We start from the raw sequence: 57,671 nt of genomic DNA on the forward strand, positions 1-57,671 counted from the left end.
GCACAGCAAGATAACAAGAAGCACGGATGAGTCGGAAAGGCACTAAACTTACGGACAAAGATCCTGTCGGGCAGCATATCTGACCTCCACCTCATGGACAGGTTGAATGAAGGAATGAGGGAGCGTAGACTCTGCGAGATGTGGGAGGGTTGACCACCATGAGTACATGTGGAGATCCAAAAGTGCAACCATACATTACCATACCATCCGTTTTTTACAACAGATGGTTTAGGTAGAGAGTCTTTTGCCCTTCAGCATATCCATAAATTTCTTCCTCTACAACTTCATACCATTGAATGTTGTCTGCTAAAAAGTATTTAAAGGTCAAAAGCTGAGAAAACGAGAGTATTTGAGAGCAAAGCGTTTCTCTATAGAGGGAGTTTAGTTCCAATATATGGTACAATAATTTTCAATCAACGAGCAACACGAATAGAAAGCTTTTGCAATCGTCCTATTCTTACTAATGTCTTGAATTTTGGAGGGAAAACTTGAAAAAAGAAAATATCTTATTGCTAATTTCAATTATTATTCTCGGAGGATGCTTAATTTTATCAGGTTGGGTAGTATCTAATGGATTGAAAAGCCAAGAACATTTAGAAAAACCACTAAAAACCACTACTCAAACAAAAGCACTAATGACTTCTGATGATGCAGCACAATACATGGGAATTTCTTTAGAAGATTTTGATTACCTTATTAAGAGTCAAACCGAGTTAAAATCAGGAATTAGCACTTACGACACATATAGGTTCATTCCTTTTATCGACATAGGTAATCAAAAATACTTTAATAAAGTCGAGATAGATAAATGGATTGAATACAATATGCTTAATAAATAAAGTCTTAAGAGACCTGCCAATAAAATAACCGCATTTTGGACAATGCGGTTATTTTATTGTCCAGAATCAACACTGTACTATAAACATAGATAGTTTTGTAAAAAAGATATTTTTTAAAAGGGGCGTATCCATTGAATGAACAATTATACAAAAGTGTGATTGAGCTATCGGGAGACGATAGTGCAAATACAAGGGACAGATCGCCGCGACAGGCTTCTTGCGGCCTGATGCTTGGCGATCCGACGAGCCCGGATTGGGTACTACGGGTCGATCACGTTTATCGACCACCAGCTTGGCCGGCTGTTCGGCACTTTGAAGAAGCAACGATTATTTGACTCCACGCTGTTCGTCTTTCTATCTGAGGTGATATGCTGGGAGATCATCACCTGTGGCGCAAAACCTATGCTTACGAAGGTTCGGCACGGATTCCGCTAATCATCAAGCCGCCTGCGCAGGACGGACGCCCTGTGAAGACCGTCTCGAGGGCAGTGGCCATCCAGGATATCATGCCGACGATCCTCGATATGCTGGGGCTGGCTATTCCCGCCACCGTAGACGGCATCAGTATGAAAGGTTTATTGCAAGGAAAGCCCGCGAACACGCGCGAATTCGTTCACGGTGAACATTCGACGTGTTACTCGGAGGAGCAGGAGATGCAGTACATTACGGACGGAAGGTTCAAATACATCTGGTTCCCGCTCCTCGGGACGGAACAGTTCTTTGATCTGCGCACCGATCTCAGCGAAAGCGCTGATCTGGCAGACCACCCTGAATGGCAGGAGGAAGTAGCTGTGTGGCGTCGACTTCTCGTCGAGGTGTTGGAGCAGCGAAATCTAGGGCTGACCGACGGCGGCAAGCTAGTGTCTCAGGCAGGCAAGCCATTCATCATTTCACCGCACTATCAGACGCGGCTGGAGTCATCCTCTTTTGACTGGCATCGTTGGGAAAGTCGATAGTTCTCTACAATTGTCGCAAAGCTAAGGCATGATCGAACAACAGTCTATAAAACATATTAATCCCACTTGTATAATTGGTATAATTCATGTAAGATGTGAGAATACATGATGTCGGCCAATTGGATATCCAAAGGCTCCCAAACACAAGTTTACCGTACTCGTTTCGCGTGCGATATCTCTTGTTTCGGGAGCCTTTTCTAATTTCAACAAACGGGGAGGTATCGCTATGAGCAATGCACATCGTCAACTTCATTTAAATTTGTTCGTTTCCCCGATGGGGCATCACGAAGCAGCATGGAGACACCCGGAGACGAATCTAGATCAGTTGCTTGATTTCACTTTTTACCAACGCTTAGCTGCTAAAGCGGAGGCAGCGAAGCTTGATTCACTGTTCTTTGCGGATCGCGTAGCGACCAGTCCGAATGCCGTCCGATACGGGGCAATCGGCGGATACGAACCGCTGACGCTCCTCTCCGCACTTGCTGTGGTCACCAAGCGAATCGGTTTGATAGCGACTGTGTCCACGAGCTTCAATGAGCCGTTCAATCTGGCTCGAAGATTTGCTTCACTCGACCATCTCAGCCGTGGCCGTGCCGGCTGGAACATCATTACGTCAGGAACAGATGCGGAAGCGCAAAATTTCAACTATGAGCAAATCCCGGAACACGCTGCGCGCTATGATCGGGCACGGGAGTTTCTGGACGTAGCAACCCTATTATGGGATAGTTGGGAAGACGATGCCCTTATCGGAGACAAGGAAACCGGTATATATGCGGATAGCTCCAAGGTTCATGAGCTTAATCATAAAGGTGAACATTTCTCCGTGAAGGGGCCGCTCAACATATCCCGTGGACCTCAGGGGCGACCGCTGCTTGTTCAAGCTGGTTCTTCGCAGAATGGCAGACAGTTCGCTGCGGAATATGCGGAAGCGATATTCACGGCTCAGCAAACCTTCGAAGAAGCGGAGTCCTTCTATAGAGATATGAAACAACGGGCGGTTCAATTGAAGCGGTTACCGGAGCACATTGTCATCTTGCCGGGAATTTGCCCAATTATCGGACGCACGGAAGATGAAGCCAGAGAGAAGGAAGCGAAGCTCGTGGAGCTTTCCAATCCTGCCTACAGCTTAATGATGCTATCCAATCGGGTCGGCTTTGATCTGACCGGTTATCCACTAGACGGCCCGGTGCCGCAATTGCCGGTTCAAGAAGTGAGAGGCCATCAGAGTCGCGCGAATTTGATTGTCGAGATGGCACATCGTGAGAATCTGACACTTCGTCAGTTACTGCAGCGTCTGGCCGGAGGTCGCGGTCACCAGACGATAGCCGGTACACCACAGCAAATTGCCGATATCATAGAGCATTGGTTTCAGAACGGGGCTGCTGACGGCTTCAATATTATGCCGCAGCTGATGGCCGGAGGACTAGAGGAATTCCTGGATCTAGTTGTTCCTGAACTCCAGCGCAGAGGACTGTTCCGAACGGAGTACAGGGGAACCACCCTTCGCGAACACTACGAGCTTCCTTATCCTAATAATCGGTTTGCCAAGGAACCGCATTCAACGATAGAAACGGAATGGTATAGCGCATGAACGAAAGCACCCTAGTTGGGTGCTTTTTGATTTATACCCACATGGATTGGATAAGTTTTAACGATGGCAGCTGTTATTTTTGATAACGGAAAAATAACCTTGATAAATTTTATAATTCCAATTGATTAACTATGAATTGTCCTTTATGATAACATATAACAAATTCAAGACAAGGAACATAATTCCAGTAAATGTCCGATATCGGACATTATCGGTCAAAATGTCAAGTATTCTGTGTGAAAGGGGAGATGTACATGAATGTTATACGATCAGATCGACGCATTCATAAGACAAGACAACATATTACCCGTGCCTTCTTGTCGCTTTGTGAGAAGAAGGAGTTCGAGGCCATTGTCGTGAGGGATATTACAGATGCTGCGGATGTTAGCCGATCCACCTTTTATACTCATTTTCAAGACAAGTACGATCTGCTTGAACAAATCATGAAAGATAAGCTTGCTGAAATTTCAGATTTGTACGAAAGCAATAAATCGCAAATACTGGGCTATAAGCCGCATCACGAAGTTCCCGATCCCTACTTCCTGCTGCTGTTCGAGCACATGTCCGTGCATGCACACATGTATCGCGTGCTGTTATTTCATTTGCCGGATTCGCGCTTTGGCGATCGCATGATGGAAGCGGTCCAGCATACGATAGGTCAGCGGATCGACAGCAATCGAATGGATCAGAAGCAGCCTATTCCATTGGATATTTTATTGGGAAGCATGGCTATCTGGATCGTTGGGATTGTCCTGAGTTGGTTCAAACAAGGGATGATGTATTCTCCCAATTATATGGCCATTCAGTTAAGCAGAATAGCTTCAATAGGCTTTTATCAAGCGATGAGCTTAAAAGTACACAATTGAATGAATTTTGTTTGTTATGCTGAAATAACTGGTCAATCACATCCAATTTGTCCGAAAAGCTTCATTCTACTTCTTTTTGTATGTTGACCCCGCTTTGCCCAATGGATAAGATTAAACCAATACCTGAGTTAATTCATCGGAATTATTGAAATTCAGCGAAGGTAGGAGTGAGCACGTGAGAGGCGAAAGATTTATTAAAAGTTTACAAGATGGTCGAACGGTATGGCTAAATGGCAGTAAAGTCACCCAGCTCGACACGCACCCGGCTTTTCGCGGAACATTACTGACGATACGCAGTCTATTTGATTCACTTGACGATCCCCAACTTCGAGATCAGGCAGGTTATCGGATCAAGGGGAGGGATGCTTACGTTCATAGTTCCTTTCTTGTTCCTTATACATCGGAACAACTCGCGCAGAGAAGTCAATCCTTCGCCTTTTGGTCCAAAGCATGCAATGGTATGATGAGCAGGCTCTCTGATTATGCCCGTTCCTTCATAACCGGCTGGTATGCTGCGCGCAACCAGCTGGATCGATTGGAGCCTGGATTTACGCAAAAAATTACAGCCTACTATGAAACGGCCAGAGACAACGATCTATTTTTGACGACAGCCATTATTGATCCTCAGATCGACAGATCGAGCGGATTAGACGATAGCCGAATCGCATCGCGTTTCCTGCATGTGATTAAGGAGACTAGCGAGGGCATTGTCGTCAGAGGAGCCAAGATGATTGCGACGGGTGCTCCGTATACGCATGACTTCGTTATTTTCTCTTTCCTCAAATTGGAACAAGCTCATCGCGAGCATGCCCATGTCCTCATTGTGCCCGCGAATTCTGCAGGTCTTCATATCGTTTGCCGGCAGTCTTATGCGAGCGATAAAGCGCATGATTATCCGCTCAGCGCCAGATATGACGAGATGGATGCCGTTCTGTTCTTCGACGATGTCTTGATCCCGTGGGAACGAGTGCTCATGTTTGGTGACGCCGAAAAGGTGATGGCATTAAGGGCGAACACGACGGCAAACGCACTGGCTTTTCATCAAAATGTCGTGCGTTATATCGCGAAGCTTGAATTTATTACGGGTGTAACGTTTGCAGTTGCAGAAGCGATTGGTGTAGGCGGATTTCTCCACATACAAGAAAAGCTAGGAGAATTGTTAACGCAAATCGATACGATTAAAGCGCTTGTCATTGCCTCAGAAACGCAAGCCAAATTCGATGAGAACGGTGTGCTGGTTCCGGAGTTGTCTTACATAAACACAGCCAGAAATATTGGAACAAGGTTCTATCCACGTGCTGTTGAAATCTTACAACAGATTGGCGGAGGCGGATTTGTTCAAGTACCCTCCAGTATCGAAGATTTCTATGGCACAATTTCTGAGCTAATGAGCGAATATTTTGAGGGAGCGACTGTCAGCGCCGAGAAAAAGGTTCAATTGTTCAAACTCGCATGGGATTTGGTGGGAAGCCCGCTTGGATCCAGACATGAGCTGTATGAGCGATTTTATGCAGGCGACCCTGTGCGGGGATTTGCCAATCAGTATTTGACGCACGACAAAGAAAGTTTGACCGCTCCGATTTGGCAGCTGATTAAAGATTCCGCGAAGCGGGGAGCTGTAAACGGAAGTTAATGTATGCCTAACCGTCAGCCGGACAACCGGAGACCTTTTGCCTTATGGGGCTATAGGTCTCCTTTTTATTTATAAGAAAGGATGGATTCGAAAATGGAAGTTTTTTGGTTTATACCGACACATGGAGATGGACGCTATTTGGGAACAGGTGAGGGAGCGAGAGAGGTGGATTTGGATTATGCCACCCAGATTGCCAAGGCGGCTGATACGCTTGGATTCAGCGGTGTTTTGCTGCCAACCGGAAGATCGTGCGAGGATGCTTGGGTAACAGCTTCAGCGCTAATCCCGGCTACTAAGCGGTTAAAGTTTCTCGTAGCCCTGCGGCCAGGACTTATGTCACCGACGCTATCGGCCAGGATGGCGGCCACTTTCGACAGGCTGTCCCAAGGAAGATTGCTTATTAATATCGTCTCCGGCGGAGATACCTCAGAGTCAAGAGGAGATGGGCTTTTGCTTGACCATGATACTCGCTATGAGCTTACCGACGAATACTTGACGATCTGGAGAAAGCTTATGCAGGGACAGCAAGTTAACTTTGATGGGGATCATATCACGGTAGAGCAGGCGAAAATCTTATATCCGCCGGTTCAAGCGCCGTATCCGCCGCTTTATTTTGGAGGCTCATCGCCGATTGCTCAACAAATCGCTGCGGATCATGTTGATGTCTATCTAACATGGGGAGAGACTCCCCAACAAGTCAAAGAGAAGGTGGAGACTGTTCGAGAACTTGCTGCGAAGCAAGGAAGGAAAGTTCGCTTCGGGATAAGGCTTCATGTCATTGTTCGGGAAACGGAAGCAGAAGCTTGGGCTGCCGCAGACCGCTTAATTTCCAACTTGGATGACGCAACAATTGCCAAAGCGCAAGCGGCTTTCGCAAAAATGGATTCTGTCGGACAACGGCGGATGTCAGAGCTTCATCGAGGAGATCGCAGTAAGCTGGAAATCAGCCCTAATCTCTGGGCGGGTGTCGGTCTCGTCAGAGGGGGAGCAGGAACGGCATTGGTCGGTGATCCTGATACCGTTGCCGAGCGCATGTTGGAGTATCGCGAGCTGGGCATTGAAACGTTCATTATGTCCGGATATCCTCACTTGGAAGAAGCCTTCCGGGTCGAAGAACTGCTATTTCCGAAGCTTCCGCTTAGTAACAGAGAAGCACCGAAAGAAAAGTATGCGTTCGTAAGTCCATTCGGCGAGATGGTGGCAAATGATATTTTGCCTATTGCGGAGAACCGGTCACTTGCATCCTCTTGAATGCTTCAGGTACCGCAAAGGTCAGGAATAAGGAGGAGCAGTATGGGAATTACCGAAGGATTGTGGGGCAGCGGCCCATCGGATAACTATACGAGTCTGGCTCAGCATTTCCGGCCGGCCTTTCAACGAATTCGCGAAGGGGCTGTTCATCGGGAGCTGGACCGTAAACTTCTTTTTGAAGAAATTGGGTGGCTAAGGGAATGTGGATTCGGGACACTCCGCTTATCGCAGGAGGAAGGCGGGTTCGGTGCTAAGCTTCCGGAATTGTTTAATCTGCTGATTGAATTGTCAGAAGCGGATTCCAATGTGACGCAAGCGCTGCGGATTCATTTCGGGTTCGTGGAAAGGATATTGCACTTGCCGGATGGAGAACGAAAGCAGCGATGGTTAAGACGCATCGCGAACGGTGCGATCGTTGGGAATGCCTTAACAGAGACCGGAGATAACAAGGTGGGCAGCTACGCAACCACCTTATCCGAGACAGAGGATCGCTTGCTTTTGAACGGAACCAAATTTTATTCCACGGGAACACTTTATGCCGATTGGATCGTCGTAAGTGCGACGTTTGGTGAAGACGACATTGTGTCGGCCATGGTGCCGGCAGCAGCGGAAGGGGTCGACATCGTCGATGATTGGGCAGGCTTCGGACAAACGCTGACCGGCAGCGGCACGACGAGGTTCGTGAATACACCGGTCGAGAGAGAGGATGTATTTCCCCGGGAAACATATACGAAGTACGGCACGGCCTTCGCTCAAATGGTTCATCTTTCCACACTGGCAGGCATAGCGAGGGCGGCGGCAAGGGATGTTGCGGCAGCGGTCGCCGAACGGCGGAGAACATATTCGCACGCATCAGCGGCCAGGGCAGGCGATGATCCACAGGTGCTGCAAGTTGCGGGGCGCGTGCACAGTCAGGCGTACGCTGTTGGCGCGATCGTACTGAAGGCGGCTGAGGCCGTGCAGCGAGCATGCGATGCTCAGTCGTTGGATGATACCGGGTACGCCGATCATGCGAACGTCGAAGCGGAGGTGGAAGTGGCTCAAGCGCAGACGGTCGTCGCGAAGCTGACACTTGAGGCCACGGCAGCCATTTTCGATGCGCTTGGCGCCTCGGCCACAGCTCGATCGAAGGGGCTTGATCGTTATTGGCGGAACGCCCGGACGATCGCTTCACATAATCCCTTGATTTATAAAGAACGAATTGTCGGCGATTACGCTGTTAACGGGACGCGCCCGCCATTCGCATGGCAAACCGGAATAGGTGTACCCTTGAGCACCGACCAGACAACTGTGGACAACGACGTTCGGCTGATGCCGCAGTCCTAGTCTCTTTTTCAACATACAAATTTCAGATCAAAGGAGTGGTAAAAACAAGATGAAAAAACTAAGCCTACTCACCACAATGTTCGTTATCCTTGCCCTCACGTTCCTTCTTGCAGCTTGCTCGAAGACGGACACGGCCGGCACGAACACTGCGGCTCAGCCTGATGCAGGCTCGAAAGCTGCTGCAACAGCGAATCCAGAGGATAAAGTGATTCACCATGTCATGAGTGATGCCGGGTTCAACGGCGAGATTGTCAAAATTTTAAAAGCCGAATTAGCGAAGGACGGCTATACGCTTGACCACGTTATCGTGAATGACATTATTCAACCTAATAAAATTGTTAACGACGGCCAAGCCGATACGAATTCGTTCCAGCATGAGGCGTATTTTGATCAATTCGTGAAAGACCAAGGTCTCAAGAACGTCTCGAGAGCTTTTTACACAACCTTCACCCCTTCAGGCTTGTACTCGAAGAAATACAAGTCTTTCAAAGAGGTTCCAGACGGCGCCCTTATCGGTATTCCCGTCGATCCTGCCAACAACGGACGTGCGCTATTCATGCTTCGCGATCTGGGGCTCTTGAAATTGAAAGACGGCGTGGATGTCATTCATGCGACGCTTAAAGATATTACGGATAATCCCCATAAGTATAAATTTAAGGAAGTCGATCAATTGATGCTGCAGAGGACGCTAGACGACGTAGATGTAGGCTTCCTGTTTGCCGGTACCGCGGTTCAGATTGGTTATAAACCGAAACAGGACGCTCTGGCATTGGAGACGGGGAAAGACCTGCCTTATAAAGGCATTGTGGCAGTGAATAACAAGCTGATAGGCACTCCTAAAGTCAAAGCGCTGCAAAAAGCTTATGAGAGCCAGGCTGTCAAAGATTTTTATAAGGAAAAATACGGAGACGCCATTGAATTATTGGATGGTTTGAACAAATAACGAAGGGGAGTGCGTGTCATGATCACCCTGCAAAATATAAGCAAAACGTTCACAACGGCCGGAGGACCGCTACATGCGGTATCCTCCGCTTCACTCCAAATTGAGCAAGGCGATATTTATGGATTGATCGGGTTCAGCGGAGCGGGCAAATCGACGCTGCTGCGAACGATTAACCTGCTGGAGCGGCCGGACGAAGGCAGTGTCCTTGTCGACGGCGAGGAATTGACGAAGCTGACGCTGCGGGAGCTGCGAAAGAAAAGGCTTTCGATCGGCATGATCTTTCAGCATTTCAATTTGCTTAACAATCTGACTGTGTATGACAATGTGAGCTTCCCGCTTGAAATTGCCAAGGTGCCAAAGGCCGAACGGCAGAAACGCATCGAGAGCTGCCTCGAAACCGTCGGCTTATCCGACAAGGCCAAGGCGTACCCGGCCAAGCTGAGCGGAGGGCAGAAGCAACGGGTCGCGATCGCGAGAGCGCTGGCTAACAATCCGAAGATTTTGTTGTGCGACGAGCCGACTTCTTCCGTCGATCCGCAGACGACAGGCAGCATTTTGGCAGCGCTGAAGGAAATTAACCGCAAGCTCGGCATTACTATCGTCATCGTCACGCATGAGATGAACGTTGTGAAAGCAATTTGCAGTAAAGTGGCGGTCATGGAGCATGGGAAAATTGTGGAGAAATTTGATTTGAGCGAGAAAAATATCGTGCCGCAATCCAACATCGCACAGTATTTGTTCAACAACGAGATTTCGTTGGAAAGGGAACTGGAGGCCCACTATGTTTGATAACATCGCGACTGCTTGGCCTGAGCTTATTCAAGCGTTGCTTGAGACGCTTTACATGCTGATTTTGACCATTCCAATTGCCGTCGCCATCGGCACGCCGCTTGGGACGATTTTGTTCCTGACTCGGCCGGATTCCTTCCTGAAATGGCCGAAATTCTACCTCATTCTTAACGGATTCGTTAACCTGATACGTTCGTTTCCTTTTCTTATTCTAATGATCGCCATCATTCCGTTTACTCGGCTTGTCGTCGGTACGGCGCTTGGCACCACAGCAGCCACCGTGCCAATGATTATTAATGCTGTACCCTATTTTGCCAGATTTATTGAGCAAATTTTGCTCGATGTCAATCGAGGTGTGGTTGAAGCAGCTGAGTCGATGGGGGCAAACAAATTCCAGATCGTTTGGAAGGTTTTATACACGGAAGCCCGTTCCGGTATTGCGAACGCCGTTACGATTGTCACCGTGAGCTTCCTTTCCTATTCAACGGTTGCAGGACTTGTCGGTGGCGGGGGGATCGGTGACTTCGCCATCCGCTACGGATATTACCGGTATCAAACCGATGTGATGTTCGTTACGATCGTCATTATGGTGTTGTTTGTACAGGTTTTTCAATTCACAGGAAATTATATTGTACGCAAATTGGATAAACGATTGTAAGCAAGGGGGAATCAGCATGCCTAAGAAAATCCACCTGAATGCCTTCGAAATGAACTGCGTCGGGCATATTGCGCACGGCTTATGGCGGCATCCCGATAGCAACCGGCATCGCTACACAGATATCCGTTATTGGACGGAGCTGGCGGAATTGCTGGAACGAGGGAAGTTTGACGCCTTATTTTTGGCTGATGTCGTCGGGGTATACGATGTCTATAAACAAGGACCGGAGACGGCGATTCGTGAGGCCGTGCAAATTCCTTGCAACGACCCGTTCCTTGTCATCCCGCCAATGGCGCTTGCCACCAAGCATCTGGCCTTCGCTGTCACCTTTTCTACAACCTACGAGAAGCCATTCGGTCATGCGAGACGGATGTCGACGCTAGATCACTTAACGAAGGGCAGAATCGCTTGGAACGTCGTGACTTCTTACTTGCCTAGCGCTGCCCGTAATTTCGGTTTGGATCAGATGATCAAACATGATGACCGTTACGAGATTGCGGAGGAGTATTTGGATGTTTCCTATAAGCTTTGGGAAGGCAGCTGGGAAGATGATGCGGTCATTCGTGATGTCGAAAACGGCGTCTACACGGACCCGGACAAAGTGCATCTCATTAATCATGAAGGCAAATTTTTTAAAGTTCCCGGACCGCACTTAAGCGAACCTTCCATCCAGCGGACGCCCGTTATTTATCAGGCGGGCAGCTCATCTCGCGGTCGCACGTTTGCAGCGAAGCATGCGGAAGCCGTCTTTCTTGGCGGGGGGAACATTCAGGCGCTGAAACGGTATGCCCAGGATATTCGTGCACAAGCAGCGGCCTTTGGCCGTAACCCGGAACATATTAAACTGATGACCGGTTTACTGGCTATTGTAGGACGTACACAAGAGGAAGCGTGGACGAAGTTCGAAAGCTTTCAAAAGCTGTATAGTTTGGAAGGCGTGCTGGCTCATTACGGCGGGGGAAGCGGTTTCGATTTATCTGCGTACGACCCGGAAGACGTACTGGCTTACACAGAAACGGATCATGGGCAGACGGCTGCCGCACAATTCACGAAGGATAGCCCGCGTCCGAAGAAAGTCCGTGAAGTCATGGAAACGTTAGGGACGTTTGGCGGACGGGGACTGTTCGTCGTCGGGACGCCGGAAGAGGTAGCCGATAAGATGCAATTCTGGATAGAAGAGACGGGGATCGACGGGTTTAACGTCACGCAGATCGTCTCGCCGGACACACTACGGGATTTTGTGGAGCTTGTCATTCCTGAACTGCAGCGCAGAGGATTGTTTCGGGAAGAATATGAGGAATCGACGCTTCGTGAACGTTTGTTTGGGTCCGGCGTTCAGAGATTGCCTGAAGATCATCCGGGCGCCGTCTACCGTAAACAGCCTACTTTGACCTAATAGGAGGATAAGTATGTCAATAAATATAGATGCTATACGCCAGGCGGCGCCTGCCGTTCCGAGTGCCATTGAGCTTGCCTATGCGCTAGGAGAGCTGCCATTCGATTTGCGGCGAAGAGGCATCCCGGTCCTGCGGGACTCTGGATCCGGCAGTCTTCGCCTAAAGTTGGAGGCAGAGAACGCATATGATCTCCGAATGGAGCAAGCGGCGGTTGTGCTTCAGAGGTTCGCCTTAGGCGATGACATCCGCATGATCGGACTTCAGCTTCAGGAACGGCGCCATGTCATTCTCGTGCCTTCGGCATCGCCGCTGCGAACAATAGCCGATTTAAAGGGGGTCAAACTAGGGATTGCTGTGAACCATAACCCAGATAACAGCATTCGGACACTCGATGCGGCAAAGACTGTAAACGTTGCGCTGCATAAGGCGGGAATCCCGACAGGAGGTCCGAAGTGGGTGGAAATTCATCACGACCGTGCATCGGACGGACTCCCCGCCGGGAGGAGAGATCTCACTGCTCTGCTGAACAAAGAAGTGGCTGCCGTATATACCGATGAGATCCTATCCGCAGAGTCTCGACAATTGCTGGGGATTCGTGAGCTGGAAGGCTTCTTCTCCCATTCTGCTGAACTGTCCGTTCTGACTGTCTCAGCAGGATGGATTCGAGAGCGTCCTCAGGAGGTCGAGCGCTTGCTCGCCCATTTATCCTTGGCCTCTGTCTGGGCAGTCGAGAATCGCACCGAAGCGCATCGTTTCGCAGCTAGGCAGCTTGGCGTGTCCGAGAATGCGATCCCTTTTATTTTCTCCGAGCGGCTGCATCTGCAGTTCGGAATAAGCGTTACGGACGATAAGTGGAGCAGGCTCGTTAATCTCAAGAAGGAGATGCAAGAGAATGGAAGTCTGAAAGGCGAGTTCTCTCTGGATGAAACGCTGGCTTTGACAACCATACATAACGCGCAATTACTAGCAGATAACGGAGAAGTGGAGCCTCCACAGAGGGAGCCGCTTTCGCAATTTGCGGAGCGCGATCTGCCGCGCTCCTTTTTCGATGAGAGACGCCCGGCTCACTTGCTTCAAGGCGACGAGGATGCATTGGCTGCGGCACGCTTGTTCGCGGAGGAAATCCGGCCCGGAGCCTCAGCTCGGGACCGCGGACGCAAGCTGCCTCTGCAAGAGGTGCAGCGTTTGGCGGAGCTTGGCTTGCTTGGACTCGTCGTGCCGAAGGCGTATGGCGGACCGGGTGTATCCACCCGAACGCTCGTGGATATCTTTAAAATCATTTCACACGCAGACGGCTCCATTGGTCAAATTCCGCAAAACCACCACTTTTTTGTGAAAACGATAGAGTTGATTGGAAGTGAGGAGCAGAAAAACTTTTTCTTTCGAGAGGTTTTGAATGGCGCCCAGTTTGGGAACGGTTTAGCGGAACGCAGCAGCAAGGGGGCCAGAAAGATTGCGACAACCATTCGCAAACGGGAAGGAGAGGATGGCTTCGAATTAAACGGCAATAAGTATTATTCGACGGGGGCGCTCTATTCGCACTGGATTCCTGTTACTGCACTAAATGAGGACGAACAAAGGATGACCGCTTTCGTCCCGAGACATGCGCCAGGAGTTACTGTGCTTGACGATTGGTCCGGGATCGGCCAGCGGACGACGGCGAGCGGCAGTGTTGTGCTTCGCAATGTGAGAGTGCCGGACAACTATTTGCTGCCCCACTACCAAATATTCGAGGGTCCCCAATATTTCTCTCCATTCGGGCAGATCATGCATGCCGCGATTGACATCGGGATTGCGCAGGCAGCTTTGGAGGACGCAGCCTCTTTCGTTCGCGATCATACGCGTCCGACTTACGGGAGCGGCTTGGCGCGCGCAAGCGAGGAACCTGACCTCATCCGCCGGTTTGGCGAGCTCGGCATTCGCCTTCAAGCGGCGGAAGCCTTGCTGGACCGGGCCGCGGATGCAATCGATCATGCGCGCGAGGTGTTGAATACGGAAACCGCCGGCCGGGCTGCATTGACGGTTGATTCAGCCAAATGGCTCATAACGGAAACCGCGATCGAGATCACCAACGCACTTTTCGAAGTTGCGGGTACTTCTTCCATGGATCGCAAATATAATTACGACCGCCATTGGCGCAACATTCGCATTCATACGCTGCACGATCCGGCTCGACTAAAACTGCATCACGTCGGAAAGTGGTTTCTTCATGGGGTTTACCATGAATACAAAATATAATGGTGACGGAGCAAGGAGGGAAACCGCGGGCTATGGGAAAGCGAATCATTATGAACGCATTCGATATGAACAGCGCGATGCACAATTCACACGGGTTATGGAAACATCCGGACAATGAAAGACATCGCTATACGGACTTGGCATACTGGGCGGAGATGGCCCGTCTGCTTGAACGCGGAAAGTTTGACGCGCTGTTTCTTGCAGATGTCGTCGGCATCTATGATGTTTATAAGACGAGCCGCGATCCGGCGATCAGAGATGCCGTTCAAGTGCCGTTAAACGATCCGGCACTCATTGTTCCGGCGATGGCGAGTGTCACGGAGAATCTGAGCTTTGCCGTAACGGTGACGACAACGTATGAGCATCCATATGCACATGCCAGACGATTCACTACACTCGATCATCTGACTCGTGGCAGGATCGCTTGGAATATCGTGACTTCCTATCTGCCGAATGCAGCTTTGAATCACGGTCTGGATAAAATGATTATGCACGACGACCGGTATGAGTTGGCCGATGAATTTCTGGAAGTCGCCTATAAGCTGTGGGAAGGCAGCTGGGAAGATGACGCAGTGGTGCGAGATACGGAACGGGGCGTATACTCGGAACCTGGCAAGGTACACCTTATTAATCACGAAGGCCGGTTCTTTCGTGTACCGGGGCCTCATCTAAGCGAGCCCTCCTTGCAGCGTACCCCTGTGCTTTATCAAGCGGGAAGCTCAGAAAGAGGGCGGGCGTTCGCAGCTAAGCATGCGGAATGCGTTTTTGTAGGCGGCAACTCAAAGGAATCGCTTAAAGCCAACATTCAAGACATAAGGAACCAAACAGAGCAACTAGGCAGGGATCCGCAGCGTATCAAAATGTTTACCGGTTTGAACGTCATCGTCGGAGACACACAGGAGGAAGCCGAAGCGAAGCTGCAGGAATACGCCGGCTTGTGGAGCCCGGAAGCGGCTCTTGCACAATTCGGCGGTTCTAGCGGATATGACTTATCCGCCTATGATCCTGATTCATATTTGGCATACAGAGCGACGGACCATGGCCAGAGTCGGGCTGCCCAATTTACCAAGCATGTCCAGAATCGTCTTACCGTTAAGGAAGTAATGGAACGTATCGGGACGTTGGATAACCGGCAAGGGCGGTTGCTCGTGGGAACGCCAGGTCAAATCGCCGATTACATGCAAGAGCAGGTCGAGGAGACGGGACTGGACGGTTTTAATCTCGCGCATCTGATTACGCCAGGGAGCTTGCGAGAATTTGTTGATCAAGTCGTACCCGAGCTGCAGCGCCGGGGCGTCTACCAATCCGAGTATGAACAGGGTACACTGAGGGAGAAGCTGTTCGGAGCGGGAAACCGCTCGCTCCCGGCTGATCACCCTGCAGCGCAGTACAGGAAAAGCATTGAACATACGAATTAGCACGAAGGAGGCAAGCGGATTAGATGAGGTATAAAACGGTTGGAAAAACGGGTATACAAGTTTCGGAACTTTGCTTCGGAACGATGTCCTTTGGCGGCAACGCTGACAGGGAAACCTCCAAACAATTGTTCCACCGCTGTTTGGATAAAGGCATTAACTTCTTCGATACGGCCGACGTCTACAGCGGCGGGGCGGCAGAGCAAATCTTGGGGGAGCTCATCGAAGGTAAGCGTGACGAGTTGGTTCTTACGTCCAAGGTGGGCTTCCCGTTCGGCACCGACCCCAATGCACGCGGAGCTTCGCGGAGACATTTGTTCCTATCGGTAGAACAAAGCTTGAAGCGGCTCCGTACGGACCGCATTGAATTTTATTTCATTCACCGATTTGATTCGCTGACCTCGATCGAGGAAACTGTGCGAGCTTTGGACGACTTGCGCCGTCAAGGGAAAATCTTGTATCCCGCCGTCAGTAATTGGGCTGCTTGGCAGATTGCGAAGGCGCTCGGCATTTCAGCCAAAGAAGGGTTGGCGGGCTTTGAACTGATTCAGCCTATGTACAATCTCGTCAAGCGGCAAGCCGAAGTCGAGATTTTGCCGTTGGCGGAAGCCGAGAAGCTTGGGGTTATCAGTTACAGCCCGCTTGGCGGGGGACTGTTGACAGGAAAGTACGGAATAGGCAAAAGGCCATCTTCCGGCAGGCTTGTGGAACAGAGCAACTATACGAAGCGTTACGGTGACGATACTTATTATGATATTGCTGATAGATTCGCAGTCTATTCCCGTGAGAAGGGTGTTCATCCTGCTACATTGGCTGTTGCTTGGGTTCTTAGCAACCCGGCGATTACGTCGCCGATTATAGGTGCACGCAGCGTGGAACAGTTAGAGCCATCTCTGGCTGCGGTGGATCTGGACTTCACGAAGGAATGGCGGAATGAAATTACAGCGTTATCGATCGATCCTCCACTAGCAACCGATCGAAGCGAAGAGGCATCAGGAGGCAGGTAAATCGCAGCGCGCTTTACTACGAACGATTAACGCAGGAAAATGGAAACAAACAAATACACATTTGAGCAGATTCAAAGGAATTTGGATGCGCTGCCCGCATCTTTTGCATGAATTCAGTGAAAAACTATCCTCAAGAGGATAGTTTTTTTCTCATAAAAGATGATTAATAATAAATCTATTGAAAATCTTATTATTCCAAGTATAATACTAGGTATAAGAGTTGATTTTGTATTTTGGCTTGAAATAAGTTGTGGAACAATCCGGATAGCTTTGATATGATGAATGAAAAGCTTTTCATGACTTATTTGACAGGTGAATGAGATGAAATCAACGATTAAAGATGTAGCCAGAATGGCGAACGTCTCTATAAGTACTGTTTCCAGAGTTTTAAATAATCCTGATATTGTGGCGAAAGACAAGCGCGATAACATTCTGGATGCGATCAAACAATTGAATTACACACCAAATGCCTTGGCTCGCGGATTAATTCACAAGCGTACTCAGACTTTAGGTGTCCTGATTCCTGATATCTCCAATTTGTTTTATGCTGAGCTAATCAAAGGGATGGAAGATGCCGCGCATCAGAGCGGCAATAATTTGATTATCTGCAACACCGATAATAATCAGGATCGGAAGAACTCCAGCTTCAAGGTATTAAGCGAGAAACAGATCGACGGTATCGTCTTAACCAGTGAGCCGGTCTATCCAGACAGCTATGAGATGTTCAAGCAACTAGGTGTACCGATTGTTCTGGCGGCTACCCATAGCTTGGAGTATGAGATACCTTCCGTGAAGGTCAACGATGAGCTGGCGGCATTTGATGCAGCTGAATATCTGATCCGCAGAGGGCACCGTCAGATTGGCATGATCAGCGGTTCAATGCTGGATCCAATCTCAGGACTTCCAAGGATTCAAGGATTTCTCAGGGCCTTGCGGGCACATGGCATTGATCTTGATCCGGAGAAATGTATTGAGCATGGAAACTATCATTTTAATGACGGGTACGAGGCTATGAAGAGATTACATAAGAAATTTCCAGGAATGACCGCTGTATTCGCAACTAGTGATGAGCGTGCTATCGGGTGTATCTCTTATCTGCATGAAAACAAAATCAAAGTGCCTGACGACATATCGGTTATCGGGTTTGATAACACCAGGATAGCCGGGATGTCTTTTCCGAAATTGACGGCTGTTGCTCAGCCTCTGCATGAAATGGGACAATTCGTTATCCGTAAGCTGGATCGTTTAATTAATGGAGAGTCCTTGGAAGAGCTGAGAACCTATATGGCACATTGGATTGTAGAACGGGAAACCGTATGTGATTTAAAGAAGTAAATCATGATTTTCAGGTTGGGGATTCAGTTTGAACTGAATCTCAGCATTTTCTGAAAAGCTTTTCAGAGATTTGGAAGGCAAGTAACTTATTCATTAGGAGGTTATAAATATGTTGAAAAAAGTAACGAATACGGTTCTTTTATTGTCGCTCAGTGTGGCCATTAGCGCCTGCGGAAGCAGCACACCTGGCAATCAATCCGATTCCTCCAAAGATCAACCGAAGGAAACTAATAAAGCGGCAGAATCGCAAACACCTACGAATGAAAAAGTGAAAATCATTTTTAGCCAAGGTGCTGATCAAACAGAGGGCACCAAGAAGCTGATCGCCGCATTCCAAGCGAAGCACCCGAATATTGAGGTAGAGGTTCGAGAGTTTCCGAATGATTCCTCGCAAATGCATGATCAGCTTGTCACGATATTGGGTGGAAAATCTGCCGAGGTGGATGTAGTCAATCTTGACGTCGTGTGGCCTGCGGAATTTGCACAGGCAGGGTTTCTACTGCCGCTCGATCGCTTCATTCAAGAAGATAAAATTGAAACGAGCAAATATTTAAAAGGCGGCATTGATGCGGGATATTTTAACGGCCAGCAGTGGGCGCTCCCTCGATATAATAACGCAGGGTTATTATACTACCGGAAAGATATCGTGAAAGAAGTGCCCAAAACATGGGACGACTTGTTAAAGCAGGCCGATCAGCTCAAAGGTCAAGGCGGCACGAAATATGGCTTTGTCACTCAGGGGAAGCAATATGAAGGTTTAGCTGTAGGCTTCACCGAGCTTGTAGCTGCATATGGCGGGAAAATTATTGATGAGAAAGGTAATGTAGCAGTGAATAGTCCGGAGACGCTCAAAGGATTGAAAAAACTTGTTGAAATTGCCAAGTCACCTACAGTTCCCTCGAACCTGAATACGTTCACTGAAAAAGAAACCTTAAATGCCTTCATTGAGGGCAGTGCGGTGTTTGCCCGCCATTGGCCGGCCTTGTATGCACAGGCAAACGATCCGAAGGTTTCTAAAGTAGTAGGAAACGTAGGGATTGCTCCACTGCCCGCGGGTGATGCCAAATCTGCAGCTGCACTAGGCGGATGGCTGGCTGCAATTAACAAGTATTCCAAGCATCCTAAGGAAGCATGGGAATTTTTGAAATTCGCTGTCAGCGCCGAAGGGGAGAAGATCATTGCGGTAAACAGCACGCAAACGCCAACCTATTTGCCCCTGTTTGATGATGCCGACGTGCAAAAGGCAAGCCCGTTATTTGCCAATCGTGATTTCGTCAATGGTCTAGGAAGTGCGATCCCGCGTACGATAACACCTCAATACGCCAAAATCTCTGGTGTGATTCAAGTAGAGGTATCTAAGGCTATCGCGGGCGAGCAGACGCCGGAACAGACGCTTGCCAATTTGGAAACCCAAATTAAACAAGCCGTTGGGAAATAACACACACGGAAGAGTGGGGTCTTACTGTATAGGTCGGCCCCTTCTTATCCTTTCGTTACCGCACGATGTGACTAAGGCAGGTGAGAACCCGGATGTTCAACAGCAGCAAAAACAGTAAAAAAACAAAAGAAGCCCGACTTGCTTATGTATTGATCTTGCCAGCTGCCTTATTGATAGCGGCAATCGCGATATGGCCTGTGCTGCGCTCTGTGTGGATCAGTTTATACGATATCCGCTTGAATGACCCAACGCGAAGTGAAATTCATACCACATATGCACTAGATATGGAGAAGTATACGCAGACCTTTCCCATTTTGCTAAGAACGATCGACAAAGAAGCCGAAGCAAGTACTGAAATACATACGCAGCTGGAGCCGCTAAAGCAGAAAGTGAACCAGATTAGAGAGGAACTTGAGGCGGATCCAGAGCTAAAAGCCAAGTATGAGCAAATTGACAGGCTTTTGTTTGATTTCAAGCCGGTTCCGGATGAATTGAAATACGTAGATCTGAATAATCAAAAGGCAGAGCGGATTCAAGCAGAGCTGGTCGATTTGCACGATCGTTTGGCACAACTTAAGGAAACTGGTGCGCTTCAACGCCCTGATGACCCCATTGGTTTAACCAATGCCCTTCAAGACGCATTCATGAAGCCGAACTTTGTTGGCTTGGCACATTACAAACGTTTCATGACAGATTCACGGCTCTGGCATGCGCTTGGAAATACTTCGCTTTTCACTGTATATGCGGTATCGATGGAGATGCTTTTCGGCCTGCTGATTGCTCTTCTCATCAATCGGTCGTTCCGCGGGAGAGGACTTGTACGGGCAGCTGTCTTAATTCCATGGGCGACACCAACCGCTATATCAGCGATGATCTGGCATTTCCTCTATGATGGACAGAATGGCGTCGTAGCTAAATTTTTTGCCGAAATCGGTGTGATTTCGGATATGAGTACGCTGCTTTCCACCAAACAAGGAGCACTTTTCTCTATTGTACTGGCTGATACATGGAAAACGGCACCTTTCGTTGCTTTACTGCTGCTTGCAGGCCTTCAGACGATCTCAAGCTCATTATACGAAGCTGCACAAATGGACGGGGCGAATAAGTGGGGGCAGTTCGTTCATATTACGTTACCCTCCCTTAAAACGACGTTCCTTGTCGCGCTCATGTTCCGTACGCTGGATGCGTTCCGTGTCTTTGACCTCATCTATGTGTTAACCGGAGGCGGACCGGCCAATGCTACGGAGTCGTTATCCATTTATGCCTACAAAACGATGTTTTCCGAGTTAGACTTTGGTGCAGGATCCGCACTGGCCGTCATTGTATTCATATGCATCGCTGTCATCTGTACCATTTATGTGAAAATATTGGGCGGTGACGTAGTTAGCAAACGCGGGGGGTAGAGCTAAATGACTAGAAGAGCGGGCCTGCCTTTTTACGCGGGCTTAATGGTTTTTGTAGGTATCGTTATTTTTCCATTTTTGTGGGTTTTTATCGCTTCTGTGAAACAGCCTCAGTTTTTATATGGTGTACATGCTTTCGATATATTTGTACCGGGTTATACGTTAGACAACTATATTCGAGTCTTTGTCAATCACCCGTTTGGGCGATTTTTGTTGAATAGCTTTGCTGTTGCCGGATTGAGCATGCTGTTTAGTTTATGCATCGCTTCGTTCGCCGCATATGCCATTGCTCGGCTTCATTTTTTCGGAAAATCCGTGTTTCTCGGCTTGTTATTAGCGGTATCCATGTTTCCTCAAATAGCAACCATCTCGCCTATATTTTTATTCATGCAAGCTACGGGCTTACGCAACACGTACTTAGGCTTAATTATCCCCTATACGACTTTTGCGCTGCCGTTATCTATTTGGTATATGACATCCTTTTTCACTAAAATTCCCTATGAGCTCGATGAAGCTGCTAAGGTGGACGGGGCCTCCATCCTGCAAACCTTTTGGAGAATCCTGCTTCCCTTGGCGTCTCCGGGACTTTTCACGACTGCTATCATTGTGTTCGTAGATGCTTGGCACGAATTCTTCTTTTCGTTAACGATCAATACGAAGGAAAGTATGATGACTGTGCCCGTCGGTATTGCCATGTTTCAGGGGGAGTTCACCTTCCCATGGGGAGAAATCTCAGCAGCTGCGATTGTCGTAACCGTACCGATTGTCCTCATGGTCCTGCTATTCCAGCGGCGCATCATCTCGGGTTTAACATCGGGCGCAGTAAAAGAATAACGACCCACAAAAAACAAAACACATGAAGGAGAGTAATCATGGAAAAACCGAATATTTTATTGATGATTTCACATGATACAGGCAGATACTTAGGCTGTTACGGTAAAACGGTAGAGACGCCAAATTTGGATGAACTGGCGAAAAAAGGCGTGCGCTTCGACCAATATTTTTGCCCGGCACCTCAGTGCAGTCCTAGTAGGGGAAGTATCATTACCGGATTGTACCCGCATAACCACGGGATGATTGGCTTGGCTCACCTTGGGTTTTCTATGAATCCTGATGTGGCTACGCTGCCCAAAGAGCTTCACAAACACGGATACGAAACCGCATTAATCGGCTTCAGCCATGAAACGATTGATGAACCGGATAGCAGACTCACTTCCTCGACCTATAAATTAGGATACGAACATGTATTGCCGGTTCCGGGTGATAGAGGGCCTGATGTGGCAAAGCGAGTGGTCCAATATTTAGAGGAAAAAGCAGCGTGTCAGGATATGCAACCTTTCTTTGCATCCGTCGGATTTTTTGAAACACACCGGGATTTCGATGAATATGAAGCAATCGCAGATCCGGTCGAGGAAGTAGTGCCTCCGCCTTATTTGCCTGACACACCTCAAGTCCGAGAGGATTTTGCGCTTCTACACGGATCGGTGAAAGTACTGGATCAAAGTATTGGGCAAATTCTAAGAGGGTTGAAGGATACGGGACTAAGCAAAAATACGCTGGTTATTTATACAACCGATCATGGCATTGCATTCCCAAGAGCAAAAGGCACTTTGATGGATGCAGGTTTGGAAACGGCCTTAGTCATGTACTATCCTGATCGTATTGAAGGTGGTAAGGTTGTTGATCAACTCTTATGTAATGTAGATTTAATGCCGACTCTTCTTGAATTCGCTGGAGCAGACGCACCGCAAGGCACCGATGGCAGCAGCTTTCTTTCTATCTTGGAGCAGGATGCAAGAAACGTACCGACTCGGGATCATTTCTTCTCGGAGCTCACGTGGCATGACCTGTATCACCCGATGAGGAGTATACGGACTGAGAAGTATAAATATATCCGAAATTTCGAGGATGGCCCGTCCGTTTATTTGCCGCTGGATATTCACCGGAGTCTCTCCGGGATTGTCGTAAGAGAACAATATTATGTCCCTAATGTTCCAGAGGAGCTGTATGATCTGGAGAAGGATCCGTTGGAAACGAGTAATTTGGTAGGTTTACCTGAGTATGAGGTCGTTCTTGAAGAGCTCAGATTAAAAGTTAGTGATTGGATGAAGGTTACGAAAGATCCGCTTTTGCAAGATGAGGTTGCGGGAATTGCAGCACCGGAATGGAAGGAACAGGTCGAAAATGGCTCCGCATACGCGTATAAAAAAAGGTCTAACTAAAATATAGTATAGTAATAACCCAAGATGAATAACCAAAAAGGGCGCTGAAATGCTGATATTCGGCTTGCCCCTTTTGGTTATTTTCGTTTATTGCAATAACGAAAATTTTCAAAAGTGAGAGCTGAGAGCATCTGCAGCGGTAAATGGCACACATTGATCGGCTGCCTTTTCCATCTACCAGGTGGTATGATGGAGTTGGGGGAGTCTACTGTGGAGACAGCTCAAAGAGAAGTTTATGAACAAACAGGACTCCAGGTAAGTATTCTTAAATTGATTGATGTTTTCTCAGAAAGAGAAAATTTTATAAAAACTCCCAATGGGGATGAATTTTACGTTGTTGTTACAGCTTATTGGACAAAACAATTTAGTGGTAATTTGAAAATTAATGATGCAGAATCCATGAGTTTGGAGTTTAAATAGGTATTGAAAAACTTCCTGAGAACATGCCGAGAAGTCACAGAGAAATAATAAATAATTACATAGCTTCGTTGAGCTAACGAAGAACTATAGCTTAATAACAGAAGGGGGTGCCGCTTGGCAGCCCTTTGCTCAATTAACGGCAGAGTTAAAAGGAAGGGGTGGTTTAATGAATGATATTGTGATTAGAGAAATAAATGAGTTTTTTCAGAAATTGAATTTCATGAAGGTTAATATCAATGGAAAAATTGTTTTCGAACATAAAAACGGATTCTATATGCTTACTAAAGGTGGAAATCACAGTTATTTTCTTGAATATGCAAAAACTGTTCAAGAAGCCCACAATAATTTTTATGAGGATGTAGAAGCATATTCTATAAAAGCTACTTCTGAAGATGAAATTATTAGAATTATTAAATGTGATATTGAAAAATGCATTCTTGATGATTGAACTAACGGCGAACTATAGCGTAATGACTAGGGAGCAGATCGCCACGCGGCAACTGCTCCCTGGTCGTGTTAAGCTAAAGGGCAGGATAATTGAATAGTTCATAATCGATTTCTCTCTGTTATATACTGAATTGGGGTGATAAAATGGGTGAAAATGGTGCAATTAAAATTCTTGCTTCTATGAGCGAAAACGATTTGGAATGGCTGAAAGAACAGTGGTTACAGTGGGGCGATGGAACCATGATAACCAAAGGGAAGAAGCATCATATTCAAGACTTGGATGCATTCATAGCCTGGGTCGATGATATACGAGTCGGTGCAGCTCCATACCGACTAGGTATAGATGATTGCGAGTTAATGAGTATTAATGCTACTGTACAAGGCATAGGTGTTGGGAGTAAATTACTTTCTACTGTGGAACAGACGGTAAAGCAATCGGGAAGAAATCGCATTTGGCTTATAACAACAAATGATAATGTGGATGCGTTAAAATTTTATCAACGACGTGGGTATCGAATAAAAACTATAAATCAAAACGCAGTTGACGAGGCTAGGAAACTGAAGCCAGCAATCCCCAAAGTGGGTTATTACGATATACCGATCCATGACGAAATTGAACTCGAAAAAATACTATGATTATTAAGCTATCGTAAGAACGATAGCTTAATAAGGCACCGCGGCAGCCGGCCATGATCGGCTGCCTTTTCCACGCTAACGGGCAGGATACTTCCAATATGTGTTAATATATAACTGTGTGTATTGAGGACCGAAATGAGGGATCGAAATGAAGTTTTATATAGCATCCAGTCTCAAAAACATACAAAACGTGCGTCATGTCGCTGATAATTTGAAAGCACGTGGTTTTCAACATACTTACGACTGGACAATACATTCGAATATAGACTCCATCACTAAACTCCGTAAAATTGGCCAAGAAGAAGTTTCAGGGGTTTTAGCTGCAGATGTTGTAATTGTCATGCTCCCAGCAGGCAAAGGGAGTCATGTCGAGTTAGGAATTGCTCTGGGAGCAGGAAAGAAAATCTTTTTATACTCCTCGACTAATGAACTAAATGAAATCGGAAACACATGTACTTTTTATCATGTAGATTCAGTTGAACAGAGGATTGGTTCCCTAGATGACTTGATAAATTCAGTCTGTCTTGAATACCAGTGCCATTGAGCTATGGGGAGAACATTAGTTCAACGCATCTAGGGCAACAGATTACTGTGCCAGGCAGTATTTATCACCCATTTCCATATTGGAGGCTTACAAATGATAAATGGAATTGAGGCATTCATTGTCGGAAGTGTTGATAACTTAGGAGCAGGACGTTGGAAAATAGCAGGGCGTGCTTGTGAAGTTATATGTGTAGGAGATATCTTAAGGTATGATTTAAGAAGTACTGCTGGTAATAACAAATTACAAGTTTTATCAGTAACATCCTACAATAAGGAACTGTCTACTATATACAAAATGATGACTGGATCTATATTGGTGAGTGGAGCCAAAGAAGATAATTTAGAAAGTGTAAAAATGTTGTTTTTGAGGGGTGTTGATAATGTATAAGTTCGTAAAAATGTTAGCATCCATATTAATTTTTGGGTCTATTTATTATATTGTGTTAAAAATAATACGTTTCCTAATTTTGGATCACCTAAATTTACGATTACAAGTTCAGAGTATAGTAGAGATATTTAGTTTATTTGTTATTGCAATTGCATCACTTATTCTAACAGTGACAATGTTAAGATATTTACTTCGTCAAAATCGAAATAATTAGTGTATTACTTCAAGCGTTACGCTAACGCAGAACGATAGTTCAACGAATAACAGGTTACTGTGATGAACGGTAGCCTGTTCCGCCATTGGGGAGTAATCTGCAATGGATATTTTGGAATGAGGTGATGAAGTGAGTTCTGTGGATTATTGTCGCCTTAATGGTAAAGAAGTTCATTATAATAGTATAAAAGAAATTACACCTCAGGGGCTATACTACATTGATGAAGGGGTTACACACTTTATTGATTTTATCGAGTGCAGAAGAAATTTTGTGAATTATGTGAATTCATCTAATGACTTTAATATAACGGATTTAAAAGAAATTGAATCGAAATGTGTTGCTTGGCGTTGTATGTTACAAATTGAATTTTTTAGTGAACCAAAAATAAAGATAATAATTCCATATAAAAAAACGCTTTGGGAGAGAATTTCTAAGCAAAACTCTCGTAAGTGTTCACGAATTTATTTAGGCTTACTAAATCGAATAAGAGACAATGGATGGTCAACTTTTGACTTGAGTTAGATGATGAGTCCCTAAACTAACGAGGAACTATAGTTGAGCAATCAGGGAGCAGATCGCCGCAGGCCGGCAAATGCTCCCTTTTTCATTGAACCAATGGGCAGTATTCGTCAATCGATTGCAGGTGAAATAGTAGTCTTAGCCGAATAATGAGAATATAACGTTGAACAAGTTGAAGGGTAGAATTATGATCAAAACGATAAGATTTATTTTTGCGGTTTGCATAATAACACTATTAGTGGGGTGTCAAAGTAGCGTGTCAGAAGATAGTTATTTTAATGATAGTGCTGATCGTCAGAACTTAGACTCCCTAGAAAAATCAGGAGTTGATCTTGCCCAAAAGCATAATGTCGATTTTCAAATCGCTATTAGAGATGAAATATCGGGTGAAAAAGTGAAACAAATGATGATGGGTAAAAATTTCGCGTGTTCTTTAGAAAAGGATTTTGAAGGCCATCAATGGACATGTACATGTTCACAAGAGATGCCATTAGAGTTGAATGCAATTGTAGAAATTCAAAAGATGATTAATAAAGAGGCCAAAAAATATGGTGGTTATTCTGATGGTTGGGGTGTTATGGTAAAACCATCTACTTCTTCTTAAAATAAGGAAGTAAACTGACGGGCGAACAAGGCTTTCTGTGTGGTAGTACGTTACGCTGACGGGGAACTATAGCTCAATAAGACATCAGGACAGCGGGTCGTGATGATCGACTTCGTTTCCTGAACGATAGGAGGGTAAGAGTTTAGTGGATAGCACATCGATTCTTATAGAGTTTCTCTTAAAGAAATACATATCCGAAAAGATATCGACATTGAAAGTAATTGAACAACTGTCAGACGAAGATATCTTATGGACGCCCACCCCTGATAGTAACAGCATTGCCAATTTAGTGGCACACATTTGGGGAACAGTACATCAACGAATTGAAACTGCATTCTTTAATGTTCCAGATACAAGAGACAGAGATAAGGAATTTGATCGTGGTCTCCAGCTGTCGAAAGCTCAAGCTTTGGAGCTCATTTCGAAATCTTTTGACCGCATCATTATGGTTCTGGAAAAAATAAGAGCGAAACCTGAACTTTTACTTGAACAACCTTATTTGAGCTTATCTCCACTGACGAATAGCGGAGTTGATAACCAAGCTACTGCCCTCGAAATGCTTCTGCATCAATTTAGACATTTGCCGGGTCACACAGCACAAATTACTTACATCGCCAAAATGAGGAAGGGGCATTTACTGTGCTAATATGCCTTAAATGATCATTTTTCGAAGCTCAATCATTGCGCTAACGGGGAACGATAGTCGAATAAAGAAATCTCGGCAGCCTGTCATTACGATGGGCTGCTGTTTCCGTGCTAACGGTCAGCAGGGAGTTTAGCGTTGGGGGCACTCTTCGATTAGGATTGACAGGCTAACATATTACGCTAAAGGATATTAATTATATTCAATGCGAGTGTTTGTTGATTTTTCACAAAATATGGAAGATAAAATATCCTCTTGAAGTATAATAATTACAGGATACTTTGGAGGTGAGCAAATGAGATTAAGTGTATTTCTTTTGTTAATTACTTTTATACTAACAGCTTGCACTGTAGATCCGCTGAAAGATAATGTAACAAAACAGGATATTAATATAATTAACTCCGTTGAAGGTATGAATGTTTACAGTCACCGTTATGATAACATGGATCGTGGTCATCATGAGTTCGATGGCTTCGATATTGTAGTCGATCAAACGTATTACAAATCAAATGATATTCAAAGAGGGGAAATCGTATTTTATAAAAATCCAAAGTTGGATAACTCCAAAATTAATTTGAGCGAGAATGAAATTTCAAGAATTATCGCCTTGCCTGGAGAGAAAATCCGCATTGATAAGGGTCAGATTTATATAGACAGAAGAAAACTTGATACCTTTTACGGGCAAGCACACAGACTTGGAATGAACATTGAAAAATTGCAGGAGGCAGCAAATCAATCTGATTTAGCCGATAGCATTCGTAATAATTTTAGTGATAATGCTAACGATATTTTAAAAAGCAAGGAAACAAATTTGAAAGAGATAAAGGTCCCTGACGAGCACTATTTTATCGTTGGCGACGATTGGTTTCGTAGTGCGGACAGCAGACATTTTGGAACAATCCCAAAAGATAATATACTGGGTATGGTTCTTGGTGTGGTGAAGAAATGAAGAAGGACATTTTTCGCGTACATCGAATAATACCTTACCTTTTTTCCAAGTTATCCGGAGCAGGCATTGCAACTTTTCTTTTCATTTTATTCATGTTCGTGAACACAGGTTTTGATATGTATAAAACTGTTGAGGATATTTTTCAGTTGAAACTTTTGCAGTTTTTCTATTTATATGGGATTGCCTGTTCCTTAGTGATTGACCTTATCGCATGGCTCATACCGAGGTTGGACAAATTAGGAAAAGCATTGCTATATGTCATTGCAGGATATGTCATTTTTATGGTAAATGGGTTCAACGCGCTTACGTTATTTGCTGGTACTGTAGGTGCTTTCTCTGCTCTCATTTTTTATGTTGGGACACAATGGTCGAAGCTGAAATCACCTGTTAAATACTCCTTTTCCATCGCTTTTCCGCTGCTGCTTGTCGTCGTTCTCAACATCGATTTAACTGTGAAGAATGGATGGACCGATAAAAGAACTAGTACATCTTTCGAAGCTAACTTTACCTATTTCAATGGAAAACATGAGATTCCAGTGGTAGTTCGAGAAGGTGAGACATTGTCATACTCAGTGGAGATTACGAATGCAGAACGAGGCGGCTACGGATATTCTCTTCTTGATGAAAATGGTAAAAATATCGGAGCACGAGAGAACATCAATGGTAGGCTAAAGTACAATGTGACAATAAAAAAGACTGCCCAATATCGGTTCGTTGTGGAAGGAAACGGTCTGCAAGGAGCGATAAAGGTGGAGTGGGCGATAGAGTAAAGAATATCGGGCACGGGCTTATGCTAAAGGGGAACGTTAGTTTAAAGATGTAATCAAATTGAAATATTATTTTCATTCTGTCTTAATGAATTAAGCCTATACTAAGAATCAAGACCCCCTTTAAAATATATAACTTAGACTCGCGGCCCGTTGCTGTGGGTCTCTTTTTTTATTAATGTAAGGGGTAGATTAGCGTGGTGGAGGAGTGCTTTTCATCAAAATGAATTTGTTTGGATGGTGAAAGGGTTATAGCACTTTAACGTCTCGTCTAAACGAATGCTATAGAAGTCGTTAATGGCATCGATCTTCATGGCAGAGAAATGGAGAATTTTCTAGTATATAGAATTTAAATTTGAGAAATATTGATTCTATACCTTTACATGGAGTTTACTCCATGAGTTAAGATGCGAAATAGAATTGAAACGTAACAATTTAACATGTACTAGAAGGGAGGACCACAATGGAGTATACATTTTCAATCGCAGAAATTTCCCAAAAGACGAATCTGAGTTATGATACGATTCGTTATTATGGCAAACTCGGACTTCTGCCGCCGACAAAGTTGAATGAACACGGTAGACGGGAATATGGATCAGTTCATCTTGAACGGTTACTATTTATCACGCATCTCAAGCGAACTGGCATGCCACTAAAGGAAATCGAGAAATATATGACCTTGGCAACTACTAAACAATATGTAAATTGTTATCGTATACTCTGTGCACATAAGCTAGATATCGAATTGCAGTTGAAGGAAATTCAAGAATCTTTAAGTGTTGTGAATTATAAAATTGAGCATTTTAATGAATTAATGAAGCAGCTAAAGCTAGGAGGCGAATGAAATGAATCAAAATAGAGACTATACAAAGACATTACAAAAACCAATATTATCAGGTTTTGGTTGGGATACAACAGCGCGGGAAGTCCTTGTCGGTCAAGATTTGACTGGAATGATTGCTATTGTAACCGGCGGTTACTCCGGTGTCGGGCTTGAAACGACCAGAGCTTTAGCAGAAGCAGGAGCGACAGTTATTGTCCCGGCCCGCACGCCAGAGAAAGCTCGCGCTTCAATTATCGGAATTCCACGTGCTGAACTGGAGGAACTGGATTTAATCGATCCCGATTCGATCGACGCATTTGCGAACCGATTCCTGGCATCCGGCCGGCAGTTGGATATTCTGATTAATAACGCTGGGATCATGGCTCCGCCACTCGTACGCGATTCTCGCGGCTTTGAATCTCAATTCGCAACAAATCATTTAGGTCACTTTCAGTTGACGTTAAGATTGTGGCCAGCGTTGAGGAAAGCCGGGAAAGCGCGGGTTGTTTCCGTGTCCTCCACAGGCGTACGCTTCGGTGGCGTTGATTTTGATGACCCAAACTTCGAGAAGCGAGAATACGACAAATGGAAGGCATACGGCCAGTCGAAATCAGCGAATGCACTCTTTGCCGTCGCTTTGGACAAACGGGGAGAAGCTTATGGTATCCGCGCATTTTCGGTACACCCAGGCAGAATAATGACCGACTTAGTCCGGTATATGTCTGAAGAGGAGAAAGCAGCTGCTTCTGGGGAATTGAAGACGGCGGAGCAAGGAGCAGCTACGAGTGTATGGTGTGCAACAAGTCCTCAACTCGAAGATAAAGGTGGGGTGTACTGCTTGGACGTCGATATTGCTGAAGTCATTGAAGTGGAAGGTACCCAAGGACTCAATCAAAAACTATCGGGCGTGCTGCCTTGGGCAGTTGACCCGATATTAGCGGAGCAACTTTGGAAGTTGAGTGAGCAATTAACTTCAGTAAAGTTTTCTGAAGTAGAATAAAATAAACGGAAGATGGATCTAACTTCATTCTATCCGAGTTTGCGCATGAAAATAGTCATACGCAAGCACACACAAAAAATAACCTTCGCTTATGTGGCGATGGTTATTTTTTGTGTGGATCTTGATAAAGGGGTAACAGAAGCCCGATGGGTAATGAGATAGAGTTCTTGTCATTTAAGACATTATGTTCTTGTCATCATTCGACAAATGCAATCCCTTACTGGACGTGGGTTTTCAGAATACATGTTCACAAAAAAGTATCGAGAGTGAAGAAGCTGCGAAAAATGCAGCTCCTCTTTTCATGAAAGAGCAGGATTCTGTGATTAAATGAATAATTTGAATATAAACCTGCATTCTTATAGTAGGTTACAGGTTCCTAAACGCGAATTTATTCTAAAATTTTTCATGGTGGGCAATTGATTTAATACATGTGGCACAGTGATGTAACTTAATCTAGGACTTCTGAAAGGGGCCTTATATGAATTATATCCCGGATGAATACTGGTTTCTTTTTGAACATTCGCCAGGTGGAGTCTCCATTGCAACGGATCCACATTGCACCAAAATTAAACATAACAAAAAAGCTTCGCGTATGCTGCGCATTCAAGCAGGCGAGGTTTTTTCCCATTCTTCAATTGTACCTCCCAAGGTAAATGTATTTCGGGATGGGATTGAGCTCGAAGCTCAAGAAATGCCTATGCAAAGAACAGCAAGGTTAAAAGAAGAGGTCGAAAATGAAGTGTTGGAGTTTGTCTGGGAAGATGGTCATAAATCGATATCAGTGTGGAATACTACGCCAATTTATGACGAAGCAGGAGTAGTGATAGGCGTGCTAGCCACTTCCGAAGATATCTCGCACTTCGTACTGAAAGAGCGGGAAGTCCGATTGAATAAAGAACATCTTGAGAGGATAGTCAGTGAAAAAATTGAGGAACATACCCGGCTTCGCAATGAAGTTGAACGACTGGACCGTCTAAGTTTAGTTGCACAAATGGCCGCTAGTATCAGTCACGAGGTAAGGAACCCAATTACAACAGTGAGAGGTTTTTTGCAGCTGACTATGAAGCAAAATAATTTTGTGAATTTCCAAAAATATTATGAGTTAATTATCAGTGAGTTAGATCGGGCAAATGAAATTATCGGAAATTTCTTATCCCTGTCTAAGAAGAACAATTACATTGATCGAGAAGAGCGTGATTTATCGGAAATCTTTCATGCTGTATTGCCATTATTGGAAGCAGATGCACTGATGATGGGCAAGAAGATCATGTTTATTGAGAAGCAGGTTCCCCTCCTTTGGATAAATACGAAAGAAATACAGCAAGTGCTCATTAATCTCGTGAGGAACGGTCTTGAGGCTTCAGTAGTTGGTTCTAGTGTGACGGTCGAATTGTTTGAAGATCAAAATCATGTAGGGTTTATGGTTAAGGACGAGGCAGGAGGTATTCCTGCGAAAATTCTTGAGCAACTTGGCAGTCCATTCCTGACAACCAAAGCGAACGGCACAGGTCTAGGATTATCGATCTGTTATGATATCGCGAGAAGGCATGAAGCTGAACTTAAAGTGGAGACGGACCATATAGGATCCACCTTTATTTTCTCATTTTACAAAACTTAGAATAGAGGTATCACTCTCGACTAACACAAAGAATAAGGTCTAATTATACGAGAGCATCCGATATTTCAGTTTTCCAACCACATACTGTTTGTAATATGTGGAAAACCTATATTTGGGATAAAATTTTAAAGGAGGTACGATCATGCGTGGTATGCCTAAGCTTGACCTCACAATAATGGTGCTCGGTGCATTAGGACTTGCTTTGACAACAGCTTTCTCCATGAGAATCCTTAATAAAGTTGACTCCCTGAGAAATAAAGGGTCCCAGTAATTGGGGCCTTTTAGATTTTTAGGTGGAAATACTTAAGTAATGTGAAAGCAGCGAATTTGACCGGCATCCTCTTTAAGCTGTAGGGAAGCATAAGAGAAGCACAAATGGGTAGAATTAAACAATGGAATCTAATGCGGTTGAGGCGAAAACGTATGCATGCTGGTTTAGCAATTCTAAGTATAATAACAGCCCTATGGTGGTCGAAGAGAAGCGATTGGAAGAGATATCACTCAACTATGCTTTATATGACCTCAGGCGCATTTTTGTATGAATTTTTGACGAAAGATCAAACGATGTGGAAGTTTCATCCTGATTTTTTGTACAATCACACGGTAACGGTAGTTGTTTACGCGGTACTTACGATGCCTCTAAACATCCTTCTTTTTCTAAGCACACTTCCCGAGAACGGTTTTTGGAAGAAATCTCGTCATATTGCCTTATGGATTACGATTTATGCTTCGATGGAATGGGTAATGGTTCATACCGGCCGAATAACATATCAAAACAATTGGAACCTTTTCTACTCGATTTTGTTCGATATTATGATGTTCCCGATGATGATCTTGCACAGCCGTAGGCCTGGAATAGCATATCTGCTCTCGATTGTAATCGTTTGCTTCCTGATGTACGCGTTCAGGGTGCATTTAGATTAAACAATTGAGCCTGATCCTGCGCGAATATCCGTCTATAAGTCGGCAATATTGAACTACAGAATCTGTAGTAAATGAAGCAGGCACGTTCCCTACTGAGACCGTGCCTTTTTGTGCTGCCGGAAGCTCGGCTCTTAGGACCTTAAATTGATTGTAGACGTCACTAAGTGGGCAAAATCATTATACAGGCGGGAACAATCCATGCCATAGAATATCTATAATTTGTTTGGCAGCCTCATCTTCGCGGGGGAACATTTTGTTACCTTCACCATCACGTGCGTGTCCCATCATAAGCAAGGACGTGTAAGCACGTGCGATGACACGCGCATCGACAGGCCCAATCTCGCCGGATGCGGAGGATTTATTGAATTCGGTTACCAATGCATCCAAGAGGGCTTGTTCCGATTTGCGCATCGTGTTCATTTGTTCTTCGGTGAGAATCGCTTCCATCTTCCGCATGAAGGAATGAAGATAGAAATCGATCGCCTTCAGATGCGCTTCAGTGATATCAAGCAATCTGTCACGCAGAGAAGCAGGCTGGTTCAAACGCATTAATGTGGCTTTTCGCACATTCTCCATGAGCTGAATCATAGAGGCGTTCAGTTAGTAGTCTGATAAGAGATTCGTCAATTGCTTTGACTTCATCATTGTATTCGTTCGGTATCATTTTCAGTTCAGACCAAGCCATCATTTTTTCCTCCTTAATTCCAATTGTTTTCGTTTTCTAATTATAACAATAACAATGCAGGAATAGAAAAAGAAGCGGCGAGGGACCGGTAGTGCGTTGTAAATACAATTTTGGCAATGCCCAAAAAGGACCCGCAATTGCGGATCCTTTTTGGGTTTTTCTGTTATGGGTTAGGCATGTGCCGGCTTATGCTTTGTTCCCGTTCCTGCTGTGCGGTCAGCGTCGCCTTTTTTATGTGTGAACAGCTTGCGCAGGTACGGCATCAGGTAGTAGTCTAAACCGAATCTGCCGGTATTTGCTCCGGCCATGAACAGGATCCCGCCGATAAGAATGAACCAAGGGTTCGTGCTTACGGTACCCGCGAACATGAACATGAAGTTCATGAGAAGTCCGAAGAATGCTGCGGCTGTAGTCAAAGCACCGAGAATCAAACCAAGACCAACTAAGAATTCGCCTAGCGGAATTGCATAGTTAATTATTTTAACATTCGGCAGGGCAAAATGTTGAATGAATGCGGTGAAGGTCGGATAAACAAGTTCATTGGTTGCTTTGTCGATCACCGGCTTAGCGATCGCGTTATTTAAGAATCCATCTGCAGTAAATCCGCCGGTTAACTTTTGCCACCCGTGAGTGAGCCATTCATATCCCATATACAAACGTATGAAAAGTAGGATACCTGCTGCATATTTATTTTCTCTAAGCCATTTACCTAACATGATAATCATCTCCTCATTTTAAGTGGTGAATTTTTTCACAAGATCAGCTAAAAAATTTTATCTAATTCAGCCAAGAACGGGATCGTTTTTGTGTTTTCATGTGACATCTCCCTTTCGATTACAATGTTTACTTCCTTTCTACACCTTTAATATACCATGCAGTAAAGTTTGAATATGTGATTAAAATCACAAGGTGCAAATTATTTTGATTGTAATTGAATCCGTGTTCTCCTTTTTTGAGAGGGAAAAGTACGCCTCAGCCCGCAGAGTACTGCCCTGTACATGGCAGTACTCTGCGGGCTGAGTAGGAAGGTTGCCGGGTTTTGGCATGGAGTGAGGGTAAGCTCCTTATTGGTGCACTTTGCGGTAATCGCCGGGGGTCACGCCGACCGTCTTCTTAAACGTCCGGATAAAGGACATCGGGTACAGGTAGCCTACCTTGCCCGATATCTCCTGAATCGGGAGATCGGTGTTGCACAGCATGTCTTTGGCATGCTCCATGCGTACTTGGCACAGGTAGACGACGAATTTTTCACCGAACTCTTCTTTAAACAGAGTGCTTAAACTGGAGGTGTTCATATTGAACTGCTCGCCCAGCATGGCGAGGGACAAGTCAGGATTGTCGAAATGGGTTTCGATAAATGCTCTGACGCGTCGGACGACGGCGTAATTGCCTTTCTCTTCGCGCATGCTTTTCATGAGGCTGGCACAGGCGGTTAGACGTTCCAGATAGAACGATTCCAATTCGTACAGCGTCTCAAGCGAGTCAATGCTCGCTTCCCATTTGGATCGGAACTCGGTGTTCCACAACTCCTGGTACTCAGGCGGCAGCTCCATCATTTCTCTTTGGAAAAAGTAGTTCATATAGGTGAGGACGCCGTCAATCTCTTCCTTGGGCAGAAGCAAGGAGCGGAGTCCGTTAAAGAGCAGGATCAGCTGCTCCTGCCAGCCGCCGTTGCCGACGCGGAAGGATTGCGCGATAGTCCTTACGTATTGCAAATAGACAAACAAGTCATCGTGAGACAGAACTTCAATTTCCCAATGCCCGATCACGCGGTTGATACCTAGTGCCGATTTGTAGCTGAGCGCTTTGCTCGCCGTTTCATAAGATTGGGAGATGGCGCCGGCCTCGGTGACAGCCGTTCCGATTCCGAATGTGACAGTGAGCTTCAAATTCTCGAACAGCCATAAGCGAATTTGTTCGGACTGCGCCAGAATGCGGCTGCGGGCTTGCAGCGGTTGTTCTTCATCATGTTCAAAATAGATGACGCAAAGGCGGTGGTTCGTCATCCATTCCTGCCAGATGCGCAGCGAGTTCGCTTTGGCGGTTTCGTCTACGACCTTGGTCAGGATGTATTTGAACAAGGTTTGGTCTTGATGGGAATATTGATGGATAAACTCTGCATATTTGTCAATTTCAATAATGCTGACCGATGCGCCTTTCCGTATCCCGTCGTTCCATTCGCTCAATTCTTCCCGCCAAGCCTCGTTATTCAGCGGGCCGTCGCCTTCCACGAGCTGCTGAAACAGCCGTAACCGGCGGTAACGTTCGTTCTCCTGCGCTCGGTGCTCGTAGCCCTGATTGGCTTCAATCATATTGCTGAGCGTAAAATCGATATAACTGAGCTCGTCTGTAGACGGCTCTTGGATGGTTGCATGCTTGTGCTGTTGGTTGTATTTCTGAATACGGGACATCATCGTAACAATCGGTTTATAGTTTTTCCGGGAAATGTAGATGATCCACCAGATACTGAACAGCAGGCCAAGGAAGCCTACAATGAGCCAACCGCTGGTCATGTAGTGGTACAGAATGCCGAACTGCTTAACTTTTAAGCCGCTGTGATAGGTCCAGCCTGTGTAGGCGGAAGTAAGCACTGTGTCATCTTGATGGGATGTGTTACTGCCTTGATGAAATAAGTCGTCCCCTTTTTGATCGGTAACAGAGATGTAGTTCACTTCGGATTGGCCGAAATTTTTCAAATACGACTTGACGGCTTCGACTTTCACATTTACAACCAGCAGCGCGATGCCTTTGCCGCTTAACGGAATGCCTTTGGCAATGGAGACGACGATCTCCTTCTCATTGCTATCCTTAAAGATACGGAATGTGCGGAGGCTGCTCCAGCTGTTCGGACGCGCAGTCAGATTGGCATCAATAAAAGCGCGGTCCGCAAACTGTTCGATGTCGAGCTTCGTTTTGTCGGTCACGATCGCGCCGTCTCCGGCCCGATAGATGTAAACTGAATCGATCAACGAATTCGTGTTGAGCATGCTTTCCAGCAGCTGCGACAAATCAATGATGAATTCCGGCGAGCTTTCCATGCCGGCAAAATAAGTCAGTTTATTGTTGCGCGAAACGGTTTCGATCATCATCAGCTCTATGGAGCGGAGAGAGGAGTCGATGTTGTTTTGCAAATTTTGCGCGTAGACCCGGCTTGATTTGGCAGCTTCTTTCTGAGAGAGCTCGCTTAGCTGTACAACCCCTATGAAGACAAAGAGACACACAATTAAAATTAAGACGGGCAAATACGAGAGGAGTAAGCGATGAAACCAATTTCTGCTCATGTATGCACACTCCTTCGATTAGCGCCGTCTTCATTTTACCGTATGCTTATTTCTTGAGGTATTTGTAAAAATCCTTCGTGTAAATGACACCGTTATTTTTGTAGTCATTATAGGCTTTGGCTTGGAATTCGTCAATTTTTTTGCCGCCTGCTTTGTCCCAAGCATCCTTGGCGTCCTTCAACGCTTGTTCCGTTGTGTAGCTGCCGTTAACAACCGCCTTGGTAATGATATTTGTAATGGTGGTGGTTACGGTGTTGTTGATCACCACAAGATCGTCCGGCAGCGTTACAGGCAGTGTCAGATCATAGTATAAAGGACGTTCCGGCGAGATGTAAGCATCGCGGCCTTGGGCGATGAGTTCAGCGTATTTCTTGTCGGTCGGCTTGCTCATATTAAGCGTAGTATTCGTGAATTCGGCGCATTTGCCGAATTTATACGTTTGGCTAAGCATGGAGAAGTCGGCGTTCCATACAAGCTCTTTTTTGTTCTTCTCGAGGTCGATTGGTTTCGGGCAGCCGGTGGCCGCATCTTTTTGATAGTGAACGCCTTCCAAACCGTACTGCAGCGTAGTGGCAGTGGAATCGCTCATGAGCCAGTCAACGTATTTGACGACAGCTTCGACATTTTTGGTAGTGGCGTTGATCGCCGCATCGAATTGGAACGGTACTGGGCCAGCCGGCGAGAATTGGCCGAATTCCGATTTAGGCAGCGGAATCACAGCGACGTCTGCATTCGGATTGTTTTTCATCAAGGTGTCGAAGATGCCGTAGCCTTTGGTGCCTTCCAGATTATCGCTGAAGTACATGCCCAGCTTGCCATTAACCCAATCCTGCTGCGCTTTTGCGCCGGTTTTGTCCGCAAAGATATCTTTATCTAGCGCGCCTGCGTCATAGAGTCGTTTCTTGAGTTCAGTGGAAGCTTGGAGACGGTCCCAGGAACGAACATACTGATCACCCTGCAAATGATACATCCACGAAGGTGAAGTTATCCCAAAGCCAAAGAGTTGATCGAGGTCCAGTGAGATGGCCCCAAGACCCAGCGTATCCTTTTTGCCATTGCCGTCCGGATCTTGCTCCGTGAACGCTTTGGCAACCTGGTACAAATCTTCCATCGTTGTCGGGGATTTCAGATTCAGCTTGGTCAGCCAGTCTTTACGAATCATGAGGTAATGGTTCGTAGAAGTCGGCAACAAGCGGCCGAAGAAAAAAGTTTTGCCGTTATAGGATGTCAGTGTTTTAATGATCGGATTGTCTTTCAAAAATTGCTTATACGTTGTGGAATATTTCTCAATGGCATCGTCGAGCGGAATGATTTGCCCTTTGGCTGCAAGATCCTTCATATAAGCATTGGAGTATTCCAAAATAAGATCAGGCGCGTCGCCGGAAGCGAACAAGACGTTCCATTTTTCGGTGGAGTTCGTCCTTGGCACTGGCACGAATTCGACGTCAACCGGTGCATGTTCATTGATCCATTTGGTCCAGCGGTTATCTGTAATTTTACCTTCGCCTTCCGGGACGTTATTGCGATCGTAGATGGACACTTTAATTTTCGGCTTTGGCCCTGGGGTAGCCGTTGCATTGGCGGAAGAGGTAGAAGCTGCTGCGGAGGGACTTGCCGCTTCATCGGATGTGCCGCCGCAAGCCGTGAGCAGCATACTGCCTGTAAACATAAGCGCTAGAGATGTTGCGGCGGTTTTGTTGAGTATTGTTTTCATTGTGTAGAACACTCCCCTTGTCATATTGTCGCATACTTCGGAATTTTTTCACAAGGTCTAACTCGGAATTGTGCGATCACCACCCTGGTGAAATCTGGAGGTTATTAGCCTTTCACAGCGCCGATCATAACGCCTTTCACAAAATAACGCTGGAGGAACGGGTAAACGATCAGCATGGGAATCGTCATGACGATAATGCCGGCGGCTTTAACGCCTTCCGGTGTTAGCTGCATGGCAAGATCTTGCTGTACGTTGGACATTTCCTGCATAAGGCTTGAGTTTTGAATCATTTGCTGGATGAGCACGGCCAGGTTATGCTTGCCGGAATCGTTGATGTATATGAGTACGCTCATAAACGAGTTCCAGTGGCCGACTGCGTAGAATAAAGAGAGCGCTGCCAGAACAGGAGTCGAAAGCGGCAGGACGATCCGTGTAAGGAGCATCCATTCTGAACAACCGTCGATACGCGAAGCCTCTTCGAGCTCTTCCGGCATGCTCTCAAAAAAGCTTCTCAGCACCATCATGTTCCAGACGCTGACGAGGCCAGGCAGCCAAAGCGCCCAGTAGGAGTTGATGAGTCCAAGGCTCTTGAGGAGCAGATAGTTCGGAATCAGTCCTGCACCAAAAAGCATCGTAAAAATAATGCCGAACGAATAGACTCTGCGGCCGATGAAATAACGCTTGGACAGAGGATAAGCCGCTAAAATGCTGGCGAACATGTTGAGTGCCGTCCCAACGACTGTAATCACGAAACTATTGCGTAGAGCTTCCACGACCGGAGTCTCTATCAAAAGCGCTTCATAGCCGCTCCATTCCAGATTCACAGGCCAGAAGGCGACAGAGCCCGAAGCGATAGCATGTTTATCACTGAGGGAAACGGCTGCGATATGAATAATCGGAAGCAGACAGCTGAGGCCGATAAGCGTTAGTAACACATAGTTGATTCCATAGAATATTTTTTCCCCGGCGGTGTGCTTCATGATGATTCCTCCTTACCATAAGCCTTGACCGAAACGTCTGGCGATCCGGTTGGCAAAGATGACTAGCGCAAGGCCGACAAGCGATTCGAACAGGCCCATGGCGGTAGCGAGACTGAACTGCGCTTGCTGAATACCCGTTTTGTACATAAAGGTAGAGATGACTTCGGAAATTTCCGCAACGGTATCATTTTGCAGCACGTAGACTTGGTCGAAGCCGACTTCCATCAGATGGCCGATTTTGAGAATCAGCATGATAATCGCTGTAGGAATGATTCCCGGAACGGTGATCCGGATCAGCTGCTGCCATTTGTTTGCGCCGTCCATGCTGGCAGCTTCGTACAAGCTTTGATCGATAGAAGTGAGGGCGGCCAAGTAGATAATCGCTGCCCAGCCTACTTCTTTCCACACGCCGGCGGACAGGAAAATCGTCACCCATGACGCGTCCTTATAGAGGAACGGGTAGGTGAAACCGAACAAGCTGTCGAGTACGTGGTTGATGGCGCCTGTACTCTGCGAAAAGACCGTAACGACGATCCCGCCGACAATGACCCAGTTGAGGAAATGCGGCAAGTACACGAATGTTTGCACAACGCGTTTGAACCACATTCTCCGGACTTCATTCAGCAGCAGGGCCAAAATAATGGGCATCGGAAAGCCGATGAGAATGCTGAGTCCGCTGAGACGCAGAGTGTTCCAGATGATGTTCGTCATCTGTTTCGTAGAGAAGATGAGTTCGAACATGCTTAGTCCTGCCCACGGACTGCCCCAGATGCCTTTGATGAACGTGTACTTTTTGAAAGCAATGATCAGACCTGTCATAGGGTAGTACTTGAAGATCAGGAAATATAGGATGATCGGCAAGAACATGATGTAGAGCGGAATATTTTGCTTGAGCACCCGTTTCGTATATTTTCTTTGGCCCATCGAATTCATTGCTGCTGCCACTTCCTCTCCGTTGAAGCTATCGTATATCAGGCATGCTTACGTGCTCAATATACATGATTTTGTTCGGTTAACATGCAGCGTAACCCGCATAACGACGCAGTTTATCGGCTACATGGCCCCCAGAAGCCGGGGCTGCCCTTGAGCTTCGCCAGCGCCTCCATGTAGTAGTAGTCGCCGTAGATGAGCGGTCGGTCTACGTTCTGATTCATGGGCAGATTGCCGGTACCGTGAAGAAGAATCGCTTCTTCGGAATCATCCGCCTGGTAAAGATTGTAGAGGGATGAAAGGATGGACAGCGCTTGCTCACGGTAGTAGCCGCCTTTGTCGCCGCCAACGATGTCGGCCAAGTCCAGAAGTCCGGACGCCGTAATGGCGGCTGCGCTGGAATCCCGCGGCGCTCCGTCATTGGACGGCAGCCGGAAATCCCAGTAAGGGACGCGGTCCTCCGGGAGATTCGCCAGGAAAAAGGCGGCGGCGCTTTCGGCGGCATCGAGGAATTCCCGGCTTCTTGAATGCCGGTAGCCTAACGTCCAGCCATAGATGCCCCATGCGGAGCCGCGTGCCCATGCGGACCCCTCGGCGTAGCCTTGTCCGCCAAGTGCGCCGATCCGCTCGCCGGTCTGAGGATCGAAGCAGACGACGTGGTGAACCGAGCCGTCGACGCGCAGGAATTGCTTCGCTGCCGTCTGCGTATGGGCGATTGCGATATGACGGAAGCGGGGATCGTTCGTCTGTTCCGACGCCCAGTATAATAGAGGCACGTTCATTAGGCAGTCGATGATCGCCCAGCCGGTCCGCTCCGGCTGATTCCAAGCGCGGATGAAATTGCCTTGTCTGTTAAAACGGCCGGCAAGATGGCTAGCCGCAAGCATTCCTCTGCGGTGAGAGTCGCCGCTTCCCGTGACCTGCCATTGCGCAAGCGAGCTCAGAGTCCACATAAAGCCAATGTCATGGCTCAGCATGGAGTAGTCCTGCAGCAGCGCATCTAATTGGGCTTCACAGTCCTCTGCGATTGTGCGGAGCTCTTCATCGCGATGCTCGCGGTAGACGAGCCACAAAAGCCCTGTCCAAAAGCCGGCAGTCCAGTACACTGGCGGCACGAATTGGTATTCGCCGGCGTGTGAGCCGTGCGGAAATCTGGCGCCGATGCGGAGGCTGGCTTTTTTTATTTTATGAACCCCCGCCGTCCATGCTTGTTCCGTCCATTCCGGTGTCGTATGCATATGATCTCACTCCTTCTCTTGGTGCGTTCGGCAGCGCCGGTCTCTGTGGAGGCGGCAGTTGCTGCGGAAACAAGTCTAGCTTACAGCTGTGAAGGGGAATGGCTCAATATACATGTTTTTGCTGCATATACGCAATCCGAATATCCGCACAGCGCGGGGGCTGTTAACTGATCGAAATCATGTATATTGTTCTAGCGCCTGGCAGCCGAGTAAGATGAGCTTAATTTATGGAGAAAGGAAGTGACAAAGATTCATCAAACATTCCCAACTTAGTGCCAGACATCAGAAGTCAGCTTCAAGCGACGGAAAGTTAGGCCAACAAATCGAGCTTTAAGAAAGGAGCCTTTTATGTTAATGAGTAAATTTCGTTTATTGAAAGCGCTTATATTGGTTCTGGCTATGGTAGTCCATGTAGCGGCATTGCCAAGCCAACCTGTCTATGCGGCGGATGAGTACGACACATTGCGTGCGAAAATTTATGATTTTACGACCGGAGGCACGACCTACGATATAGCGGATCCGGACATCAGCGTTAAAATCGCCAATATTACGAATCTTGCTCAAACGAACTGGGATACGATGAATAAGAGTACCGGAAGGACGTACCTATGGAGTGATTTGGCAACGACAACGGAATCGGAGCATGTTTCCCAAAGCTATCAACGCTTAGAAGCGATGACGCTTGCTTATGTAACGAGAGGTTCGACGCTTCAAAACAACGCCACTTTGCGGGCGGATATCATTAGTGCCATGGATTGGATGTATACCAACAGATATAATACCAGCATTCCAAAAAGAGGTTATGACAATTGGTTTGACTGGCAGGTCACCTCACCGCTTGTGATTAATAACATCACGATTTGGTTATACGACAGTTTAACAGCAGCGCAGATTAGCAATTGGCATGCTGTCATCGACCATCAAGCGCTTGCATGGGGGGCCGGATTAACCGGGGCCAATCGTGTATGGGCTTGCTACATTAAAATCACGAGCGGGATTATCGTCAAGAACAGCGCCAAAATAATAGAGGGCAGAGATCAGCTTAGCTCGGTCTTTGATTATGTGACTTCCGGAGAAGGGGTCTACAGCGACGGTTCCTTTCTTCAACACACCGCTCTCATTCCCTATAACGGGGGATATGGCACCGCTTTGCTCGATAATTTGACAAAGTTGATGTATGTCGTAGCTGGGTCCTCTTGGGATATCGTAGATCCGGATGTGAGTAACATATATCAATGGATTTATACGGCTTTTGAACCGCTATATTATAATAACTCCATGTTTGATAATGTCAGAGGAAGAGGTATTGCTGGATTTAGAGACGATGATAAAGGATTAACTTCTATAAAAGCGATTGGGCCTGCCGTGGTTCGGATGGCACTGTCCGCACCGAATGCCAACGATCGGGCAGCCTATAAATCGATGGTCAAAAAGTGGCTGCTGGAGGCCACTTCGCCTACGAAGTATGCGGATTTGGTTATGATGAGCGACATCGTACAAGCTAAGCAAATCGAGGGTGATGCATCCGTAATACCAAGAGCGCCTCTGATTATGAACAAACAATACCCGAATATGGCTAGAGTTGTACACCATAGACCGGGATTTGCATTTGGCGTCAGCATGTCTTCCAATAAAATCGGGAATTATGAGCTTATCAATGGTGTCAATTTAAGAGGTTGGCATACCGGGGACGGGATGACCTATCTGTATAATTCGGATTTGGAGCAATATAAAGATTCCTTCTGGCCGACGGTCAACAGCTATCGCATGCCGGGTACGACCGTTAATCAGAATACGACAGCTGCTGCTAATGTCAAAAATCCGAATAGTTGGGTCGGGGGCACAGAGGTTGCAGGCTTGTACGGAGCAACAGGCATGCAATACACGGCCAATGGCTACAATCTCACAGCGAAGAAATCCTGGTTTATGTTTGATGATGAAATTGTAAATCTTGGCGCCGGTATTACGTCTACGGATAATAAGGTTGTCGAAACTATTGTTGATAACCGCAAGCTGAACAGTAGCGGAAACAATGCGCTCACGGTCAACGGTGCAGCTAAATCCACAGCACTCGGATGGAGCGAGACGATGACTGGCATAAATCGCATCCATTTGGCCGGAAGTGTAACCGGTTCGGATGTCGGCTACTATTTCCCTGCAACAACAACGATTAAGGGATTGCGTGAAGCGCGAACAGACCAATGGTCGAGCATCAACCAATACAATCTTGGTCCCGAGTATACGACGAATTTTACACGTAACTACATGAATCTATGGTTCGATCATGGGACGAATCCGACGAACTCAGGGTATGCGTATGTACTGCTGCCGAACAAAACGAGTGGAGAAGTGGATACGTATGCGGCTAACCCGGACATCACAGTCGTTGAGAATTCAGGCGATGCACAGGCTGTGAAGGAAAACTCATTGGGCGTGCTGGGTATTAACTTCTGGAATGATGCGGTAAAAACCGTGAGCGGTATTACAAGCAACAAAAAGGCGTCCGTCATGGTACGTACGAGCGAGAACGGAACTGAAGTTTCCGTATCCGACCCAACATTGGCCAATACAGGCACCATTCAAGTTACACTTACGCAAAATCTCGGACCGGTGGCTTACAAGGACTCCCGGATTACAGTCAGCACAAGCAACGGCACGACTACCCTCACCGTTAATGTGAACGGCGCCGGCGGGAAAAGTATTAAGGCGTTTTTTGCAACGCCTATTGCCGGCCAGGTTACCGGCTACACGGTGAACGAAGATTTTGACAGTATGATGCCGGGGGCGTTGACCGGGCAAAATGGCTGGATCTATAATAACGGCGGCGTGGCGCAGAATACCGTTGTTGTGCAGCCGGAGAACAGCAATAACACGGAAAAATCGTTAAAAATAACGACAGTCTCAACAAGCGGAAGTGCTGAAGCGTATCGTCTCTTTCATGCGCCTCAAGGCGGCTACATTACTGCAGAGGCTACCGTAACGGCTGACGACAGCAATTGGAAAAATGCCTTAATCATAGCGGACAGCAGCTTAACTGCCAATAACAATGCGGCTCAATTGGTTATGCAAAGCGGCAAAATTTGGGGTTATAACGGTTCTGTCAAAACCGATGTTATGACGGGAATAACCAATGGTCAGCCTTATCGTCTAAAAGTAGTAATCAATACATCTACAAAAAAATATGATGTATACGTTAACGATGCGCTGCTCGCCACGAACTGGGACTACCGATACGCGGGAGCGAACACGCTCGACAAGTTCTCGGCCTCTATCGCCGGCAACGCCAGCTCGATGAGTGTGGACGATGTGAAAGTTTCGTATAAGCCGCTTACGCTAACCTCCCTCATCGACGAGAACTTTGATGGCCTCACGCTCGGCAATCTAAATGGGCAAGGCAGTTGGGTGTTCGATAACGGCGGTGTTGCGGGGAATACCGGGGTTGTACAGATGGTGAGCGGATCGGCTGCGAACAAGGCTGTCAAATTGACAACAACGTCCCCCTCCGGCAAAGCCGAGGCGTATCAAGTATTTACAGCACCGGAAGGCAGCACTGTCATCGCAGAAACGACCGTAACCGCCGATGACAACAATTGGAAGAACGCCTTGATCGTCGCAGATAGCAGCGTCGCTTCGAACAGCAGTGCAGCCCATCTCATTATGCAGAACGGCAGAATCTGGGGCTATAACGGTAGTACCCAAACGAACGTGTTGACTTCGATCACGAACGGAGAACCATACCGTCTTAAAGTGGTGATCGACACAGCAATGAAAAAGTTTGATGTTTATGTAAACGGCGAGCTGCGAGGCTCCCAGTGGAACTATCGTTACTCCGGGTTGACCAAGGTCGACAAACTGAGCACATCAATCGGCGGCAACGCCAGCTCGATGAGCGTAGATGATGCCAAAGTGAGCTATAATCCATAAGGCTGGCAGATAGGCTCCCCTTCTCAATGAAGAGGAGCTTTTTTGCATGTTCATCCAGCAAAGAAATGTAGATTGATGAGGCCGATCGAAATCGGTATGTTAAGGTTTAGTATGAAGGTGACATGCGAAGAGACGGGAAAACCTCCATTTGTTATTGTTTACCGTTGCAAGTTCAATTTAAGTGCCGCTCTTCGCCTAAGGACACATGTAATTAGCTCCCCCCGCCAGTTAGATCAACCAGAAACTGAAATCAACTTCACTAAAAACGTCGGCGTGAAACGGTGACCGCGTTACGCTAACGGGCAGCATACTTCGAATTTATTGATCTTCTTTATGTTCTGGCAGGCCGTGGTGCTGTGACTCGGAGCAGAATGAAACGGACTAGCGTAACACGCTAGTCCGTTTCAGTTTGTTCATTTTTCTCCTTTTTGATATGCTTTCGCTCTACATGGGCCACTCCCCATTGATGTAAGGTTTCCAAAATCGGAGACAGGCTCATGCCGTATTCCGTGATGGAGTATTCTACTTTAGGCGGTATTTGCGGATAAATGACTCGTTTAACGATTTCTTCTTCTTCCAATTCGCGCAGATGGAGCGTAAGCATCCTTTGAGTGATATCGGGCAGCAATCTTCTTAGCTCATTGAACCGCAAAGGTTTACCTTGAAGCAAATGATAAAGGATAATCGGCTTCCATTTGCCGACGATCGAATCCAGCGCCACAACGAATTGACATTGGACAGGATTTTTTTGCATACGTAGGCCTCCAATACAGTACCTTTTTTAATACTATAGCACATTAATGTGCGTACTTAAAATAAGTAAGTATATATAATATGATTATCCTTGAAAGCATAATTATTCTAATTACAGAAGGGAAGTTTTGATTTATGGCAAGCGTATTGTACATCACCGCACACCCTCTCGATCCCCAATCATCGTATAGCCTCGCTGTAGGCAAAGAGTTTATCGAAGCGTACCGCGAGGCAAATCCGAAAGATGAAGTTGTTCATTTGGATCTCTACAAAGAGAATATTCCACAATTTGATGCTGATGTTTTAAGAGGTTGGGAAAAGCTTCGGTCGGGTTCATCTTTCGATCAACTGACTGATGCTGAGAAGTCAAAAGTGGCTCGTCTTGAGGCGGTTGTTGATCAATTCGTGGCTGCAGATAAGTATGTATATGTTTCCCCGATGTGGAATTTCATGATCCCACCGGTTTTGAAAGCATACACTGATGCGACTTCAATTCCGGGTAAGACTTTTAGATATACTGAAAACGGCCCTGAAGGTCTGTTGAACGGTAAGAAAGCCTTACACATTCAAGCTAGTGGTTCTGTTTATTCGGAAGGTCCTTTTGCTCCACTTGAAATGGGATACAACTATCTGAATAAGGTGTTACAGTTCTATGGGATTCAATCTATTGAGGCAATTTTTGTAGAAGGAACGGCATTAAAATCACAAGAGCAAGCTCCAGCTATTAAAGAAAAAGCAATTGCACATGCTAAGGAAGTTGCCAAACGTTTCTAATAGGGGGATCGTTCTCAAACCGGAATCCATAAGAGCAAATCACCAAAAGTGAAGTAATGCTTCGAAACTGATTCCGGTTACTTTCGGGGAGCCCCCATTATCTACAGGAAACCAGGTTGCGTATATTTCCTAAAAATAAAAAGTCTGAGGCTGCCGGCAATGCACGGCAGCCTTTCGTTCACCTAACGGGAGTTTGGAGTCAGGAAAGTGAATGGGGACTACCGAAGAACTTATCATCATATCAGGCGATGGTCACTTGTGGATTGCTTTAGATTACCGCAATTGCAACGATGAACCTCCAGTAAAATATATTGAGAGTGATGGTGGATTCACTATTGAGCTGGCTAATAACTTCAACTCATTTCTAACGGGTTTATGTAATTGGGAATATGAAGATTAAAAGATTTATTTTTTGTGCTAACGGGGAACGATAGCTGAATAGTGCGCCTAGCAAAGCTAGGCACAACTAGTTGGTGAAAGTCCAACCGAGGTAGGGACCAAGCCACCTCGTAGCTAGCAGGCATCTGGTGGGGAGATCCTAAGGATGAAGCCCTGTGAAAACCCCCAACTGGGGTGAAGCAAAACTGCAGGCTGTAACATAAAGTGAATCCTGCCGCATCGACATATCGAACCCGAAAGGGACAAGAGGGAGCCGAACCCCGTATTCTACGGTGAAGACCACGGAACGCGTGAAGAACTTGGAAAAGCAGCGCGGAAGAATCCTCCGGTGTATGGGGAACAGCATGTAGTAACAGTTGTGTCTGGAACTAGGGAGACCCTACCTCGCACGACAGCGTCGTAAAGCGCGAACCTATAAGCCCGGAGGGTGAAGTGGTAAGCGGCGAGAAGGGAGTCGGAGAGGGTGGTAGTACCTATGAACGCAGGACAACATAACCTGCGGAAGGAAAGCACCCTTACTTTGTTTATGGGTAACAATGGAGGTAAGAGCGAGTGAATGCAGTGAAATCTGCTAACTACACCAAAGTCAAAGTTCAAGAACTCCAAAGGACCCTCTACCTTGCGGCTAAGGCAAGTAACAAGCGCAGATTTCATGCTCTGTACGACAAAGTGTACCGGACAGATGTCATGTGGGAAGCATGGAAAAGGGTCAAAGCAAATCGAGGAAGCGCCGGTATCGACGGTGTGACTATTCAGCACATTGTACAGGAGTATGGAGAAGAGCGATTCGTGATGGAAGTACAACGCCAGCTAGTGGAAAACCTCTACCGTCCTAAGCCGGTTCGGAGGAAGGATATACCGAAGGGCGATGGTAAAACACGTCCGCTCGGAATACCATCATTCAAGATAGACTGGTACAAATGGCAACGAAAATCGTCCTTGAGGCAATATTCGAGACGGATTTCAAGGATTGCTCGTTTGGGTTCCGACCGAAGCGAAGCGCGAAACAGGCGATCGAGCGAATACACAAGACAGTGAACTATGGGAGAGTGTACTGGGTGGTTGATGTAGACATCGCCGGTTACTTTAACAATATCCCACATGACAAATTGCTCAAACTCGTGGAACAACGGGTGAGTGACCGAAGAGTGTTGAAACTTATTCGACAGTGGTTGAAAGCCGGTGTCATGGAAGATGGACAGGTTCATAACACGGAGATCGGAAGCCCTCAGGGTGGAGTCATTTCACCGCTGCTCGCGAACATCTACCTGAACTATCTCGATACGCTATGGGAAAAGCAATTTTCCCATATTGGTACATTGGTGCGATATGCGGATGATCTAGTTATCTTATGTAAAAATAAACCCCACGCTATGGAAGCCATTCAGGTGCTTAAGGCAGTTTTCAGGAAGCTGGAATTGACAATGAACACAGATAAGTCCAAGCTTGTTAACCTGTGGCTGGATAAAGAGGGATTCGACTTTCTCAGATTCCATCAACGCCGCATGCCGAAATTATTTAAGTCAGGGAAATTCTATGACCTGCGAAGTATTCCATCCAAAAAGGCGATGAAGAAGATGCGTGACAAAGTAAAGGAAGTAACAGCGCCACGTGCGCGACTTTACTGGTCGCCAAAGCAAATGGTAGACAAGCTCAATCCCATTATAGAAGGATGGAAGAACTATTATGGTAGTGTAGATCCTGGCATGTCGAACAAATTTCTATTAAAAGTGGACTGGCATATTATTCGTAGACTGACACTGTACTGGAACAAAAAGCACAAGCGAAACCAACTGCATCCGAGGAGGGTCGCCGAGGTATTTGGCCGTATGGGCTTGAAACAAGTAAGCGCTTGGGGCAGCTATACTGCCCAAGGTGAAGAACATCGGAAAGCCGTATGCGGGAAAACCGCTCGTACGGTTTGATGAGGGAGGACTGGGAAACCAGTCCCCTACTCTACAAGACACCGCGGCAGCCGGCCATAATGATCGGCTGCCTTTTCCACGCTAACGAGCAGGTTAGTTGCAACGACGATGTTATACTTGGATTAGTAATTAAGTTGACCATAGCTGCAGCCGTGCTTCCAGTATCTTAGTCATCTGTTCGACCATCTCTTCTGGCGTATACGGCATGGATTCGACGATCCACCACTCAATCAACCCCGTAACGGAAATGGATAAGAATTGCGCCATCACATCTCGATGGATACCTGTTTCAAGATTCATGTAGTTCACCACCACGGTAATATTTCCCTTAATGAACTGTGTCATACGATGTCTGAAAGTTGGAATGCCTTTGTTGGTCATCAACACGCGGTAGATCGATGCATGTTCCTTCAGATACGTGAACGCACGAATTAGCTGCTCCCGGGATAGTTCAGTGGCTACTCCTTCCTCCTGTAAACAGCTGTCAACAAGCATCATCAGATAAGTCTCCACGCTCTGTTCTAGCAGGTCATATTTGTCTGTGAAATGCAAATAGACTGTTCCGCGGTTGACATTGGCCCGATCCGCAATCCCTTGAATGGTGATCTTCTCAAAATCCTGCTCCTCCAACAACCCGATGAACGCTTGCATAATCATTTGTCTTGATCGCTCGATGCGTCGATCCATGTTTTTCCCCTCATTCTTGAACATATCCAGCTTTCGTTGTTCATTTCTCAACAAAAGCAGTTACGATTAGCCATTGCGCTTGCTTTAGTTCCAATGATACCTTGATTGTAGTACACAGGTGTTATATATTCAACATCTGTTAATTGCATGGGGAGGGGACTATATTGAACATACTTGTGTACGGAGCAGGTGTGCAGGGAAGCTATTTAGCGCACGTCCTAGTACGGGGCGGTCATGATGTGACCGTGTTGGCAAGAGGAAAGCGAGCGGAGGAACTGGAAAAGAAAGGAGTGGTCATCCGGCATTACTTTCAGCGCAAGACAACCTTCGATCCGGTTCGTGTGATTCGTACCCTTGAGCCGGGTGACTTGTATGACTTGATCTTCGTCATGATGAAATATTCGGACTTTGGGGCTGTGCTGTCGATCCTTGCGAACAACGATAGCCGCAATATTATACTGGTTGGCAACAATATGGATACCTATGCTATGCAGGACTATTTGAAGGTTGGACGGTCACCCAAGCAGGTCGCATTTGGATTCCAGACTACCGCTGGTACTCGTGCCGATGGGCAAGTCATTTGCATCCGTGGCGGCCACGGGCAGATGGTCATCGGGGGATTGAACGGCCCCATTCCGTTCCGCTCCCTGCTGGAGCAGGCATTCAAGCGAACCAAGTACAAGCTCAACTATCATGATCAGATCGATGCCTGGCTTAAAAATCACATGGTGTTAGTCGTGCCCATGAACATGGTCATTCTGTTCCATGGCTTCCAAATGAAACAGGTTGTTCGTGACGGCAAGAGATTGCGTCAGTTGGTGGCGGCTATGAGGGAGGGCTTTCACGTACTGGATTCATTGGGTTACCCGCTGACCCCGGTGGGTCAAGCATCTTGGATTATCAGGTATCCACGCTTAGTTCGCTGGGCCCTAATGCTTTTCTTCTTGCTCCCGGTTAGTCGGTTGATTGATGGGACGGATGTGGAGCTTAATGCGTTGAATTACACATTCGCCGAGTTGAGGACCAGGTCGGATGTGCCTATGCCGAACTGGGATGCTTTGGAGGCGGAGCGGATTATCCAATCGTAGTTGCTGCGATTTGCTCCCCCGCTATTGGAGGAGGAATCGAATAGATACAAGATGTTAATTAGAAAAAATTCGTGATGCTCAAAGAAAAGAAAAGTATACCGATTCGAAGTCAGCCCCTAAAAAACACGATTTAACTATCGGGAACGTTAGTGGAAAGTTAAGGGAGCAGTTCGCCGCGGCCGGCAGCAGTTCTCTTCATTAAACTAAAGGGCAATATAGTAGAGCAAATCACATATGGTTTTTTTGAAGTGTTTCTTATGCTAAATTTGAACCGATTGCAGAAGGATAGAAAGGAGAAAGATTATGAATAGTAGGTTGCTTGAAGTATTTATATCTATTGTGCTTGGCTTCTTTTCAGGAATATTACTAAGTGGTAACGGGATACATATTGAAGAAAGCGGCATTCATATTTTACTCGGATGCATCTTCTGGATAAACGTCTTCATGTATTTAAGAAGTAAATAAACGTTGTTGAATTAACGAAAGAACGTTAGTTCAAGTGTACCCGTCATCTTTTGTCGTGCTATCACCAAAACAGTTTTATCTTTGAGCAATATATTAGGTTTTTTAATTTGGAATACGCGATGGGGTGGTTTTTATATACTCCAATATTCAAGCGAAAATTTTAAGTGATGCTGAAATAAATTGAGTGCCTACCCACTTAAGATAAGAAACAAGCCCCTTATTATTGGGGGCTTGATGATAAGTAGCAAATTTTATATTATAGCGAATAGACTACTTTTCATGGAATTCAACAAATTCCTTTATTCATGCTCTTGCTCAGAAATATTTGTGGAACCAGTAGTCTGAGCTTGTGTAGCTTTAGCTGAGGTGGCTGCTTGATTACTAGCTGGTTGAGATTGTGATACTGCATTACTAGCTGAGGTGGCAGATTGATTACTAGCTGATTGAGACTGTGATACTGCATTACTAGCTTGATTATTTGCTTGATTTGATTGTTGGGTAGCCATTTGTGACTCCTTTTTAAATATTTATTTGAACTGGAAAACAGCACATATTTAATATTCACAACAAGTTACTCATTTATTATCATTTCCCATCATTTGTGTTGATTCAATGTTTAGCAACTTCGGCGGTAACGATTATAACTGAATGGAAAGAAAAGGCTTTTAGGCATATAGAATTAGGAAATGGATTAGAGCTTTGGAAAGAAGCAGGTATAATTTCGTTATTAAGAAGAAAGTTAGCTCTCAGTAACTTCAAGAAGAAATTGTTGCAAACAAAATGCATACTTGATACAAGTCCAATTAACGAAGAAGATCTCAGGGAATACCGATTTGATCCGCAGAATCAAAATTATTATGTTTATGAAATCACTTTTTCTTCTGGTAAAAAGTTAGTTGGCAATACAGCACATAAGGAACAATGAGCAATGTTTTTTGAACAAAATCCATTGAAATAGAATAATCTTGAGAAAATAGTGTCCCAGAACTTAAAGCCTTACGAAATATAAGGGTTAGAATCAAACGTGAATATATGTCACATGCCTCGTTGAACTAACTGTGAAGATAATGTAATAAGCAAGGGGCTGGTCAAGTTCTGTTTATTGATAACAGCGCAGTGATTCAGGAACAAGCGGCTGTGAGGACTCGTTATACGAGGGCTACGAACTAAAGAGGTGTTAGGGGGAACAACACGATCACATGATGCAGAACTCGAATTACAAACGTGAATGCGGACGAGGAGGAGTCGACTAATGGGTGAGAAGATGCACGACGACGAAATAGAAATTGATGAGGCTCTCGTTCGCCGACTGCTTGTCGCCCAGTTTCCCCACTGGGCAGGACTGTCCCTGCGACGAATCGAGCCTGCTGGCACAGAGAACGCCGTCTTTAGGCTAGGCGACGAATTTTCTGTTCGGCTCTCGCGGCGGGAGGGGCCTTCGACACCAGATAGCCGCGAGTTTATTTGGCTGCCTAAGCTGGCGCCATTGGTTCCACTTGAAATCCCCGTACCTATCGCTCAGGGACAACCGAATTTTGAATATCCGTGGTTTTGGGAGATCCATACGTGGGTTGAAGGCGAGACTGTACCGATAGAGGAGATTGATGCGATTCAGGTTGCGCGTGATCTTGCGGCGTTCGTTGGAACGCTGCAACAACTCGATCCATCGGGCGGGCCGCCGGGCCGCGGCATTCCTTTAGCTCAACTGGATGAGGAGTTCCGCTACTGGCTGGCGCGGTTCGATGGCGATCCCTCGGTGTCTGCTGTGTGGGAATCGGCGCTTGCTGCGCCTACGTGGAAAGGCCCGCCGGTTTGGCATCACGGTGATCTTGACGCGCGTAACTGGCTCGTGCGAAATAAACGTATCACCGGTGTGATCGATTGGGCTACAATGGGCATTGGCGATCCTGCATGCGATGTCATGGTCGCTTGGAAGTTACACTCGCCGGCGGCCCGTGATGCGTTCCGTGAATATCTTCCGACGGACGACGCTACGTGGGCAAGAGCCCGCGGATGGGTCGTTTCTCAGGCAGTGGGCGTACTGGCTTACTACACGCCGGAAAACAATCCAGTTCTGTATCAGGAGGCGAGATCCTGGCTCGATCTAGTACTATCAGAGTAATACTTGATTAAGAAAAGAATCAGTAACTTCTAACGCTCATTGAACTATCGAGGAACTATAGCTTAATAAAACACCGCGGCAGCCGGCCATGACGATCGGCTGCTTTTTCCACGCTAACGGGCAGAATAGTTCCAAATCGATGAATGAAAAAGTTTCTATTCGTTCAACTTAACGGAGAATATTACAATAGCGACTTGATACGCTTCAATTGGAACGATCGTTTCCTAAAGTATTGACAGTGAGTCTTATTTGAGATAGCATACGTAACAGGGGATGATGAGTAATGTCCAGACTAAAAACATTTCAGATAGAAGAGACAATCGATAAGGCAATTGATGTTTTTCGAGAAAAAGGTTACCAGGGTACATCCATGCAGGATTTGGTCAGTGCATTGTCTCTAAATCGGAGCAGCATATACCAGACATTCCGAAGTAAAGAAGACTTGTATTTAGTGGCACTTGATCGCTATGGGGAGAAAACGAGCGACATTACTGCCATCTTATATGAACCTGGTACTTGTAAAGAAGTGCTATTGAGGTTTTTCAATAAATTGTTTGAACATAATAGTGTTAGAACTTGCTTACTAATCTATGCATCCTTGGAAATGAGTGAGCATCCTGAAGTTCGAGCAAGAGTTAGTACGAATAACAACTTAAGAGAAAGAGCTTTCTTTCAATTACTTACACGCGGGCTTGCCAATGGCGAAATAAAAGGTAAACCCAATTTACGTGATCTTTCTCAATACCTTGTAAACGTTACGAATGGAATAACCATCACCTCCGCGTCTGCAGATCGAAAAACATTGGATACCATTTTAGAGACCTCCCTTTATTTTTTACGATAATTTTTTTTGTTCTGATTTGGAACGATCATTCCCCTAAGATCACATGTAAATCACATTAAAAGGAGACTAAATATCATGAATTCATATTTCTTAAATGGAAAAACGGCATTTGTTACGGGCGGTTCTCGCGGTATTGGGGCACAGATTGTTAAAAGGTTGGTTAAAGACGGCGCGGCTGTAGCGTTCACGTATGCCAATTCAGCTGAGAAAGCTGATGAATTGGTTAAGAGCATTGAGGCAAATGGTGGGAGAGCTCTGGCCATTAGAGCCAATAGTGAAAATGCCGACTCGGTGAAGTCAGCCGTTGCCGAAGCGATTAAAACTTTCGGTCATTTAAATATACTGGTTAATAATGCAGGGATCCTTGATGTTAAACCATATGACCAATTTACAATGGAAGAGTTCGACCGCACGGTTGCTGTTAATGTTAGAGCAGTTTTTGCTGCCGTTCAAGCAGCCGGTCCCCAAATGCAGAGTGGTGACAGAATCATTACGATAGGCAGTGTAAATGCTGACGTAAGCGGTTTTCCCGGAATGAGTTTATATAGCATGTCCAAAGCCGCAGTCGCCGCTATGACTCGCGGTCTTGCCAGGGATCTAGCACCGCAAGGGGTAACAGTTAATAATATTCAGCCTGGTCCGGTTGATACCGATATGAATCCTGCTGAAGGCTCTATGGCATCCATGTTAAAGAATATGATGGCTCTTGGCCGCTATGGTACAGCAAATGACATCGCTAGCCTGGTTATGTTCTTATCCAGCCCGGAAGCAAGCTATATTACCGGTGCGTCGCTTGATATTAACGGAGGCTTTATGATTTAACCTTTGGAGGTAAGGGTATGCGTAGCTTACACTTATTTTTATTTTCGCTTTGAAAAGGATAGGATAAGGGAAAGCTGAACCATACCACAAGTAGGCGAAAATCAGATAAATAAAGATCAGGTCTAAGACACCCGCGTGTCCTGGACTTGATTTTTATCCAGCCTCCCGCCGCGTTTAACCCCTTTCCGCGAAATCAGGGTACTGTCCCTTGTCCCGCGAGCAACCCTTTGTGCTTTCCGATTGGTATGATTAATATTCAATTGGTGGCGGATAATTGGGCAACTGTAGTTTTTTTAAAATCGGCTTGACCTGGAGCATACTCCAGGGATTAAAGTTAGGATGAACAGCAACATTGTATCCTTGTTAGGAGGTCTTCAAACTGTTACCTGGACAGACCTGTACCATTGCCGAAGCCGCGGAAATGACCAGACTTAGTGTTGATACGCTTCGCTATTACGAGAAAATTGGACTGATCACTTCTCCACAACGCGGTCCCGGCGGGCAACGAATGTACAGAAGTGAAGATGTGGGGAAGATCCAATTTGTTACTTATCTCAAGCGAACGAACATGCCACTTAAAAAAATCCTAGCCTACGTTCAATTCTATAACGAACAGGATGAAGACTCTTGCTATGCATTGCTCGATGAACATCGTGCGTCAATCGAGTGGCAGTTGACCGAACTGAACACAACACTTCAGTTGATCGAGTACAAGCTTGAACATTTTCAGGAAGTTAAAGACAGAAAAGAAAAGGAAGGTGCATTATGATGGATAAAGCAAATTTGGAAAGGACACCTCAGTGGCCGCTCAATACCGGTTACGGACCGCGTACCACTGCAGAGGAAGTGATCGGTAATCTCGACTTGAATGGAAAAACGGCTATTGTCACGGGCGGTTATGCCGGTCTCGGACTTGAAGTTTCCCGAGTGCTTGCCAAGGCTGGCGCTCGTATTATCGTCCCAGCGAGATCGCTGCAAAAAGCGGAAGCCGCTGTAGCATCTATTCCGGGAGTGGAACTGGCGGAATTGGATCTGGCTGATCCCGCCTCCATTGATCGGTTTGCCCATTCGTTCGTAAGATCTGGGCGTCCGTTGCACATCTTGGTGAACTGTGCCGGTATTATGGCTACTTCGGAGCAACGCGATGGTAGAGGGTACGAATTGCAGTTCGCCACAAACCATTTGGGACACTTTCAGCTTACGGCAAGGCTGTGGCCAGCGTTGGAACGTGCAAATGG

The 57,671-nt window shown here is 46.2% G+C and carries 56 protein-coding genes (1 of these 56 running past the window's edge); 45 read left to right on the forward strand and 11 right to left on the reverse strand.

All coding sequences use genetic code 11. From position 1 onward, the window contains the following. Positions 1–488 precede the first annotated feature (488 nt). From J2X61_RS12250 to J2X61_RS12410, 33 genes are all read left to right on the forward strand, one after another. A complete protein-coding gene (locus tag J2X61_RS12250; protein WP_310188078.1) occupies positions 489–839 on the forward strand; it encodes a helix-turn-helix domain-containing protein in 351 nt (116 codons plus the stop codon). A 368-nt stretch (positions 840–1,207) separates the two neighbouring features. Next, positions 1,208–1,795 carry a sulfatase/phosphatase domain-containing protein gene (locus J2X61_RS12255; protein WP_274470457.1) on the forward strand — a complete coding sequence of 196 codons (588 nt, stop codon included), beginning with the start codon at positions 1,208–1,210 and terminating at the stop codon, positions 1,793–1,795. Between the two features lie 226 nt (positions 1,796–2,021). Next, on the forward strand, positions 2,022–3,386 hold the full coding sequence (locus J2X61_RS12260; protein ID WP_310188081.1) for an LLM class flavin-dependent oxidoreductase: 1,365 nt from the start codon (positions 2,022–2,024) through the stop codon (positions 3,384–3,386). Between the two features lie 254 nt (positions 3,387–3,640). Beyond that, positions 3,641–4,252, forward strand: coding sequence for a TetR/AcrR family transcriptional regulator (locus tag J2X61_RS12265; protein ID WP_310188083.1), 612 nt, complete (start codon positions 3,641–3,643; stop codon positions 4,250–4,252). A gap of 175 nt (positions 4,253–4,427) precedes the next feature. Further along, positions 4,428–5,885, forward strand: a complete 1,458-nt coding sequence (locus J2X61_RS12270) for a 4-hydroxyphenylacetate 3-hydroxylase family protein (RefSeq protein ID WP_310188084.1) — start codon at positions 4,428–4,430, stop codon at positions 5,883–5,885. A 93-nt stretch (positions 5,886–5,978) separates the two neighbouring features. Beyond that, a complete protein-coding gene (gene ssuD / locus J2X61_RS12275; RefSeq protein ID WP_310188086.1) occupies positions 5,979–7,136 on the forward strand; it encodes an FMNH2-dependent alkanesulfonate monooxygenase in 1,158 nt (385 codons plus the stop codon). Positions 7,137–7,178: 42 nt separating this feature from the next. Further along, positions 7,179–8,462 (forward strand): acyl-CoA dehydrogenase family protein, encoded by a 1,284-nt coding sequence (locus J2X61_RS12280; protein ID WP_310188088.1) that lies wholly within the window; start codon positions 7,179–7,181, stop codon positions 8,460–8,462. Positions 8,463–8,511: 49 nt separating this feature from the next. Continuing rightward, the gene (locus tag J2X61_RS12285; RefSeq protein ID WP_274470450.1) at positions 8,512–9,405 is read left to right on the forward strand and encodes a MetQ/NlpA family ABC transporter substrate-binding protein; all 894 of its coding nucleotides are present in this window, start codon (positions 8,512–8,514) and stop codon (positions 9,403–9,405) included. An 18-nt stretch (positions 9,406–9,423) separates the two neighbouring features. Beyond that, entirely contained in the window at positions 9,424–10,194 is a 771-nt protein-coding gene (locus J2X61_RS12290; RefSeq protein WP_274470448.1) for a methionine ABC transporter ATP-binding protein, read from the forward strand. Further along, entirely contained in the window at positions 10,187–10,852 is a 666-nt protein-coding gene (locus J2X61_RS12295; RefSeq protein ID WP_274470446.1) for a methionine ABC transporter permease, read from the forward strand. The genes J2X61_RS12290 and J2X61_RS12295 overlap by 8 nt, the downstream gene beginning before the upstream one ends. A gap of 16 nt (positions 10,853–10,868) precedes the next feature. Continuing rightward, entirely contained in the window at positions 10,869–12,248 is a 1,380-nt protein-coding gene (locus J2X61_RS12300; protein WP_310188089.1) for an LLM class flavin-dependent oxidoreductase, read from the forward strand. 13 nt (positions 12,249–12,261) lie between these two features. Further along, a complete protein-coding gene (locus J2X61_RS12305) occupies positions 12,262–14,487 on the forward strand; it encodes an SfnB family sulfur acquisition oxidoreductase (protein ID WP_310188091.1) in 2,226 nt (741 codons plus the stop codon). Between the two features lie 32 nt (positions 14,488–14,519). Then, complete coding sequence (locus tag J2X61_RS12310; RefSeq protein WP_310188092.1) at positions 14,520–15,905, forward strand: LLM class flavin-dependent oxidoreductase; 1,386 nt, start codon at positions 14,520–14,522, stop codon at positions 15,903–15,905. A gap of 23 nt (positions 15,906–15,928) precedes the next feature. Further along, positions 15,929–16,909 carry an aldo/keto reductase gene (locus tag J2X61_RS12315; protein WP_274470439.1) on the forward strand — a complete coding sequence of 327 codons (981 nt, stop codon included), beginning with the start codon at positions 15,929–15,931 and terminating at the stop codon, positions 16,907–16,909. 321 nt (positions 16,910–17,230) lie between these two features. Then, positions 17,231–18,244 carry a LacI family DNA-binding transcriptional regulator gene (locus J2X61_RS12320; protein WP_274470438.1) on the forward strand — a complete coding sequence of 338 codons (1,014 nt, stop codon included), beginning with the start codon at positions 17,231–17,233 and terminating at the stop codon, positions 18,242–18,244. A 109-nt stretch (positions 18,245–18,353) separates the two neighbouring features. Further along, on the forward strand, positions 18,354–19,682 hold the full coding sequence (locus tag J2X61_RS12325) for an ABC transporter substrate-binding protein (protein ID WP_274470437.1): 1,329 nt from the start codon (positions 18,354–18,356) through the stop codon (positions 19,680–19,682). Between the two features lie 92 nt (positions 19,683–19,774). Further along, positions 19,775–21,085, forward strand: coding sequence for a carbohydrate ABC transporter permease (locus J2X61_RS12330; protein ID WP_274470436.1), 1,311 nt, complete (start codon positions 19,775–19,777; stop codon positions 21,083–21,085). A 6-nt stretch (positions 21,086–21,091) separates the two neighbouring features. Beyond that, on the forward strand, positions 21,092–21,919 hold the full coding sequence (locus J2X61_RS12335) for a carbohydrate ABC transporter permease (protein ID WP_274470435.1): 828 nt from the start codon (positions 21,092–21,094) through the stop codon (positions 21,917–21,919). A gap of 38 nt (positions 21,920–21,957) precedes the next feature. After that, positions 21,958–23,307, forward strand: a complete 1,350-nt coding sequence (locus J2X61_RS12340) for a sulfatase family protein (protein ID WP_274470434.1) — start codon at positions 21,958–21,960, stop codon at positions 23,305–23,307. Between the two features lie 114 nt (positions 23,308–23,421). Next, on the forward strand, positions 23,422–23,727 hold the full coding sequence (locus J2X61_RS12345; RefSeq protein WP_274470433.1) for an NUDIX domain-containing protein: 306 nt from the start codon (positions 23,422–23,424) through the stop codon (positions 23,725–23,727). Positions 23,728–23,893: 166 nt separating this feature from the next. Beyond that, positions 23,894–24,175: a hypothetical protein gene (locus J2X61_RS12350; RefSeq protein WP_274470432.1), complete on the forward strand. Its 282-nt coding sequence runs from the start codon at positions 23,894–23,896 to the stop codon at positions 24,173–24,175. 143 nt (positions 24,176–24,318) lie between these two features. Further along, the gene (locus tag J2X61_RS12355; protein WP_274470431.1) at positions 24,319–24,810 is read left to right on the forward strand and encodes a GNAT family N-acetyltransferase; all 492 of its coding nucleotides are present in this window, start codon (positions 24,319–24,321) and stop codon (positions 24,808–24,810) included. A gap of 148 nt (positions 24,811–24,958) precedes the next feature. After that, on the forward strand, positions 24,959–25,354 hold the full coding sequence (locus J2X61_RS12360) for a nucleoside 2-deoxyribosyltransferase (RefSeq protein ID WP_274470430.1): 396 nt from the start codon (positions 24,959–24,961) through the stop codon (positions 25,352–25,354). 93 nt (positions 25,355–25,447) lie between these two features. Beyond that, on the forward strand, positions 25,448–25,741 hold the full coding sequence (locus J2X61_RS12365) for a hypothetical protein (protein WP_274470429.1): 294 nt from the start codon (positions 25,448–25,450) through the stop codon (positions 25,739–25,741). A 343-nt stretch (positions 25,742–26,084) separates the two neighbouring features. Further along, positions 26,085–26,477, forward strand: a complete 393-nt coding sequence (locus tag J2X61_RS12370; protein WP_274470428.1) for a hypothetical protein — start codon at positions 26,085–26,087, stop codon at positions 26,475–26,477. A 184-nt stretch (positions 26,478–26,661) separates the two neighbouring features. Then, positions 26,662–27,078, forward strand: a complete 417-nt coding sequence (locus tag J2X61_RS12375) for a ribonuclease E inhibitor RraB (protein WP_274470427.1) — start codon at positions 26,662–26,664, stop codon at positions 27,076–27,078. Positions 27,079–27,223: 145 nt separating this feature from the next. Continuing rightward, a complete protein-coding gene (locus J2X61_RS12380) occupies positions 27,224–27,724 on the forward strand; it encodes a DUF1572 family protein (RefSeq protein ID WP_274470426.1) in 501 nt (166 codons plus the stop codon). Between the two features lie 292 nt (positions 27,725–28,016). Beyond that, positions 28,017–28,670: a signal peptidase I gene (gene lepB, locus J2X61_RS12385; protein WP_274470424.1), complete on the forward strand. Its 654-nt coding sequence runs from the start codon at positions 28,017–28,019 to the stop codon at positions 28,668–28,670. Continuing rightward, on the forward strand, positions 28,667–29,440 hold the full coding sequence (locus J2X61_RS12390) for a hypothetical protein (RefSeq protein WP_274470423.1): 774 nt from the start codon (positions 28,667–28,669) through the stop codon (positions 29,438–29,440). Before lepB ends, J2X61_RS12390 begins: the two co-directional genes overlap by 4 nt. A 460-nt stretch (positions 29,441–29,900) precedes the next feature. Further along, positions 29,901–30,281 carry a MerR family transcriptional regulator gene (locus J2X61_RS12395; RefSeq protein ID WP_274470422.1) on the forward strand — a complete coding sequence of 127 codons (381 nt, stop codon included), beginning with the start codon at positions 29,901–29,903 and terminating at the stop codon, positions 30,279–30,281. A 1-nt stretch (position 30,282) separates the two neighbouring features. Beyond that, positions 30,283–31,260 carry an oxidoreductase gene (locus J2X61_RS12400; protein WP_274470421.1) on the forward strand — a complete coding sequence of 326 codons (978 nt, stop codon included), beginning with the start codon at positions 30,283–30,285 and terminating at the stop codon, positions 31,258–31,260. Positions 31,261–31,738: 478 nt separating this feature from the next. After that, positions 31,739–32,878 carry an ATP-binding protein gene (locus J2X61_RS12405; RefSeq protein WP_274470420.1) on the forward strand — a complete coding sequence of 380 codons (1,140 nt, stop codon included), beginning with the start codon at positions 31,739–31,741 and terminating at the stop codon, positions 32,876–32,878. A 423-nt stretch (positions 32,879–33,301) separates the two neighbouring features. Next, positions 33,302–33,802: a CBO0543 family protein gene (locus J2X61_RS12410; protein WP_310188329.1), complete on the forward strand. Its 501-nt coding sequence runs from the start codon at positions 33,302–33,304 to the stop codon at positions 33,800–33,802. A gap of 177 nt (positions 33,803–33,979) precedes the next feature. Here J2X61_RS12410 and J2X61_RS12415 read toward each other — a convergent pair whose 3' ends face one another. From J2X61_RS12415 to J2X61_RS12450, 8 genes are all read right to left on the reverse strand, one after another. Then, a complete protein-coding gene (locus J2X61_RS12415; protein WP_310188100.1) occupies positions 33,980–34,351 on the reverse strand; it encodes a hypothetical protein in 372 nt (123 codons plus the stop codon). Beyond that, positions 34,320–34,487: a hypothetical protein gene (locus tag J2X61_RS12420; RefSeq protein ID WP_310188101.1), complete on the reverse strand. Its 168-nt coding sequence runs from the start codon at positions 34,485–34,487 to the stop codon at positions 34,320–34,322. Before J2X61_RS12420 ends, J2X61_RS12415 begins: the two co-directional genes overlap by 32 nt. 170 nt (positions 34,488–34,657) lie before the next feature. After that, positions 34,658–35,203: a DoxX family protein gene (locus J2X61_RS12425; RefSeq protein ID WP_274470418.1), complete on the reverse strand. Its 546-nt coding sequence runs from the start codon at positions 35,201–35,203 to the stop codon at positions 34,658–34,660. A gap of 348 nt (positions 35,204–35,551) precedes the next feature. Then, positions 35,552–37,768, reverse strand: a complete 2,217-nt coding sequence (locus J2X61_RS12430) for a helix-turn-helix domain-containing protein (RefSeq protein WP_310188102.1) — start codon at positions 37,766–37,768, stop codon at positions 35,552–35,554. A 46-nt stretch (positions 37,769–37,814) separates the two neighbouring features. Then, positions 37,815–39,482: an extracellular solute-binding protein gene (locus J2X61_RS12435; protein ID WP_274470415.1), complete on the reverse strand. Its 1,668-nt coding sequence runs from the start codon at positions 39,480–39,482 to the stop codon at positions 37,815–37,817. A gap of 104 nt (positions 39,483–39,586) precedes the next feature. Further along, positions 39,587–40,462 (reverse strand): carbohydrate ABC transporter permease, encoded by an 876-nt coding sequence (locus J2X61_RS12440; protein ID WP_310188104.1) that lies wholly within the window; start codon positions 40,460–40,462, stop codon positions 39,587–39,589. Between the two features lie 12 nt (positions 40,463–40,474). Next, complete coding sequence (locus J2X61_RS12445; protein WP_310188106.1) at positions 40,475–41,386, reverse strand: ABC transporter permease; 912 nt, start codon at positions 41,384–41,386, stop codon at positions 40,475–40,477. A 122-nt stretch (positions 41,387–41,508) separates the two neighbouring features. Continuing rightward, on the reverse strand, positions 41,509–42,630 hold the full coding sequence (locus tag J2X61_RS12450) for a glycoside hydrolase family 88 protein (RefSeq protein ID WP_310188108.1): 1,122 nt from the start codon (positions 42,628–42,630) through the stop codon (positions 41,509–41,511). A gap of 354 nt (positions 42,631–42,984) precedes the next feature. Here J2X61_RS12450 and J2X61_RS12455 point away from each other — a divergent pair, with 354 nt between their 5' ends. Further along, positions 42,985–46,554 (forward strand): polysaccharide lyase 8 family protein, encoded by a 3,570-nt coding sequence (locus tag J2X61_RS12455; protein WP_310188110.1) that lies wholly within the window; start codon positions 42,985–42,987, stop codon positions 46,552–46,554. Positions 46,555–46,948: 394 nt separating this feature from the next. Here J2X61_RS12455 and J2X61_RS12460 read toward each other — a convergent pair whose 3' ends face one another. Continuing rightward, complete coding sequence (locus J2X61_RS12460; protein ID WP_274470408.1) at positions 46,949–47,308, reverse strand: winged helix-turn-helix transcriptional regulator; 360 nt, start codon at positions 47,306–47,308, stop codon at positions 46,949–46,951. Positions 47,309–47,442: 134 nt separating this feature from the next. Between J2X61_RS12460 and J2X61_RS12465 the strand changes: the two genes are divergently transcribed. The 4 genes from J2X61_RS12465 (at position 47,443) to ltrA (ending at position 50,405) form a co-directional block, all read left to right on the forward strand. Continuing rightward, entirely contained in the window at positions 47,443–48,081 is a 639-nt protein-coding gene (locus J2X61_RS12465; protein ID WP_274470406.1) for an NAD(P)H-dependent oxidoreductase, read from the forward strand. Between the two features lie 211 nt (positions 48,082–48,292). Then, positions 48,293–48,481: an SMI1/KNR4 family protein gene (locus J2X61_RS12470; protein ID WP_274470405.1), complete on the forward strand. Its 189-nt coding sequence runs from the start codon at positions 48,293–48,295 to the stop codon at positions 48,479–48,481. 551 nt (positions 48,482–49,032) lie between these two features. Then, entirely contained in the window at positions 49,033–49,518 is a 486-nt protein-coding gene (locus J2X61_RS12475; protein ID WP_310188354.1) for a hypothetical protein, read from the forward strand. Further along, positions 49,401–50,405, forward strand: coding sequence for a group II intron reverse transcriptase/maturase (gene ltrA / locus J2X61_RS12480; RefSeq protein ID WP_310188112.1), 1,005 nt, complete (start codon positions 49,401–49,403; stop codon positions 50,403–50,405). Before J2X61_RS12475 ends, ltrA begins: the two co-directional genes overlap by 118 nt. 129 nt (positions 50,406–50,534) lie before the next feature. On the opposite strand, the gene J2X61_RS12485 is transcribed toward ltrA, so the two are convergent. Then, entirely contained in the window at positions 50,535–51,092 is a 558-nt protein-coding gene (locus J2X61_RS12485; RefSeq protein WP_274470401.1) for a TetR/AcrR family transcriptional regulator, read from the reverse strand. Between the two features lie 164 nt (positions 51,093–51,256). Here J2X61_RS12485 and J2X61_RS12490 point away from each other — a divergent pair, with 164 nt between their 5' ends. Further along, positions 51,257–52,180: a ketopantoate reductase family protein gene (locus J2X61_RS12490; RefSeq protein WP_274470400.1), complete on the forward strand. Its 924-nt coding sequence runs from the start codon at positions 51,257–51,259 to the stop codon at positions 52,178–52,180. Between the two features lie 764 nt (positions 52,181–52,944). Here J2X61_RS12490 and J2X61_RS12495 read toward each other — a convergent pair. Then, positions 52,945–53,151 (reverse strand): hypothetical protein, encoded by a 207-nt coding sequence (locus J2X61_RS12495; protein ID WP_274470399.1) that lies wholly within the window; start codon positions 53,149–53,151, stop codon positions 52,945–52,947. 98 nt (positions 53,152–53,249) lie between these two features. Here J2X61_RS12495 and J2X61_RS12500 point away from each other — a divergent pair, with 98 nt between their 5' ends. The 6 genes from J2X61_RS12500 to J2X61_RS12525 all read left to right on the forward strand — a co-directional run. After that, a complete protein-coding gene (locus J2X61_RS12500) occupies positions 53,250–53,570 on the forward strand; it encodes a hypothetical protein (RefSeq protein WP_310188114.1) in 321 nt (106 codons plus the stop codon). Positions 53,571–53,897: 327 nt separating this feature from the next. After that, positions 53,898–54,767 (forward strand): aminoglycoside phosphotransferase family protein, encoded by an 870-nt coding sequence (locus J2X61_RS12505; RefSeq protein WP_310188116.1) that lies wholly within the window; start codon positions 53,898–53,900, stop codon positions 54,765–54,767. Positions 54,768–55,050: 283 nt separating this feature from the next. Continuing rightward, on the forward strand, positions 55,051–55,611 hold the full coding sequence (locus tag J2X61_RS12510) for a TetR/AcrR family transcriptional regulator (RefSeq protein ID WP_274470393.1): 561 nt from the start codon (positions 55,051–55,053) through the stop codon (positions 55,609–55,611). 75 nt (positions 55,612–55,686) lie between these two features. Then, positions 55,687–56,433 carry a 3-oxoacyl-ACP reductase family protein gene (locus tag J2X61_RS12515; protein WP_310188119.1) on the forward strand — a complete coding sequence of 249 codons (747 nt, stop codon included), beginning with the start codon at positions 55,687–55,689 and terminating at the stop codon, positions 56,431–56,433. Between the two features lie 403 nt (positions 56,434–56,836). Then, a complete protein-coding gene (locus tag J2X61_RS12520; RefSeq protein WP_310188330.1) occupies positions 56,837–57,202 on the forward strand; it encodes a MerR family transcriptional regulator in 366 nt (121 codons plus the stop codon). Further along, positions 57,202–57,671: the 5' end (the start) of an oxidoreductase gene (locus J2X61_RS12525; RefSeq protein WP_310188332.1), read on the forward strand. It continues 535 nt past the right edge of the window; only the first 470 of its 1,005 coding nucleotides appear in the window; it begins with the start codon at positions 57,202–57,204; its stop codon lies off the right edge, out of view. The genes J2X61_RS12520 and J2X61_RS12525 overlap by 1 nt, the downstream gene beginning before the upstream one ends.

The organism is Bacillus sp. 3255, assembly GCF_031456485.1.
In the GTDB taxonomy this organism is placed as follows: domain Bacteria; phylum Bacillota; class Bacilli; order Paenibacillales; family NBRC-103111; genus Paenibacillus_E.

Bases quoted from the DNA above. Each gene is read 5' to 3' on its own strand.
- J2X61_RS12255 (WP_274470457.1), top strand. From the start codon at position 1,208: ATGCTGGGAGATCATCACCTGTGGCGCAAAACCTATGCTTACGAAGGT.
- J2X61_RS12260 (WP_310188081.1), top strand. From the start codon at position 2,022: ATGAGCAATGCACATCGTCAACTTCATTTAAATTTGTTCGTTTCCCCG.
- J2X61_RS12265 (WP_310188083.1), top strand. From the start codon at position 3,641: ATGAATGTTATACGATCAGATCGACGCATTCATAAGACAAGACAACAT.
- ssuD (WP_310188086.1), top strand. From the start codon at position 5,979: ATGGAAGTTTTTTGGTTTATACCGACACATGGAGATGGACGCTATTTG.
- J2X61_RS12280 (WP_310188088.1), top strand. From the start codon at position 7,179: ATGGGAATTACCGAAGGATTGTGGGGCAGCGGCCCATCGGATAACTAT.
- J2X61_RS12285 (WP_274470450.1), top strand. From the start codon at position 8,512: ATGAAAAAACTAAGCCTACTCACCACAATGTTCGTTATCCTTGCCCTC.
- J2X61_RS12290 (WP_274470448.1), top strand. From the start codon at position 9,424: ATGATCACCCTGCAAAATATAAGCAAAACGTTCACAACGGCCGGAGGA.
- J2X61_RS12295 (WP_274470446.1), top strand. From the start codon at position 10,187: ATGTTTGATAACATCGCGACTGCTTGGCCTGAGCTTATTCAAGCGTTG.
- J2X61_RS12300 (WP_310188089.1), top strand. From the start codon at position 10,869: ATGCCTAAGAAAATCCACCTGAATGCCTTCGAAATGAACTGCGTCGGG.
- J2X61_RS12305 (WP_310188091.1), top strand. From the start codon at position 12,262: ATGTCAATAAATATAGATGCTATACGCCAGGCGGCGCCTGCCGTTCCG.
- J2X61_RS12310 (WP_310188092.1), top strand. From the start codon at position 14,520: ATGGGAAAGCGAATCATTATGAACGCATTCGATATGAACAGCGCGATG.
- J2X61_RS12315 (WP_274470439.1), top strand. From the start codon at position 15,929: ATGAGGTATAAAACGGTTGGAAAAACGGGTATACAAGTTTCGGAACTT.
- J2X61_RS12320 (WP_274470438.1), top strand. From the start codon at position 17,231: ATGAAATCAACGATTAAAGATGTAGCCAGAATGGCGAACGTCTCTATA.
- J2X61_RS12325 (WP_274470437.1), top strand. From the start codon at position 18,354: ATGTTGAAAAAAGTAACGAATACGGTTCTTTTATTGTCGCTCAGTGTG.
- J2X61_RS12330 (WP_274470436.1), top strand. From the start codon at position 19,775: ATGTTCAACAGCAGCAAAAACAGTAAAAAAACAAAAGAAGCCCGACTT.
- J2X61_RS12335 (WP_274470435.1), top strand. From the start codon at position 21,092: ATGACTAGAAGAGCGGGCCTGCCTTTTTACGCGGGCTTAATGGTTTTT.
- J2X61_RS12340 (WP_274470434.1), top strand. From the start codon at position 21,958: ATGGAAAAACCGAATATTTTATTGATGATTTCACATGATACAGGCAGA.
- J2X61_RS12350 (WP_274470432.1), top strand. From the start codon at position 23,894: ATGAATGATATTGTGATTAGAGAAATAAATGAGTTTTTTCAGAAATTG.
- J2X61_RS12355 (WP_274470431.1), top strand. From the start codon at position 24,319: ATGGGTGAAAATGGTGCAATTAAAATTCTTGCTTCTATGAGCGAAAAC.
- J2X61_RS12360 (WP_274470430.1), top strand. From the start codon at position 24,959: ATGAAGTTTTATATAGCATCCAGTCTCAAAAACATACAAAACGTGCGT.
- J2X61_RS12365 (WP_274470429.1), top strand. From the start codon at position 25,448: ATGATAAATGGAATTGAGGCATTCATTGTCGGAAGTGTTGATAACTTA.
- J2X61_RS12375 (WP_274470427.1), top strand. From the start codon at position 26,662: ATGATCAAAACGATAAGATTTATTTTTGCGGTTTGCATAATAACACTA.
- lepB (WP_274470424.1), top strand. From the start codon at position 28,017: ATGAGATTAAGTGTATTTCTTTTGTTAATTACTTTTATACTAACAGCT.
- J2X61_RS12390 (WP_274470423.1), top strand. From the start codon at position 28,667: ATGAAGAAGGACATTTTTCGCGTACATCGAATAATACCTTACCTTTTT.
- J2X61_RS12395 (WP_274470422.1), top strand. From the start codon at position 29,901: ATGGAGTATACATTTTCAATCGCAGAAATTTCCCAAAAGACGAATCTG.
- J2X61_RS12400 (WP_274470421.1), top strand. From the start codon at position 30,283: ATGAATCAAAATAGAGACTATACAAAGACATTACAAAAACCAATATTA.
- J2X61_RS12405 (WP_274470420.1), top strand. From the start codon at position 31,739: ATGAATTATATCCCGGATGAATACTGGTTTCTTTTTGAACATTCGCCA.
- J2X61_RS12410 (WP_310188329.1), top strand. From the start codon at position 33,302: ATGCATGCTGGTTTAGCAATTCTAAGTATAATAACAGCCCTATGGTGG.
- J2X61_RS12415 (WP_310188100.1), bottom strand. From the start codon at position 34,351: ATGCGTTTGAACCAGCCTGCTTCTCTGCGTGACAGATTGCTTGATATC.
- J2X61_RS12420 (WP_310188101.1), bottom strand. From the start codon at position 34,487: ATGGCTTGGTCTGAACTGAAAATGATACCGAACGAATACAATGATGAA.
- J2X61_RS12425 (WP_274470418.1), bottom strand. From the start codon at position 35,203: ATGTTAGGTAAATGGCTTAGAGAAAATAAATATGCAGCAGGTATCCTA.
- J2X61_RS12430 (WP_310188102.1), bottom strand. From the start codon at position 37,768: ATGAGCAGAAATTGGTTTCATCGCTTACTCCTCTCGTATTTGCCCGTC.
- J2X61_RS12435 (WP_274470415.1), bottom strand. From the start codon at position 39,482: ATGAAAACAATACTCAACAAAACCGCCGCAACATCTCTAGCGCTTATG.
- J2X61_RS12440 (WP_310188104.1), bottom strand. From the start codon at position 40,462: ATGAAGCACACCGCCGGGGAAAAAATATTCTATGGAATCAACTATGTG.
- J2X61_RS12445 (WP_310188106.1), bottom strand. From the start codon at position 41,386: ATGGGCCAAAGAAAATATACGAAACGGGTGCTCAAGCAAAATATTCCG.
- J2X61_RS12450 (WP_310188108.1), bottom strand. From the start codon at position 42,630: ATGCATACGACACCGGAATGGACGGAACAAGCATGGACGGCGGGGGTT.
- J2X61_RS12455 (WP_310188110.1), top strand. From the start codon at position 42,985: ATGAGTAAATTTCGTTTATTGAAAGCGCTTATATTGGTTCTGGCTATG.
- J2X61_RS12460 (WP_274470408.1), bottom strand. From the start codon at position 47,308: ATGCAAAAAAATCCTGTCCAATGTCAATTCGTTGTGGCGCTGGATTCG.
- J2X61_RS12465 (WP_274470406.1), top strand. From the start codon at position 47,443: ATGGCAAGCGTATTGTACATCACCGCACACCCTCTCGATCCCCAATCA.
- J2X61_RS12470 (WP_274470405.1), top strand. From the start codon at position 48,293: ATGGGGACTACCGAAGAACTTATCATCATATCAGGCGATGGTCACTTG.
- ltrA (WP_310188112.1), top strand. From the start codon at position 49,401: ATGGCAACGAAAATCGTCCTTGAGGCAATATTCGAGACGGATTTCAAG.
- J2X61_RS12485 (WP_274470401.1), bottom strand. From the start codon at position 51,092: ATGGATCGACGCATCGAGCGATCAAGACAAATGATTATGCAAGCGTTC.
- J2X61_RS12495 (WP_274470399.1), bottom strand. From the start codon at position 53,151: ATGGCTACCCAACAATCAAATCAAGCAAATAATCAAGCTAGTAATGCA.
- J2X61_RS12505 (WP_310188116.1), top strand. From the start codon at position 53,898: ATGGGTGAGAAGATGCACGACGACGAAATAGAAATTGATGAGGCTCTC.
- J2X61_RS12510 (WP_274470393.1), top strand. From the start codon at position 55,051: ATGTCCAGACTAAAAACATTTCAGATAGAAGAGACAATCGATAAGGCA.
- J2X61_RS12515 (WP_310188119.1), top strand. From the start codon at position 55,687: ATGAATTCATATTTCTTAAATGGAAAAACGGCATTTGTTACGGGCGGT.